At 58.7% G+C, this 54,376-nt stretch carries 41 protein-coding genes and 1 tRNA gene (1 of these 42 only partly in view); 25 read left to right on the forward strand and 17 right to left on the reverse strand.

Going from position 1 to position 54,376, the window contains the following annotated elements:
• The 3 genes from clpP to B3C38_RS06420 all read right to left on the reverse strand — a co-directional run.
• Positions 1-180, reverse strand: partial view of an ATP-dependent Clp endopeptidase proteolytic subunit ClpP gene (gene clpP / locus B3C38_RS06410; protein ID WP_117507043.1) — the 5' portion only. The gene continues 489 nt to the left of window position 1, outside the view; the window shows 180 of its 669 coding nt (coding positions 1-180); it begins with the start codon at positions 178-180; its stop codon lies beyond the left edge, outside the window.
• Between the two features lie 83 nt (positions 181-263).
• Positions 264-1,589 (reverse strand): trigger factor, encoded by a 1,326-nt coding sequence (locus tag B3C38_RS06415; protein WP_256166030.1) that lies wholly within the window; start codon positions 1,587-1,589, stop codon positions 264-266.
• A 114-nt stretch (positions 1,590-1,703) separates the two neighbouring features.
• Positions 1,704-3,110: a hypothetical protein gene (locus B3C38_RS06420; RefSeq protein ID WP_286726299.1), complete on the reverse strand. Its 1,407-nt coding sequence runs from the start codon at positions 3,108-3,110 to the stop codon at positions 1,704-1,706.
• A 445-nt stretch (positions 3,111-3,555) separates the two neighbouring features.
• Here B3C38_RS06420 and B3C38_RS06425 point away from each other — a divergent pair, with 445 nt between their 5' ends.
• The 6 genes from B3C38_RS06425 to B3C38_RS06450 are packed head-to-tail and all read left to right on the forward strand — an operon-like array spanning position 3,556 to position 13,389.
• Positions 3,556-4,347, forward strand: coding sequence for a glutaminyl-peptide cyclotransferase (locus tag B3C38_RS06425; protein WP_276791914.1), 792 nt, complete (start codon positions 3,556-3,558; stop codon positions 4,345-4,347).
• Positions 4,348-7,962: a methionine synthase gene (gene metH / locus B3C38_RS06430; RefSeq protein WP_286726301.1), complete on the forward strand. Its 3,615-nt coding sequence runs from the start codon at positions 4,348-4,350 to the stop codon at positions 7,960-7,962.
• 5 nt (positions 7,963-7,967) lie between these two features.
• Complete coding sequence (locus B3C38_RS06435) at positions 7,968-8,933, forward strand: methylenetetrahydrofolate reductase (RefSeq protein WP_286726303.1); 966 nt, start codon at positions 7,968-7,970, stop codon at positions 8,931-8,933.
• 9 nt (positions 8,934-8,942) lie between these two features.
• The gene (locus tag B3C38_RS06440; RefSeq protein WP_055203502.1) at positions 8,943-10,055 is read left to right on the forward strand and encodes a M20 family metallopeptidase; all 1,113 of its coding nucleotides are present in this window, start codon (positions 8,943-8,945) and stop codon (positions 10,053-10,055) included.
• Positions 10,052-12,286: a ribonuclease R gene (gene rnr, locus B3C38_RS06445; RefSeq protein WP_286726306.1), complete on the forward strand. Its 2,235-nt coding sequence runs from the start codon at positions 10,052-10,054 to the stop codon at positions 12,284-12,286. The genes B3C38_RS06440 and rnr overlap by 4 nt, the downstream gene beginning before the upstream one ends.
• A 2-nt stretch (positions 12,287-12,288) precedes the next feature.
• Positions 12,289-13,389: a CofH family radical SAM protein gene (locus tag B3C38_RS06450; RefSeq protein ID WP_286726307.1), complete on the forward strand. Its 1,101-nt coding sequence runs from the start codon at positions 12,289-12,291 to the stop codon at positions 13,387-13,389.
• Positions 13,390-13,529: 140 nt separating this feature from the next.
• Here the strand turns inward: B3C38_RS06450 and B3C38_RS06455 are convergent, their stop codons facing one another.
• The 5 genes from B3C38_RS06455 to B3C38_RS06475 all read right to left on the reverse strand — a co-directional run bounded on the left by B3C38_RS06455 (position 13,530) and on the right by B3C38_RS06475 (position 21,910).
• Positions 13,530-15,470 carry a glycoside hydrolase family 97 protein gene (locus tag B3C38_RS06455; protein ID WP_286726309.1) on the reverse strand — a complete coding sequence of 647 codons (1,941 nt, stop codon included), beginning with the start codon at positions 15,468-15,470 and terminating at the stop codon, positions 13,530-13,532.
• A gap of 94 nt (positions 15,471-15,564) precedes the next feature.
• The gene (locus tag B3C38_RS06460; RefSeq protein WP_286726310.1) at positions 15,565-17,094 is read right to left on the reverse strand and encodes a glycoside hydrolase family 125 protein; all 1,530 of its coding nucleotides are present in this window, start codon (positions 17,092-17,094) and stop codon (positions 15,565-15,567) included.
• A 38-nt stretch (positions 17,095-17,132) separates the two neighbouring features.
• Entirely contained in the window at positions 17,133-19,976 is a 2,844-nt protein-coding gene (locus B3C38_RS06465) for a glycosyl hydrolase (RefSeq protein WP_286726311.1), read from the reverse strand.
• Positions 19,977-19,998: 22 nt separating this feature from the next.
• The gene (locus B3C38_RS06470; RefSeq protein WP_022332866.1) at positions 19,999-21,183 is read right to left on the reverse strand and encodes a glycoside hydrolase family 76 protein; all 1,185 of its coding nucleotides are present in this window, start codon (positions 21,181-21,183) and stop codon (positions 19,999-20,001) included.
• Between the two features lie 13 nt (positions 21,184-21,196).
• Positions 21,197-21,910: a GDSL-type esterase/lipase family protein gene (locus tag B3C38_RS06475; RefSeq protein ID WP_117507054.1), complete on the reverse strand. Its 714-nt coding sequence runs from the start codon at positions 21,908-21,910 to the stop codon at positions 21,197-21,199.
• 287 nt (positions 21,911-22,197) lie between these two features.
• Between B3C38_RS06475 and B3C38_RS06480 the strand changes: the two genes are divergently transcribed.
• Positions 22,198-26,250: a two-component regulator propeller domain-containing protein gene (locus tag B3C38_RS06480; RefSeq protein ID WP_286726313.1), complete on the forward strand. Its 4,053-nt coding sequence runs from the start codon at positions 22,198-22,200 to the stop codon at positions 26,248-26,250.
• Positions 26,251-26,571: 321 nt separating this feature from the next.
• On the opposite strand, the gene B3C38_RS06485 is transcribed toward B3C38_RS06480, so the two are convergent.
• From B3C38_RS06485 to B3C38_RS06520, 8 genes are all read right to left on the reverse strand, one after another.
• Entirely contained in the window at positions 26,572-27,027 is a 456-nt protein-coding gene (locus B3C38_RS06485) for an ATP synthase subunit C (RefSeq protein ID WP_022332863.1), read from the reverse strand.
• Positions 27,028-27,048: 21 nt separating this feature from the next.
• Positions 27,049-28,884 (reverse strand): V-type ATP synthase subunit I, encoded by a 1,836-nt coding sequence (locus tag B3C38_RS06490; protein ID WP_286726314.1) that lies wholly within the window; start codon positions 28,882-28,884, stop codon positions 27,049-27,051.
• An 8-nt stretch (positions 28,885-28,892) separates the two neighbouring features.
• Positions 28,893-29,501: a V-type ATP synthase subunit D gene (locus B3C38_RS06495; protein WP_018694793.1), complete on the reverse strand. Its 609-nt coding sequence runs from the start codon at positions 29,499-29,501 to the stop codon at positions 28,893-28,895.
• Positions 29,502-29,507: 6 nt separating this feature from the next.
• Positions 29,508-30,830, reverse strand: coding sequence for a V-type ATP synthase subunit B (locus B3C38_RS06500; RefSeq protein ID WP_117507057.1), 1,323 nt, complete (start codon positions 30,828-30,830; stop codon positions 29,508-29,510).
• Between the two features lie 10 nt (positions 30,831-30,840).
• Positions 30,841-32,595 carry a V-type ATP synthase subunit A gene (locus tag B3C38_RS06505; protein WP_055203486.1) on the reverse strand — a complete coding sequence of 585 codons (1,755 nt, stop codon included), beginning with the start codon at positions 32,593-32,595 and terminating at the stop codon, positions 30,841-30,843.
• A gap of 8 nt (positions 32,596-32,603) precedes the next feature.
• A complete protein-coding gene (locus B3C38_RS06510; protein WP_286726315.1) occupies positions 32,604-33,440 on the reverse strand; it encodes a DUF2764 family protein in 837 nt (278 codons plus the stop codon).
• A gap of 4 nt (positions 33,441-33,444) precedes the next feature.
• The gene (locus B3C38_RS06515; RefSeq protein ID WP_117507060.1) at positions 33,445-34,059 is read right to left on the reverse strand and encodes a hypothetical protein; all 615 of its coding nucleotides are present in this window, start codon (positions 34,057-34,059) and stop codon (positions 33,445-33,447) included.
• A gap of 302 nt (positions 34,060-34,361) precedes the next feature.
• Positions 34,362-35,795 carry a DUF4301 family protein gene (locus B3C38_RS06520; protein WP_286726316.1) on the reverse strand — a complete coding sequence of 478 codons (1,434 nt, stop codon included), beginning with the start codon at positions 35,793-35,795 and terminating at the stop codon, positions 34,362-34,364.
• A 77-nt stretch (positions 35,796-35,872) separates the two neighbouring features.
• Here B3C38_RS06520 and murB point away from each other — a divergent pair, with 77 nt between their 5' ends.
• From murB to B3C38_RS06600, 16 genes are all read left to right on the forward strand, one after another.
• Positions 35,873-36,883, forward strand: a complete 1,011-nt coding sequence (murB, locus tag B3C38_RS06525; RefSeq protein WP_286726318.1) for a UDP-N-acetylmuramate dehydrogenase — start codon at positions 35,873-35,875, stop codon at positions 36,881-36,883.
• A 1-nt stretch (position 36,884) separates the two neighbouring features.
• Complete coding sequence (tilS, locus tag B3C38_RS06530) at positions 36,885-38,228, forward strand: tRNA lysidine(34) synthetase TilS (protein ID WP_286726319.1); 1,344 nt, start codon at positions 36,885-36,887, stop codon at positions 38,226-38,228.
• 1 nt (position 38,229) lies between these two features.
• Entirely contained in the window at positions 38,230-39,300 is a 1,071-nt protein-coding gene (holA, locus tag B3C38_RS06535) for a DNA polymerase III subunit delta (RefSeq protein ID WP_276791873.1), read from the forward strand.
• On the forward strand, positions 39,300-40,019 hold the full coding sequence (locus tag B3C38_RS06540; protein WP_286726320.1) for an aminotransferase class IV: 720 nt from the start codon (positions 39,300-39,302) through the stop codon (positions 40,017-40,019). The genes holA and B3C38_RS06540 overlap by 1 nt, the downstream gene beginning before the upstream one ends.
• A gap of 50 nt (positions 40,020-40,069) precedes the next feature.
• Positions 40,070-40,663, forward strand: a complete 594-nt coding sequence (locus B3C38_RS06545; protein WP_022331959.1) for a DUF6549 family protein — start codon at positions 40,070-40,072, stop codon at positions 40,661-40,663.
• A 54-nt stretch (positions 40,664-40,717) separates the two neighbouring features.
• A complete protein-coding gene (gene coaD, locus B3C38_RS06550) occupies positions 40,718-41,188 on the forward strand; it encodes a pantetheine-phosphate adenylyltransferase (RefSeq protein WP_022331958.1) in 471 nt (156 codons plus the stop codon).
• Between the two features lie 7 nt (positions 41,189-41,195).
• Positions 41,196-42,230 (forward strand): UDP-3-O-(3-hydroxymyristoyl)glucosamine N-acyltransferase, encoded by a 1,035-nt coding sequence (gene lpxD / locus B3C38_RS06555; RefSeq protein ID WP_278808777.1) that lies wholly within the window; start codon positions 41,196-41,198, stop codon positions 42,228-42,230.
• A gap of 16 nt (positions 42,231-42,246) precedes the next feature.
• Complete coding sequence (locus B3C38_RS06560) at positions 42,247-43,302, forward strand: TlpA disulfide reductase family protein (RefSeq protein WP_237957370.1); 1,056 nt, start codon at positions 42,247-42,249, stop codon at positions 43,300-43,302.
• A 73-nt stretch (positions 43,303-43,375) separates the two neighbouring features.
• Entirely contained in the window at positions 43,376-44,434 is a 1,059-nt protein-coding gene (locus B3C38_RS06565; RefSeq protein ID WP_276791864.1) for a TlpA disulfide reductase family protein, read from the forward strand.
• Between the two features lie 284 nt (positions 44,435-44,718).
• Positions 44,719-45,336, forward strand: a complete 618-nt coding sequence (gene ruvC, locus B3C38_RS06570) for a crossover junction endodeoxyribonuclease RuvC (RefSeq protein WP_022331954.1) — start codon at positions 44,719-44,721, stop codon at positions 45,334-45,336.
• Between the two features lie 17 nt (positions 45,337-45,353).
• A complete protein-coding gene (locus B3C38_RS06575) occupies positions 45,354-46,418 on the forward strand; it encodes a TlpA disulfide reductase family protein (RefSeq protein WP_022331953.1) in 1,065 nt (354 codons plus the stop codon).
• A 131-nt stretch (positions 46,419-46,549) separates the two neighbouring features.
• Positions 46,550-46,623: transfer RNA gene (locus tag B3C38_RS06580), tRNA-Arg, on the forward strand.
• 116 nt (positions 46,624-46,739) lie between these two features.
• A complete protein-coding gene (locus tag B3C38_RS06585) occupies positions 46,740-47,972 on the forward strand; it encodes a site-specific integrase (RefSeq protein ID WP_141417885.1) in 1,233 nt (410 codons plus the stop codon).
• Between the two features lie 172 nt (positions 47,973-48,144).
• Positions 48,145-49,062 (forward strand): hypothetical protein, encoded by a 918-nt coding sequence (locus B3C38_RS06590; RefSeq protein WP_286726322.1) that lies wholly within the window; start codon positions 48,145-48,147, stop codon positions 49,060-49,062.
• A gap of 402 nt (positions 49,063-49,464) precedes the next feature.
• Entirely contained in the window at positions 49,465-49,995 is a 531-nt protein-coding gene (locus B3C38_RS06595) for a hypothetical protein (protein ID WP_232045484.1), read from the forward strand.
• Between the two features lie 74 nt (positions 49,996-50,069).
• On the forward strand, positions 50,070-51,833 hold the full coding sequence (locus B3C38_RS06600) for a hypothetical protein (RefSeq protein WP_286726323.1): 1,764 nt from the start codon (positions 50,070-50,072) through the stop codon (positions 51,831-51,833).
• Positions 51,834-51,908: 75 nt separating this feature from the next.
• Here B3C38_RS06600 and B3C38_RS06605 read toward each other — a convergent pair whose 3' ends face one another.
• Entirely contained in the window at positions 51,909-52,841 is a 933-nt protein-coding gene (locus B3C38_RS06605; RefSeq protein ID WP_286726324.1) for a Fic family protein, read from the reverse strand.
• Positions 52,842-53,244: 403 nt separating this feature from the next.
• On the opposite strand from B3C38_RS06605, the gene B3C38_RS06610 reads away from it, so the two are divergent.
• Positions 53,245-53,541 (forward strand): hypothetical protein, encoded by a 297-nt coding sequence (locus B3C38_RS06610; RefSeq protein ID WP_141417880.1) that lies wholly within the window; start codon positions 53,245-53,247, stop codon positions 53,539-53,541.
• A gap of 355 nt (positions 53,542-53,896) precedes the next feature.
• The gene (locus tag B3C38_RS06615; RefSeq protein ID WP_286726325.1) at positions 53,897-54,352 is read left to right on the forward strand and encodes a lipocalin family protein; all 456 of its coding nucleotides are present in this window, start codon (positions 53,897-53,899) and stop codon (positions 54,350-54,352) included.
• Positions 54,353-54,376: the final 24 nt, after the last annotated feature.

Below are 54,376 nucleotides of genomic sequence, written 5' to 3' on the forward strand. Positions count from 1 at the left end.
GCCGAGGAAGATGATGCGATCCATCATCAGGCGCGAAAAGACATCCATCGTTGCGATGTTCAGCTGACGCTCCTCGATGATCGTCGGCGACACATACGATGCGCTGACCGACTGGAAGTCATGCAGTTTCAGCGAACTGATACCGCAATGGTTCCGTGCGTATTTTTCAAATTCTGACATATTGTGAAGAGTTTTCATCAAACAAAAGGACTTTGCAAACATCACGCCTGCAAAGTCCAAAGATAAGATTTTTTCCGCAAATACTAAAGTGCCTGGGCCAATTTAGCGAAATCCTCCGCAGATACGGCCTTTTCCGTCACCTTGATCTTCGATTTCACATCTTCCACGACCTTCGTCTCGTAGAGTTTCTCGTAGATCTTCTGGCCCTGATCCTTGTCGGCGAGGATCTTCTCGGCATAGCCGGCGAGCATGTCCTCGGGCGCCGACGGCATGCCGTACTGCGCGAACTGCGCGGCGGCCAGCGACTTGGCCTCAGCAAGCGCCTCCTCCTTGCTCACGGAGAGGTTGTCCTGCTTGATGAAATGCTTCTGGAGGTAGTTCCACGTGAACATCTTGAGGAACTGGCCGAAATCCTTGTCGATATCCTCCATCGAGAACTTGCCTTCGTTGATGGTGAAGAGCCAGCGCTTGAGGAATTTCTCGGGCATCTTCAGCGCGGCCTTCTTCACGAGGTAGTCACGCAGCTGGAGCGTGAAGAGGTAATCGCTTTCGCGGCGGAGCTCCTGCCCGATTTGTGCGTCGATGAACTTATCCAGCCCGGCCTGGTCGGCAACCTCGCCTGCGGGGAATGCCATCTTGAAGAACTCCTCGTTCAGCTCCGGTTCGGCGAACTTGCGGATCTTGGTGATCTCCAGCGAGAATTCGGGATTGATGCCCTCCAGCTCGTCCTCCTTGACCTGCAGCACGGCGGCGCGCTGCGACGGGTTCTTGTAAAGTTCGTTGACGTTGACCGTGGTCTTGAAGCCCACCTTCTTGCCGATGAACGGCTTGCGCTCTTCTTCCGACATCGAGATCAACCCGACATAAGCGTCGGCCACGTTCATCTCGCCGTTGTCGAGCGTTACGGACAGCGCCTCGTCCGAGGTCACCTCGTCGGCATCGGCCAGGCGGCCGAAACGGCGCAGGTAGTTGGCACGGTAGTCGTCGTGCATCTTCTTGTCGACCTTGATCTTGTGGTAGGTCACTTTATCCTTGTCCGAAAGATCGAGTTTGATCTCGGGAGCCTCGCCGATCTCGAACACGAAATCGAACTCCTTGCCGTTTTCGAAATCGAAATCGCCCTGCTCCTCCGAAGGGATCACGTCGCCCAGGTAGTCGATCTTCTCCTTCTGGAGATATTCGAACACGGCGTTCGACGCCGTGCGGTACGACTGTTCGGCCAGCACGCCCTTGCCGTACATCTTCTTGACAAGGCCCATGGGCACCATGCCGGGACGGAAACCGGGGATATTGGCCTTGCGCTTGTACTCGCGCAGCTCCTTCTCGACGGCCTGGCCGTAATCCTCCTCGCCCACCGTCACCCGGAGCAGCGAGTTGTTTTCTTCGCGTTGTTCTCTTACGATCTTCATAATGAATGGTTGCTATATTGTTGTTATCCTATTTTCCGTTCCGAAATCGGGTTGCAAAGATAGCGATTTTCACCGAGAAAGCAACAATTTTTTCTAAAATATATGTGTACCAGCCTATTCTGCGGCAGGCAGGTCGCGCTGCACGGTAACAGCATACCCGTCCATCTGGGCGAGGTAAGCTTCGATGCGTCCTGCGGCGAGCTCGCCCTGCGACGGTGCGACGACGGCACCGAGCCGTTGTTCAAACGGCGCCGCGAGCGACGGCAGCAACTGAGAGACGAAATAGCGGGCATCGGCGAGCGCCGCGTCGGTGTACTCGCGTTCGTAGACTGCCGTATACTTTTCGGCCAGCGCCGGAAGCCGGGGATTGAAATTCACGTTGACCAGCATCCCGCCGCCGCGCGGGGCACGCGCCAGCCCGACGATGTTGTCCGACAAAGGCTCCACGCCGCAATCGCCGCCGAGGCCGTCGACCAAAAGCGAAATATCGCGGAACCAAAAGCTTTCGTCCACGGGCATTTCGATTTCGAACGTCACCGTACGCCCCTCGGTGTCTTTGCGGATCCGGGCACCTTCGCGCATGGCGACATATTCGTAAACCTCGTCCCACGAAGCGACCCAGAGCGCGTCGCTGCCGGCTTTGCCATAAAGGCGGTAAACCTTTTCGAGCATCTCCGCATAGCTCCTGTCGCCGCGGTGGATCGTAAGTCCGACCCAATACGGGTTGCCGGAAACCGCCTGTTCGGCCAACTCGGCCAGTTTTTTATCGGGATCGGAATTGTTGCCGCCACCGTAGGTCTGCCCTTTGCGCAAATCGCCGCACGTGTGCAAATAAATGCGGGTCTGCCACGCGAGGGAGTTGCGGGTAAAATGGATCAGATCGGATTGCTGCGCCGCCTCGGCATAGGCCTCGTTACCGTCGGGAAGCCCCAGTACTTTCATCCGCAGCCCGAGTTTTTCACAGACTTTGTCGTAGTCGTCGCGGAAACCCTGCGCGATCAGCGCCGGGTCGGCCTTGCCGTAAACCCGCTCGTCGACGTTGTGGAAAAGCATCGAAACGCCGAAATCGGAGAGCAGGCGCAACTCTTCCCACGAAATATACATGCTGTTGGCACCTGTCCGGACAAGGTCTTTGACATAGGTATTGGCGGGATCATCCGCCCTGCCCCAGGTAGGCCAAACGGAACAGCTGAACCCGAAGCGGCGGTCGTTGCCGCAGCCGTCGGTCATCACAAGCGCATGGTCAGGGACATAACCCGAGGTGGGGATGCCGTCCAAATGGCGGAATTCCCGGTCGTCGATCCACCTGGCATTGATCAAGCTCCAGACGAGGGAGTAAGCCGTGACATAGGAATCGTCGCAGGTAAATGTAAACGCGAAATGTTTGTCGTATTTGAGGGGTGCGAAGCGCAGCGAAACGTCGTCCGGGGACACCCCGTCCGGAAGCGAGAACCGCAGCCGTACGATATTGCCGGCACCCCCGGCACGGCTCAGGCCGAGGGGGGGGGGGAATCGCCGCATTCGCGGAGGCACAGTCGATTCCGCCCGAAAAACCGACAGCATATACGTCCTGCCGGGGATAGTCGGCCTTTTTCCGGAACCTGACGTCGAGACGGGCACCGAAAGGGGCGGACACACCGACCTCTTTCGCCCACGGCAGCGAAGCGATCTGCTCGGTCTGTGTCCGTCCGTCGGCAGCGATATAAGATGCCTGAAGGGTGAACAGTGCGGTCAGGTCGGCACCGCCGTCGAAACGGTAAGTCAGCGGCGTGGTGTCGGGATCGGTCGTCTGCGGTTGTTTCGGGATACGGATACAAGCCACGATGAATGCAGCAGCGAGTAAAGGCAGAAAGAACCTGGGAAATATTTTACTCATAAGGGACGCAAGGTTTGTGCAAAGATAGGCAAAAAATTCGTCATATGCCGGGTTTTTCGTATCTTTGCATCCGATGTTCAAAAAGAGAAAATGAAAAAGTTCGCAAGCGTTCTGTTATTCGGCCTGCTGCTCGCGTCGTGCGGCGGAAATCAGGCCCGTGCCAAACGCCCCGAGGCTCCTGTCGCGCCGAAAGAATACACGTACAGCGTCCGCGCGGTATATCCTCACCCGACGACCAGTTATACGCAGGGGCTGCAATTCGCCGACGGCATGCTGTGGGAAGGCACCGGAGAGCACGGCGAATCGGTCGTGCAGACCCTCGACCTCGAAACCGGGCGCACGGAGGTGTTCGCACGGCTGCCGCAGGAGGATTTCGGCGAAGGGATCACGCTGCTCGACGGCAAGTTGTACCAGCTCACGTGGCAATCGAACAAAGCCTATGTCTACGACCTGAAAACAGGCAAGAAAATCAAGGAGTTCCGCTACCCCGGCGAAGGCTGGGGACTGACCACCGACGGGCAAAAGCTCTACATGTCGGACGGCACGGCCAATATCTACACGCTCGACCCTGCGACGTTCAAACGCGAGAAACGCACGACGGTGACGCTCAAAGGCATGGCGATCAATTTCCTCAACGAGCTGGAGTGGATCGACGGCAAGTTGTGGGCCAACGTCTACACGACCGACCAGATCGTCATTATTGACCCGGCGACGGGCGTGGTCGAAGGGGTCGTAGACCTCACGGGACTGTTGCCCGACGAGGAGGTTACGCCCACGACCGACGTACTGAACGGCATCGCATACGATGCCGCCGGGAAGCGCATCTTCGTGACCGGCAAGAACTGGAGCAAACTCTTCGAAATAGAAATCATCGGAAAGTAAATGGCAAACAAGTTATACGAGGCGCTCGAATCCCGCATCCTGCTGCTCGACGGCGGCTTCGGCACCATGGTGCAGCAGTACGGATTCACGGAGGAGGATTACCGCGGCGAACGGTTCCGCGACTGGAACGTACTGCTCAAAGGCTGCAACGACCTGCTGGCGGTGACACGCCCCGGGGCGGTGCGCGAAATACACGTAAAATACCTGCAGGCGGGCGCCGACATCATCGAGACCGACTCTTTCAACGCCAACGCCGTGTCGCTGGCCGACTACGGGCTGGAGGCATACGCCTATGAGATTTCGCGTGCGGCGGCCGGGGTGGCACGCAGCGCAGCCGACGAATTCACGGCCCGCAACCCGCTCAAACCCCGTTTCGTGGCGGGCTCGATGGGCCCGACCAACCGCACGGCCTCGATGTCGGCCGACGTCGGGAACCCCGCAGCCCGCGAGGTGACCTTCACACAGCTGGCCGAAGCCTACACCGACCAGGCGCGCGGCCTCGTGGACGGCGGCGCGGATATCCTGCTGGTCGAAACCGTTTTCGACACGCTCAACGCCAAGGCCGCCCTCTACGCCATCGACACGCTGGCCGCACAGCTCGGACGCGCAATCCCCGTCATGGTCTCGGGCACGCTGGCCGACGCCAGCGGCCGCACCCTCTCGGGACAGACCGTCGAGGCTCTCTACGCCTCGGTATCGCATGCGCGGCTCCTCTCCGTCGGCTTCAACTGCGCCTATGGCGCCCGACAACTGATGCCCTACCTCGAACGGCTGGCCGCGGTGGCCGAATTCCGCATCTCGGCACACCCCAACGCTGGGCTCCCCAATGTCATGGGCGGCTACGACGAAACACCCGAGATGTTCGCCCGCGACGTCGGCGAATACATGCGCCGCGGGCTGGTAAACATCGTCGGCGGATGCTGCGGCACCACGCCAGCACATATCTTCGAGCTGGCGAAGATCGCAGGGAACTACGCCCCGCGCCCCGTGCCGGCACCCAAACATGTCACGACGCTGAGCGGCCTCGAACCGCTGCGCATCGTCCCCGAAGCCAATTTCGTGAACGTCGGCGAACGCACCAACGTCGCAGGCTCGGCCAAATTCGCGCGGCTGATCCGCGAAGGCAACTACGAGGAGGCGCTCTCCGTCGCCCGCGCCCAGGTCGACGCCGGGGCACAGATCGTCGACGTCTGCATGGACGACGGGCTGATCGACGGTGCGGAGGCCATGCGCACGTTCCTCAACCTGATGGCGTCGGAACCCGAGATAGCCCGCGTGCCGGCGATGATCGACTCGTCGAAATGGGAGGTGCTCGTGGCCGGGTTGCAGGTCACACAGGGCAAGGCCGTCGTGAACTCCATATCGCTCAAGGAGGGCGAAGCCGAATTCCTGCGCCGCGCGCAGGAGATACACCGCTACGGTGCGGCCGCCGTGGTGATGCTCTTCGACGAGCGGGGACAGGCCGACACCTACGAACGTAAGACGGAGGTGGCCTCACGCGCCTACAAACTGCTCACCGATGCGGGATTCCCTGCCGAGGACATCATCTTCGACCCCAACGTGCTGGCCGTGGCGACGGGAATCCCCGAGCACGACAGCTATGCCAAAGCCTTTATCGACGCCACGCGCTGGATCAAGCACAACCTGCCCCATGCCAAGGTCTCGGGCGGCGTGTCGAACCTCTCGTTCGCCTTCCGCGGCAACAACGCCGTGCGCGAGGCGATGCACTCGGCGTTCCTCTACCACGCCATCCGTGCCGGGATGGACATGGGCATCGTCAACCCGCAGATGGTGCGGGTTTACAGCGAGATAGAGCCCGAACTGCTCGAACGGGTCGAGGACGTGATCCTCTGCCGGCGTCCGGACGCTGCCGAACGGCTCACCGAATATGCCCAGCAAGTGCGCACGGTTGCCCAGACGCAGCCCCAAGCTCCCGACGCATGGCGCGCGGGGACGCTCGGCGAGCGCATCGGCCACGCAATGCTCAAAGGCGTGGCGGATTTCATCGAGCAGGATGCGCTGGAGGGTTACGAAACCCTGGGCAGCCCGATGGCCGTGATCGACACGCTGCTGATGCCCGCCATGGAGCATGTCGGCACGCTCTTCGGCGAAGGCAAGATGTTCCTGCCGCAGGTCGTGAAAACCGCCCGCGTGATGAAGCGCGCCGTGGCGGCGCTTACGCCCTACATTGAGCAGGGGGCGGCCGGGGTGTCGAACCGCGCGGGCAAGGTGCTGATCGCCACCGTGAAAGGCGACGTGCACGACATCGGAAAGAATATCGTGGCGGTCGTGATGGCCTGCAACGGATACGAAATAAAGGATCTGGGGGTGATGGTCGAGTCGCAGCGCATCGTCGACGAGGCGGTGGCGTGGGGCGCCGACTGCATCTGCCTGAGCGGGCTGATCACCCCGTCGCTCGACGAGATGGCGCATGTCTGCGAGGAGCTGGAACGCCGCGCCCTGCGCATCCCGGTCATCATCGGCGGGGCGACGACCTCCGACCTGCACACGGCGGTGAAGATCGCCCCGGTCTACGCGGGCGTGGTTGTCCATTCGCCCAACGCCAGCCGCAACAGCCAGATACTGGCACAACTGCTGGGCTCCGACGGGGCGCTTTACGCCGACAAAGTCCTCACCGGACAGCAGGCCATGCGGAGCGAATACGAGCACGCCGAGCGCACGCGCAACCTGATCCCGATCGTCGAGGCGCGCAAAGCCCGCAAGGGTGCCACACTGCACCGTCCCGTCATACCGGCGCACCCCGGACGGATGGTCTTCCCCGATTTCGACGTGGCCGATGCCGAGCCCTACATCGACTGGAACTTCTTTTTCCCGGCATGGGGGCTGAAAGGGCGTTACCCCGAGATCCTCGACCACCCCGAAAAGGGGGAGGAGGCCCGCAAGGTATTCGCCGACGCGCAGGCGCTGCTGGCACGTATCCGCGACGAGCGACTGCTCACGCTGCAGGCCGCCGTAGGCATCTTCCCGGCGCGTTCCGAGGGCGACGACATCTGGATCACAGACCCCAAGGGCCGCGAACACCGCCTGGCGATGCTCCGCAACCAGACCCGCGGGCAGGACAACCTCTCGCTGGCGGATTTCATCGCCCCCAAAGGCGATTGGATCGGCTGCTTCGCCGTGACGGCGGGCATCGGGCTGAAGGAGCTGTGCGAAAAATTCCGCGCTGCGGGCGACGACTACAACGCCATCATGGCCAAGCTGCTGGCTGACCGCCTGACCGAGGCGTTCGCCGAAGCCGTGCACTCGTTCGTGCGGCGGCAGATGTGGGGCTACGAAACCGGCGAAGCGCCCACTCCCCGGCAGGTCATCCGCGGCGAATACCGCGGCCGCAGGATGGCGTTCGGCTACCCGGCGTCACCCGACCATTCGCTCAAGCGCGAGGTCTTCGACCTGCTGGCGGCTGAGCTGACCACGGGCATGAAACTCACGGAAAATTACATGGTCGATCCCGGGGAGGCACTCTGCGGACTGCTGCTGGCCGACGCGGACTACTTCTCGGTCGGCACGGTCGACACCGAACAACTGCTCGACTATGCCCGGCGCCGCGGGCTTGATGTCGAACTGGTCAAAAAACTCATACCGCATAATATCTAAACCCCATGAATGTCGTAGACATCATCAATAAAGCCATTTCGGAACGCCGTACGCGCTTTGCCTTCGAACTGCTGCCGCCGCTCAAGGGAGACGGCTGCTGCGGCGTCTTCGGAAGCATCGACCGGCTGATCGGCTTCGACCCGGCTTACATCAACGTGACGTTCCACCGCGAAGGCATCAAGCAGGCGGTGCGCCCCGACGGCAGCGTCGAATGGCACGTCGTGCGCCGCCGCCCCGGCACGGTAGGCATCTCGGCCGCCATCCAGAAGAAATACGGCGTGGAAGTCGTGCCGCACCTGATCTGCGGCGGGCAGTCGAAATACGACATCGAGGATGCGCTGATCGACCTCGATTTCCTCGGCCTGCACAACGTACTGGCGCTGCGCGGCGACAAGTCGCAGAACGAAAAGTTCTTCATGCCCCACCCGCAGGGACATACGCATGCCGTTGACCTCGTGCGGCAGATCGCGGCCATGAACCGCGGCCAGTTCGTCGACGGCGAGGTCGAGGAGTGCCACCACTCGAAATTCTCGATCGGCGTGGCGGGTTACCCGGAGATGCACGAGGAGGCCGCCTCGCCCGAGGCCGACATCGCCTGCCTCAAGGCGAAGGTCGACGCCGGGGCAGAATACGTCGTCACGCAGCTTTTCTACGACAACGCGCGGTTCTTCGACTACGTGCGCCGGTGCCGTGAGGCCGGCATCACCGTCCCGATCATCCCGGGCATCAAGCCGTTATCGACGGTGCGCCACCTGACACTACTGCCCCAGACCTTCGGCTGCCATATTCCCGAGGAACTCGGGCGCGAGGTGCTGCGCCACGCAGACGACCCGAAGGCCGTCCGCGAAATCGGAACCGAGTGGGCCGTCGCCCAGAGCCGGGAGCTGGTCGAAGCGGGCGTCCCCGTCCTGCACTACTACCCGATGGGCAAGGCCGACAACATCATAAAGATTGCAAAAGCGATATTTTAAACGACACGAATGAATCCCACAGAATTCCGCCGCCACCTGCATGCACACCCCGAACTGTCGTTCAAAGAACACGACACGGCAGCCTTCATCGCCGACCGGCTCACGGAGCTGGGCATCGAGCACCGTCCCATCGCCCGAACGGGCGTGCTGGCCTGGATCGAAGGACGCGGGAAAGCCGATCCCAAACGCCGCGCCGTAGTACTGCGCGCCGACATCGACGCCCTGCCGATCACCGAACAGAACGACATCGGCTGGCGGTCGTGCACCCCCGGCGTCATGCACGCCTGCGGCCACGACATGCACGCGGCGGTACTTTTCGGGGTATTGCAGCAGCTCGCCGCCGAACCCGACTTCCGCGGCACGCTCTTCGGGCTGTTCCAGCCGGGCGAGGAGTGCAACCCGGGCGGTGCGTCGCTGGTGCTGGCCGAAAACCCGTTCGACGGGTACGAGGTGCGTGCCGTGGTGGGCGAGCACGTCGAGCCGCAACTGGAGGTCGGGACGCTGGGATTCCGCGCCGGGAAATACATGGCCTCCAGCGACGAACTGCGCTTCTCGGTACACGGCACGGGCGGGCACGGCGCCATGCGCCCGCAGCTTAAAGACCCCGTGGCGGCCGCCGCGGAGTTCGTGACGCGGCTCATCGCGCTCAACCACGAGGAGTGCGTGCTCTCGATCGGACGCATAGAGGCCGGAGGTGCCACGAACATCGTCCCCGACGAGGTCTACCTGGAGGGGACGCTGCGCACGTTCGACGAGCGTGAACGCGAAATCATCCACCAGCGCATTCGCAACATCGCCGCCGAGATAGACAAGCGCCTGGGGGTGCGGATCGCCGTCGACATCAGCCACGGTTACCCCTGCGTGGTCAACGACGAACACCTCGTGAAACAGGCCGCGGCACTGGCCCGCGAGGAGAAACTGCAGGTCGAGATGCTCCCGCTGCGCACCACGGCCGAAGATTTCGGCTTTTACTGTACCAAATACCCGTCGCTGTTCTACCGGCTGGGCGTAGGCGCCGCGGCAGGACGCCCCCACACGGCGACATTCAACCCCGACGAAGGGGCTATCAACGTGGGCATCGGCTTCATGAAGCGCCTTGCCCTGCAAATTCTGAAGAAATGAAAAAGCAAACACAAAAAAAGCGCCCGGCAAAGGGTGCGAAGAACACCGACAGGGCGGCAGTCATCCTGAGCCTTTTCCGGGAGTTCCCCAACAATAAATTCTCGCTCAAGCACCTGGCTTCGGCCTCGGGAGGCGCCACGAAAGAGGGGCGCCGCGAAACATTCGAGATCCTGGGACGGCTGCACGACGAAGGCATCGTCGAGGAGTGCGCACGCGAGAAATACCGCCTCACGCACAAGCACCTGCCCCACTTCGAAGGCGTGGCGGACATGACGGCCACGGGGTCGATCTACGTGCGCGTCGAAGGTGAGGAGAAAGATATCTTCGTCAACCAGCGCAACACGGCCAACGCCCTGAACGGCGACCGCGTGGAGGTGGTCGTCATGCACCGCGGCCGCGACGGGAAGATGGAGGGCGAAATCACGCGCATCGTCGAACGCAGCCGCAAACCCTATGTCGGCATCGCCGAAGTAGGGGCACACCAGATATTCGTACGGGCGGATTCGCGCCGTATGCCGATGGACATCTACCTCTCCAAACGGCTGTACCCCGACGTGAAGGACGGCGAAAAGGTCGTCGTGCGCATCGCCGACTGGGCCGAAGGGAGCAAGAGCCCCGTGGGCGAACTGATCGAGCGGCTGGGCATGGCGGGCAACAACGACACCGAGATGCACGCCATCCTGGCCGAATACGAACTGCCCTACCGCTTCGAGCCCGAGATCGAACAGGCGGCGGAGGGTATCGACGGCCGGATTACGGCCAAGGAGATCGCCCGGCGCCGCGATTTCCGCAATGTGACGACCTTCACGGTCGACCCGGCCGACGCCAAGGACTTCGACGACGCGCTTTCGGTACGCAAGGTCGGGGAGGGCGTATGGGAAATCGGCGTGCATATCGCCGACGTGACGCACTACGTGCGCCCGCATTCGGTGATCGACGACGAGGCCGTAGAACGCGGCACGTCGGTCTACCTGGTAGACCGCACCGTCCCGATGCTGCCCGAGCGGTTGTCGAACGAGCTCTGCTCGCTACGCCCGCACGAGGCGAGCCTCTGTTTCTCGGCGGTATTCACGATCAACGAAGGGTTGGAGATACTCGACGAATGGTTCGGACGGACGGTGATCTACTCCGACCGCCGGTTCACCTATGCCGAGGCGCAGGAGATCATCGAGACGGGCCGGGGCGATTTCGCCGAAGAGGTGCTGACCCTCAACCGGCTGGCCCAGGCGCTGCGCAAGGAACGTTTTAAAAACGGGGCCATCAGCTTCGACCGCGAGGAGGTGAAATTCCAGCTCGACGAGGCTGGGAAGCCCATCGGCGTCTATTTCAAGGAACAGAAGGAGTCAAACCAGATGATCGAGGAGTTCATGCTGCTGGCAAACCGCCGCGTCGCCGAGTTCTGCGGCAAGCGCAAGACCGACAAGGGGCGCACCGTGGAACGCACGATGGTCTACCGCGTGCACGACAAGCCGAGCGAAGAGAAGCTCGACCGTTTCCGGCAGTTCATCCTGCGCTTCGGGCACATCTTCAAGGCCACGGGCGGGCGGGCCGTGGCCAAGGAGCTGAACAAGCTCTTCGCCCAGATCAAAGGTTCGACCGAGGAGAACGCCGTGTCGACGATGGCCGTGCGTTCGATGGCAAAAGCCTTTTACACGACCGACAACATCGGCCACTACGGCCTTGCATTCCCCTACTATACGCATTTCACGTCGCCCATCCGCCGCTATCCCGACATGATGGTGCACCGCCTGCTGGCGCGTTACCTCGCAGGCGAGAAGGCGGCAGACAAGACGACGCTCGAAGATCTGTGCGCCCGCGCTTCGGAACGCGAGGTGATCGCCTCCGAGGCCGAACGCGCCTCGATCAAGTACAAGATGGTCGAATTCATGAAGGAGCGTATCGGCGAGGAGTTCGACGGCCACATTTCGGGGCTCACCGAATGGGGCATCTATGTCGAGCTGGACGAAACCCACATCGAGGGCATGTCGTTCCTGCGCGACATCGAAGGGGATTTCTTCCAGTTCGACGAAGCCAACTACGAGATCGTCGGCCGCTCGACGGGTCGCCGCATGACGCTGGGCGACGCCGTACGCATCCGCGTGAAACGTGCCGACCTGCAGAAGCGCCAGCTCGATTTCGAGCTGCTGATAGACAACGGCCGCCCCGTGGCCCCCGCACCCCGCGAGGACGGCCCGAAGGTACGCCGCAGCACCCGCCGCAAAAACCGATAGCCGTGCAACGCATCTACGACAAATGCCGGCGAAGGGAGCCGCTCTCACGCGAGGAGGCCTACCGGCTCTACGACCAGGCTCCGTTGCAGGAGCTGGCGCTCGTGGCCGACGAGGTGCGCCGCGCCGTGGTTCCCGACCCTGAGGTGGTGACCTGGCAGATCGACCGCAATGTCAACATCACCAACGTCTGCATTTCGGGTTGCCGGTTCTGCAATTTCCACTGCAAGCCCCACCAGACAGACCGGGCATTCGTCACCACGCTGGCCGAATACCGCGAGAAGATCGACCGGACGCTGGAGCTGGGCGGCGACCAGCTGCTGTTGCAGGGCGGCCTGCATCCCGAATTGGGAATCGACTTCTACGAGCGGCTGTTCTCCGACCTGAAAGCGCTCTACCCCACGCTGCGACTGCATGCGCTGGGTGCGCCCGAGGTGGCGCACATCGCCCGCATCAGCGGCCTGACCACGCTGGAGACCCTGCGGCGCCTGATGGCAGCCGGGCTCGACTCGCTGCCGGGCGCCGGCGCCGAAATCCTCGACCCCGTCGTGCGCAGGGCCATATCACCCGCCAAACCGTCGGTCGAAAAGTGGCTCGACGTGATGCACGAGGCCCACTGCCTCGGCCTGCCGACCTCGGCAACGATGATGTACGGCCATGTCGAAACCCCGCACCAGCGTGTAGACCACCTGCTGCGTATCCGCGACCTGCAGGCCCGCTGCCCCGAAGGAAAGTACGGGTTCATCGCATTCATCCCGTGGATCTTCCGGTCGACGGGCACCGAATTGGAACGCCAGGGGGTAACGACGCACTTCTCGCCGCTGGAATACCTGCGTATCATCGCCGTGAGCCGCCTCGTATTGTGCAACATCCGCAACATCCAGGCCTCGTGGCTCACCGTGGGCAAGGCCACGGCACAAGCCGCCCTGCACAGCGGCGCCAACGACATGGGGTCGATCATGATCGAGGAAAACGTCGTCTCCTCGGCCGGAGCGCACAACCGTTTCGACGCCGAGGGCATCCGCGAAGCCATCCGCGAGGCGGGTTTCACCCCTCGCCTGCGCGACCAGCTGTACCGGATGCGGGAATATGCCCCGCAGGCCTGAAACCCTCCCGGGCTCACCAGGAAAAACACAGGAACGAAAAAACGAAAGGAAGTGCGAATAACGCATTTCCTTTCGTTTTTTACGGCAAATCCGGGCACTGTCCGCCTACCGATCGCGGATGGACTCCGGCCCGGGCACGCCTATTCGATTACGGCCGCCCAGCCGCCATTGCGAACCATGTCGATCTTCACGACGGTCGAAGCATCGACTTTCCGCTCACGTTTCTTGTAGTCCATGGCCTGCAGGTCGGCATTCACACCGTCCTCGAACGAGGTCATCGTATAACTGCGCCCGGCAGGCAGGAAATCGAGCGCGACCTCGGTGGAATAGGGCTGGTTGTTGGTAATGCCCCCGATGAACCACCGGTCGCCCTTGCGGCGCGCCATGACGACCTGTTCGCCGCACCGGGCACGCAGCACGCGCAGCTCGTCCCAGGTCGTAGGCACCGAGGCGATGAACTCCGTGCAGGGATGTTCGCGGTAATAATAGACCGGGTTGTCGGCCATCATCTGCAACGGGCTCTCGAAGACGACATAAAGCGCCAGTTGGTAGGCGCGCGTCCCCGAGGCCATCGGGTTCGAACCCGTCGAACGGTTATCCTCGGGCTGAGAGCAGAACATCCCGCCCGGCGTGAAGTCCATGGGGCCGACGGCATTGCGGATGAAAGGCAGGTAATTGCTGTTGTCGGGTTTGCAGCGGCCGCCCTGCTCCATGCCGAGCACCGCCTCGTAGGTCAGCAGGTTCGGGTAGGTGCGGAAAAGACCCTTGGGAGTATAGGAGCCGTGCCAGTCGACGAAGATATGATGATCGGCCGCACACTTGGTCACGCGCTCGTAATAGTTGACCATCCACTGGTCGCTGCGATCCATGAAGTCGATCTTCACGCCCGGGATGCCCCACTCTTCGAGCGTCATGAAAAGGCGTTCCATGTCCTTCTCGACGGCGAGCCATGTCAGCCACAGCACGATCTGCACGTTGCGCTCCTTGCCGTAGGCGATCAGGCCGGGCAGGTCGAGGTCGGGATTGGGACGGAATACGTCGGTCGTCGATGCCGACCAGCCTTCGTCCATGATAATATAAGGGACGCCGTATTTGGCTGCGAAGTCAATGTAGTAACGGTAGGACTCCGTATTGCGCCCAGCACGGAAATCGACCCCCGACAGGCGCATGCCGTTCCACCAGTCCCAGCTCACCAGCCCGGGCTTCACCCACTCCCAGTCGGTATCGGCAGCGGGGGCGGCCAGCAGCCACACCAGCTCGTTTTCGATCAGGTCGGCATCCTCCCCGGCCACGACGGCAAGGCGCCACGGGAAAGTGCGCGTCCCCTGCGTCCTGGCAATAAAGGGCTCTTCGGAGAGCACCTTCAGGCTGCGGTCGCCATCGGGGCCGTACTCCTTCGGCACGCGCGGGAAAAGCGATTCGAAACCGCCCCGTCCGTCGCTCCTGACGAACATGCAGGGGTAGTCCCGTACATCGGACTCAGCCAGCAGGAGCTTCTTGCCCCCCGGCATCCCGACCAGCACGGGCAGGTAGCTCATCTTGTCCGAAGGGGCATACCCGGACATCGCCACACGAGTGTAAGGCTCCTCGTACATCGAACGGAAACCGTTCACCTCGGAGAGCCACGCCTCGCTTCCGGCGGGCAGTCCCAGCCGGCACTCTTCGCCGAGCACCTCGACCTCGCCGGGCAGCGAGGTGACGAAGCGGTAGGCCACACCGTCGTCGAAAAGGCGGAACTCCACTGCGTAGTCGCCGGCGAACCTGAGTTGCACGGCATTATAGCAGTTCCGGACGACGGCATCCTTGGTCGGGTTGCGGCGTTCGAGCATCTCGTCGGCCGAGGAGCGTTTCACGCTGCGCAGACGGGGAGCCTCGCCCAGCGTGCGGTCGTCCAGGATCAGCGACAACGTACAGGCATCGAGGACTTTGTCCGCGCCGCTCCAGACGGTATAACTGATCTTGTCAGCCACCTCGATTTCCAGGCGGAGGTTTCCGCCGGGCGACGTCGCACCGACGATCTTGGCCGTAGCGGCACCGGCCACAGCCAATGCGCAGCACAATGCCAGAAGTCGTTTCTTCATAATGATAATAATTTGAGTCGGATACAAAGATAGCAAAAAAACGACAGGAGAGCCGCGATATTCCCGCGGCCCTCCTGAAAAAAAACCGAACCTGTTATTTTACCGTAATCGAGTTCAGCAGGTCGACCTTACCCTCGTTCACCAGCTTGAGGATCAGCTCGCCGAACAGCGTGTTCTGCCAAGCGAACCACGAGCGGGTGAAATCCGTCGGGTCGTTCACATTGAACGACTCGTGCATGAAGCCCGTCCCGGCATCGGTAGTCATCAGCATCTCTACGCAGCGCTTGATCTCGGCATCGTCCTGCGAGGTAAAGGCCTTCATCATAATGCTCATCGGCCAGGCCATGTCGTAACCGATATGCGGGCCGCCGATGCCTTCGCCCTCCGAACCGCGGAAGAAGTAGGGGTTCGCCTCGCTCCACACGAAGCGGCGGGTATTCTGGTAGATCGGATCGTTCACGTCCATGTCGCCCAGGTAGGGCATCGCCAGCAGGCTCGGCACGTTGGCGTCGTCCATCAGGAAGCGGTTGCCGTAACCGTCGACCTCGAAGGCGTAGATCGTTCCGTATTCGGGATGGTTGTAGGTAGCGTATTTCTTGAGTGCCGTCTCCACCTCGGCAGCCAGCTCGGTGCACTCGGCAGCCAGCGCGGCCTGTCCGTTGACTTCGGTCAGGATTTCGGCAGCCTTGCGCAGCGAAGTCACGGCAAAGAAATTCGAAGGCACGAGAAAGAGGAACGTCGTCGCATCGTCCGAGGGACGGAATACCGAAGCGATCAGCCCGACGGGATTCACCGGATTGCCCTTGCCCATGTTGCAGACCGTATCGAGCTGGCGGTCGGTCACACGCATGAACGTATAGGGGCCGACACCCTCCTTGCGCTGCTGCTCGCGGAAGGTCTTGAGTATGTTCCTGATGGCCGCCATCCAATGTTCGTCGAACACCGAATCGTCACCCGTCACCAGCCAGTATTCATAGGCCAGACGCAACGGATAGCACAACGAGTCGATCTCCCACTTGCGTTCGTGCAGTTCGGGGCGCATCTGGGTCTGGTCGCTCATCCACTGATGGTCGGGGTTCGGGTCGTAGGGGTCGAGGAACGCATTGGCATAGGGATCGAGCTCGATGCACTTGAACTGGCGGCGGATCACGCCGGCCAGCATACTGCGCAGGTGCTCGTCCTTGTTGGCCAGCTGGAGGTAGGGCCACACCTGCGCACCCGAGTCACGGAGCCACATGGCATGGATGTCGCCGGTATAAACCACCGTGTCGTCCTTGCCGTTGTCGTCCTTGCGGTAGCGCACCGTCGTGTCGAGCGTGTTGGGGAAACAGTTCTCGAACATCCAGGCCAGCTTGGCATTGGAGAGCACGCCCTTGATGCGCGCGATCTCGGCCTCGACGGCCTCGGAGCGGAACAGACGCTCGGCCTCGGCCGGACGGTTGGTCGGGGCATATTCTTTTACGATCTTCGCTTTGGGCCTGGCCATCCGCGTATTGTCCATAATCATAACCGCGGCTTCGGTTTCCGGAGCACTGCTGCGGAGCGCCGAGGCGTGTGCCGAAACCGTACCGGCCATGACAAGGGCCGCAGCAAGGCAAGCCCGGGAGATGTTTTTGTTTTTCATAGTCGTTTACAGAATTACTTTATTAAGGTTTTAAGTTATCAGTACAGGATTACGGGGCCACGCAGGCCGAGCTCCTTGTTGAGCCGCTGCGCCCATTCCCAGCGGGCGGCCGTCGGAGTGTCGGCGGCACGGGCCTTGGCATAGTTGGTCAGCACCGTGGTGACACGGATCGTCAGGACGTTCGCGCCCTTACGGAGTTTGCCCGCTACGTCGAACGTACGTGCACCGTACCAGCGTATGCCCGCGGGCTCGCCGTTGACGAAAAGTTCGGTGATGCCGTTATGCGTAAGGCCGGCATCGAGCGTATGGTAGGCCGCCGGATCTTCGACATCGACCGTGCGGGTGTATTCGATGGTGCCGGCGAAGCTCTGCAACCAGGGGAACGGCAGGCTGTGCAGATCCACGAGGTCGGTCAGGGAGAATTCCCGGGTACTCTTATCCACATGGTGCGTGGCCCTGACATCCCAGATGCCGTTGAGGGCAATGGGGTTCGCGCTGCGGGGTGCAGGTGCGGGCAGCATTTGGCCGCCGCGGTCTTTCTCGAAGACGATGAATTTCGCCTCGGCAGGCGTCAGGCACAACTCCAGCGTACCGTTCCGCATGTCGAGCATATGCCGCACGCCCGTCTCGGCATCCCAGACCCAGGCCTGCTTGGCAGCTACCTCGGCGGGAAATTCGAGCCGGGTCTGCATGGAACGTTCGATCGAAGAGTTGACGACGAAATAGATATCCCTGTCGCCCGACTTGTAATAGTTCATCATCATAAAACGGTCGAGGTCGGAGATTTTCGCATAAGGGGTCAGGCCGTATTCCGCCTGCAAGGTGCGGTACCAGCCGAGCATATCCCCCTGCGGGGCATCGACACGGACAAAACGGTCGGGCCAGGTCGTCACGACACGGTCGATGATCGCCTTCACACGGGCATCCTTCGCCGCGGCATCGCGGAAGCCGAGCCCCTTGTGGGGCACCTTCCCGATGGCGATCACACGTCCGCCCGCTGCCACGAAGTCGGCGATGCGCGCAGCGGTCCGGGGTTCGAGGCTCTCGACCTCCATCAGCAACAGGGTCTTGTAGCTGCGCGAACCGAAGCGGAGCCGGCCGCCCGCGACGGACGACTGGCAGATGACCTTCTCGCTGACATAGTCGCAGCCGTTGCCGCTCTGCTGGACGGCCTCCCAGAGGTCGTTGGCATAGGCGGGATAGGTGACGCCAGGATAGGGGTCACGCTGCATGCCGTGGATCGACCAGAGGTCTTCGAGCGGCGGCAGGATGGCGATGTCGGCCTGATAGACGCTGTTCTGCAAAAGGGCGGAGACACGCGCCTTGTAATCCATCCACGGACGCACATAAGGCCACCACGTATTGTTCTCGTTGAAATAAGTACCGAACTGTATCCAGCCGAAGAAATCCTTCTGGCGGGGGCTGTAATTGAAGCCGTGGAGCACCGAGTGGTTCACGCCCGAAAGGTTGCTGCGGTCGCCCGTCACCTTGACCTCCTCGAGCGTGGTCTGGAAGATATTGCCCACGTTGGTCTGTTCTTCGCAGCTCACGATGTTGCGGTTGGCCAGAAACGCCCCCGAAGCGACGAACTTGTTGACCATGCTGTAACCGCGTCCCGAAAGGTACTGGTTGGGCTCCATCACCCGGCCGATACCGTCGTGTATCCACGATTCGCATTCGGGGATGTCGAGATACATCGACGTTTCGATGGGATGGAGCTGGTGGCCGTAGGCCTGGATGCGCGACTTGAGCCCGTTGCGATGGCACCACGCATTGTATACGTCGATGAAGTTCTCCTTGAAGAGCTGCATCTGCACGTGCCAGAAATCGTGGCGGACACGCTCGATCACGTCGCGCGTCACTTCGGGCGAGAAACTGCAGCCGTAAGCCTCACGGACGGGTTCGCCCATGGCTCCGGTACGCTGGAACACATAGGGCAGGAACGGATAGAGCGAGTAACCCATACGCTTCTCGAACTCGGCGAACATGCCGGGCGTCCAGTTGTTGCCTTCCAGCTCGAAACTGTCGCAGAACGCCGCGCGGATTTCCCCCTTGAGTTTGCCGCGGGTGAAATGCATCGCATCGGAAAATTTATCGAGGTAACGCTCCACGGCCTTACCGTCGAGGTGGTTCACCACGGGCCCGCTGGCGCCCGGAGCCCCCAAGATAACACGCGAATAGCCGTTCAGCTTCACGAAAAAGTAGAGGACATGTTCGCCCTCGGGGACATCGACCGTGATGGTATCATTGCCGGCCTGTTCGTCGTACGAAACGCCCTCGGTGAAATGGGCGACATGCTTGGGCATCAGGCGGATGAACAGAAGCTCCTTGGTCGGGTTGCTGCGGGGATTGGCCACTTGGGCGTTGGCCATGCCCAGCACCTCGTCGCGGCCGATGGTAAACCGGCCGCCCTTGACATCGACCGTAACGGGATAGAGCATCTGCACCTGCTCCTCGGGCGCAAGGTATTCGGCGCCGAAGGGCCAGCCCGAGCCGACGATGATGTCGCAGACCATGCCGCGCTCACGGCAGCCGTCGGCAGCCACGTTGACCATGCGGATCCACTCGTCGCTCAGCCATGTCAGCGCGGCACAGCCTACCGTATCGGCGGTCTGGTCGGGGAACTGGATGGTGTTGATCTCCACGCCGCCGATCCCGGCCTTGTGCATCACGTCCAGCTCGCGCAGGATCTCCTGCTCGTTCACACGGGCGCCGTTCCACCACCAGCGCACATAGGGACGATGGCGCGCGTCGGGATTAGCGAATGTTTTATACAACTCTTTTTCGGGGCGGAAAGCCTTTGCCACGGGCAACTTTTCCGCAAAGGCGATCCCCGCGGCGAATACCGCGGCCAATAGTATGAAGAAGATTTTTCGTTTCATCAGGTTGCAGGTTTTGTGCGGTTTATTTCAGTCCGACGCCGGACATGCGGCCGTACATCTCGGCCATGGCACCCTGCGTGAGCAACCACTTCTCAGCCTGTTTGTCCGCGCCCGTAAAATCGGTTTCGAACAGCCCGCGCCCGTCGCGCGCATGATCCCAGGCATAGTCCAGACTGCGCTGCACGGCATCGACATAGGCGGCATTGCCGTCGATGCCATAGAGTTCGACGAGCCCGCGCACCATCACGGCCGAGAACCACACGTTGCCCTTGCGGATGATGCGGAATGCCTCACCGTCCGCGGGCGTGAATTCCTCGAAGAAATAGTCGTAGCATGCGGCGGCCGTGCGCTGCGCGTCTTTCAGGTAGCTTTCATCGCCCGTAGCCTTGTAAAGCAGCGCCCCCGCCTGTACCATCTGGCCGCTGTTGTAGGCAAACTTCGCACGGCCGATATTGCCGTCGAGCGACACGTTATCGAAATAGAGCCCGTCCCCGGTGTCGAGCAGGTGCTCCTTTGTCCAGGCATAGAGCCCTTTGCCCTGCTCGAGGTAGCGGCCGTCGCCCGTCGCGGCATAGAGTTTCAGCGCATAAACCGTTCCCGGAGCATTGGAGCAGGTATTCTTCGAATGTTTCTTCTGTTCGCACCAGTAGATACCACCGCCCAGCACGTCATCCGTGCCGCTCTCGATGAATTTCCAGATCATCTCGGCCTGGGCGAGGTATTTCTTGTCGCCCGTAGCCTCGTAGATATCGCAGAAGTCGATGCCCAGCCACACGTTGTCGTCGTAGAAACGATCCGACGCCGGAGCCGTATTGATATAGGAGGCATAAGCCGCCGGCATCCGCGTCGTGTCGAGGTACTCGGCCAACCCCGGCAGCACGCGGCCGTCGAGCACGCTGCGATAGGAGGCATCCTCCTCGAGGATCGTATTTACAGCCGAGAGCGTTCCCGAGAAGGGCCACAGGTAGGAATAGGGATTCGGACGCGCCTGGTCTTCGGAGGCGAGATAACCCGCCTTGTAATCGGCATTGAACGGATAGTTTTCGCGCAAGAGGCAGCGGTCGGCGACGCCATACGAGGCATAGACCGAATCGAGCGTAGCCTTGGCACGCTCGAGGTTGCGGGCCTGGCTCGGCGACGTCCGGTCACAGGCGGCAAAAGCACATGCGGCAACTGTCGCAGCGGTGAGGAGGAGTGTTTTCTTCATTATCTGTTATCGGTTATTCGTTGGGTATCGGGGTGGTATACCGCGCCTGCTTCGTACGGAGGGCCTTGTTGATCCCCTCGACGACCATCGGCTCCATGAGCGTGTAGCCGTACAGGGTCGGATGGCAGCCGTCTCGGGAGATCCGGGCGTCCAGGCCGCCGGAGCCGTTGTCCAGCGCCGCATGGTAATCCACATAGGGGATCTTATGTTCGGCGGCGTACCGTTTCAGCATCGTATTGAGCTCCGCGACGGCTGCCGCAGGTTTGATCTCGGGACGCCACGAAAACCGGTCGCAGGGCAGCACCGAGCAGAGCACCACGCGGATTCCGTTGAATTTAGCCAGTTCGCACATCGAGACGATGTTGCCGAAGACGTTTTCGAGTTTGATGGCGCCGTTGTTCTGAGCGATGTCGTTGATACCGGCAAGGATCACCACGGCCTTCGGGTTCAGGTCGATGACGTCGCGGCGGAAACGCGCGAGCATCTCGGCGGTCGTCTGGCCGCTGATACCCCGGTCGACGAAGCCGTTGCGGGCGAAGAAGTCGGGATCGGCCCCGATCCAGTTATCCGTGATGGAATTACCCATGAAGACCACTTCGACGGGTTCACCCGTCAGGGCGGCATTCTGCTGTTCGTAACGCCCGTACTGCGCCCAGTCGCGGGGTTGCTGGGCAAAGAGGGAAAACGCCGCGAAAACAGACAGCGACAGGAGTACGATTTTTTTCATAAAGCAATAAGGTTTTTAGGTTTTTCGCTAACAAAATTAGGAAACCCGGAACGATCGGCAGTCCGTATCCATGAAGAAATAGTACACATCCGTGCCAAACACAAAATATTCCGGTTTTTGCCACCTCCCACCGCCGGGACAGAGGCTCCAGAGGGGATTTCCCGGGGACAAAGATACGAAATATGTCTGTTTTCATGCCCAAAATGGCAATGGTTAGTCTGTTTTTACGAAAAAATTTGCATAAATTTGCACAACCAACATAAAATTTCCACAAACCGCAACCCTCCATGAAACGAATAATCTACCTGGTCTGTATACACCTGCTGTGCTGTGCGGCAGCACAAGCCAGCAACCTGCGGCAGATATCGAGCCGCGAAGGCATATCGAACAATGCCATCCTCTCGCTGGCACAGGATAAACACGGGTTCATCTGGGTCGGTTCGTGCGACGGGCTGAACATGTGGGACGGCGAACGCATGCGCCTCTTCCCGAACGACTGGGGCGAATATACCCCCCTGTCGGGCAACCTCATCGAGGAGATCGCCGTGACGACGGACTCGCTTTTCTGGATACGCACGAACTACGGGCTCGACCTGTTCGATCCGGACAGCAAGCACGTCGAACCGCACACCTGTTTCCAGGGTATGTACCGGGTCGTCACCCGCAGCAGCGACGAGGTGATCGTCATCACACAGGACAACAAATTCAGCTACTACGACCGCACGCGCCATGAATTCGCCCCCACAAGGCCGATGCAGCAAGGGCGGTATGCCGACATCCTGGAGATGGTGCTCGACGACGAGGGCAACCTGTGGAGCTTTTCACGCAAGGGTATTTTCTGTATGCCGGTGAAAATTCCCGCCGACGGGCAGGGGGACATCCAGTTCGGGGAAACACAACAGATAGCCCTGCCTTCGCTCCCGGAATTCGCGTTCCGCGAAGGGGACAGGGTTTATTTCATCGACCGGAACCATGTGTTCTACGAGTTCGACATCAAAAGCCGTCAGATCATATATATAAAGGATATGCGTGAGGAGCTGGCCGCCATGGGACAGGTGTCGCGCATCATCAGCGACGGGAACGATTACCTCGTGTCGTTCAGCACCAACGGCGTCATCCGCCTGAAAACCACCCCGCAGAACAGTGTAAAATACGCAACTGAACATATCAACATCACCTGCGGCGTCATGACACTGCTGCGCGATGCCCGGCAGGAAATCGTATGGATCGGCACCGACGGGCAGGGACTTTACCAGCACACACGCAACGCGGTGGCTTTCCGTTCGATCACCTTCAACGACCTGCCCTACAACCTTTCGAAACCAGTGCGTGCGCTCTACATCGACCACGAACGCAGCCTGTGGGTGGGCACCAAAGGCGAAGGATTGCTGCGTATCCCCAATTTCTACCACCGAAAAACCTTCGACGCATCCCATGTCGAACAGATTACCACGGCCAACAGCGAGCTGCTGGACAACTCGGTCTACACTTTCGCCGCAAGCAGCCGCAACCTGCTGTGGATCGGCACCGACGGCGACGGGCTGAACTACTACTCCTATGCCGACCGGAGGATCCACCGCCTCGGCGTCCCCGAGGAGATGCGGTTCATCCACACGCTGCGCGAGACGGCGCCGGACACCCTGTGGGTGGCTTCGGTAGGCTGCGGTATATTCCGCATCACGCTCGGCGGATCGCAGACCCATCCTGAAATCCGCGAGGTCAAGCGGCTCCACTTCAACGAGGAACTGGAGGTCAAAAAATTCTTCTTCGCCCTCTACGAGCAGAACGATTCGATCATGTGGTTCGGCAACCGCGGAGGCGGGGCCGTACGCTACAACACGCATACGAATACGCACCAGATCGCCAAATTCGACCACAACCGCAGCGCCATCGTCAACGACATCTTCACGATCCACCAGACCCAGGACAAGAGCCTCTGGTTCGGCACGAGCGGCGGACTGATACAGGTCGCCCGCGACACGACGCTCATCCCGGGCATCACCAACACCGTGCACGGCATCCTCGACGACCGCAACGGCGACCTCTGGCTGAGCACCAACCGCGGACTGGTGCAGTATACACCCCACACGGGTAACGTAGTGACCTACGGATACTCCTACGGCCTGAATACCATCGAATACAGCGACGGGGCCTACTTCACCGATCCGCAGACAGGGCTGCTCTTCTTCGGCGGCATCAACGGGCTGGTTACCGTCGAACAGACCGGCTTCGAGGAACAGTCGTTCAACCCGCCGATCCTCTTCCGCGACGTGCGCCTCAACGACGGAGTGCACAACATCGGCAACCTGCTCTCCGACAAGGACGCGCTGACGCTGCGGCACGGACAGCGCATCTACGAGATCACGGTATCGGCACTCGACTACGTCAACGGCAGCAACTACACCTATTACACGCGGCTGGACGGGTTCAGCGACCAATGGACGAGCACTTCGTCGAAGCTGTCCTTCGCCGACCTGCCGCCCGGCACCTACCGGCTCGACGTGCGCTACCGCAACAACATCACCGGGGCCACAAGTCCAGTCTACTCACTGGAAATACGCCTCAAACCGGCCTGGTACGCCACATTTCTGGCAAAGCTGCTCTACATGCTGCTGGCGCTGGCCGCCGTCACCATGACCCTGCGCTATTACCTGCTCCGTTATCGGCAACGCAAGGCCGAACAACTGCAACGCCTCGAAAGCCGGCGCAAAGAGGAGGTCTACGAATCGAAAATGCGATTTTTCTCGAACATCACACAGGAGTTGTCCATGCCGCTGACGATGATCTCGGGGCCCTGCCAGCAGATCATTACCTACCGTAAATCGGACTCCTATATCCTCAAATACGCACAGACCATCCGGCAGAACGTGTCGAAGCTCCACGACCTGATCTACATGCTCCACGAGTTCCGCGGTATCCGCACCTCGCAAAACGATGAGAATGAAAACATCGAGCTGGTACCCGTGGCCGAAATCGCCCAGGGAATCGCGGAGACCTTCAGCGAATATTCCGAGCAGAACAGCATCCACTGCAAGCTGGACATCGAGCGCAACCTGGCATGGCCGAGCGACCGAGAAGGACTTTCGACGATCCTCAACACATTGTTGTCCAACGCATTCAAGCACACACCCTACAACGGTTCGGTGAACCTGACAATCCGCAACGACGACGGGGAACTGTTCATATCGGCCGCGAACGACAGCATCGGGGTCAACCTCGACGACATCGAGGCCATTTTCGACCGTTACCGCGTGCTGGATTATTTCGAGCGCAAGAGCGAACGGGGGCTTTCGTTCCAGGGCGACCTGCGGCTGGCGATCTGCCACAGCATCGTGACCCGCATGCACGGCCAGATCACGGTCGAAAGCACCCCCAATGCCCAGACGACGTTCACCGTGCGGCTGCCGCGGCTGAAAGTAACCGCCGAGAACACGTCCGTGAACGACAACATCGTGCCGATCGACACGAACTACGGGCTGCCGCTGCCGACCGTCACGCAACGCGAATTCACGTTCGACAAAAACCGCCGGACGATGTTCGTGGTCAACGACGATTCGGAGATCATGAATTTCGTGGCTGAGCTGTTCGCCCCGGATTACAATATCAAAATGCCCGACGGCCTGAACGCGATGATCGAACTGCTCAAACAGATGCACCCCGACATCATCATCTGCGATGCGCTCTCGGAGAAATCGGACTGCCTGTCGCTCATCAAGTTCATCAAGGAGGGCAAGCTGACCTCGCATATCCCGGTGATTCTGCTCTCGACGGCACAGCAGGTCGACGAACGCATCAAAGGCGTAGAATCCGGCGCCGACATCTGCCTGACGCTGCCCTTCAACGTCGAATACCTGAAGGCCGTGACCGAGCAGCTGCTCAAACGCAACCGCTCGCTCAAGGACTATTACAAATCGTCGATCAGCGCCTTCGAACTCTCCGACGGCAAGATGCTCCACCAGGACGACAAGGAGTTCATCGACAAGATGCTGAAGATCATCAACGACAACATTTCCAACACGGAAATCTCTACGAAATTCATCGCCGACGAGATGGGTGTCAGCATCCGCAACCTCTACCGCCGCCTGGAAGGCATCCTGAACCAGACCCCGACCACCATCATCAAGGAGTACCGGCTGGCCAAGGCCGAGCAGCTGCTCACCTCGACCAAGCTCTCCATCGACGAGATCATTTACAAGGCGGGGTTCGTCAACCGGGGCACATTCTTCAAGTGCTTTGCCGCCAAATACGGCTGCACCCCCAAGGTATACCGCAAGGAGAAGCTCTCCCAGATCAAACAGGAGGTCGACGAAGTGCCCGAAGAGCCACAGGATAAGGCATAGGCAATGTTACCGGCAATGCCGGAATCTCTGCCCGACCGGAGACGGCGTTCCCTTCCGTCAACCCACCAACAAACTCAAGCCCGGCTATTGATGCAGCCGGGCCTGAATCCCTAATTATACCACTTAAAAACTTGTAACTGTCCCATCCCGACGGAAAAACAATTGCCCGGAACTTTCGAGTTAATGCAAAATTACACATTTCCGGGTTTCGGCAAGTATCAATTCATGCAATATAAGTACAATTCAAGCCACACCCCTGAAAAAAGCAGGGCGGGACACCGGAATGTCCCGCCCTGCGGAGCGATTTGCCGCTGCGGCCGTTTAGATCGCACCCGCGATCAGGAACACGGCAGCCACCGTAAGGATGGCGTACAACTCGGGGAATGCCGCGAGGATAAGCGTCTTACCCATCACGTCGTGGCCGTTGCCGATTGCGGCGATACCGTTGGCACACACCTTCGACTGGTAGTATGACGAAGCGAGGCAGACCAGACCCGTCAGCAGACCGGCGCCGAAGATGGCGGCCCCCTGCAACAACGTCATCGAATCCGTAAGGAATCCTTTGATGATGAAGTAACCCACGAAACCGTAAAGGCCCTGCGAACCGGGGATAGCCGACAGGATCATGTAGCTACCGAAAGCCCCTCCGTTTTTCTTCATGGCGCCTACCGATGCCATACCGGCGATCGAAGTACCGATACAGCTCGCTACGCCCGAAAGGCCTACCATCAGCGCTACGCCGAGATAGCCCAAAATAATTGCAGTTGTTGATTCCATAATTTTAATTTGTTTTAGTTGTTATTTGTTTTCCGAATTATCTATTTTCTGCAAGGGCTCGAACGAACGCATCGACATTTCGAAGCCCGCGTTTTTGTAGAACTCGACGAACGTCAGACGCATCGGGTGCACGAACGACGAAATGGTCGACATGAAGAGGTTGATGCCGTGGCCGATCAGCAGAATCGGGATCATGATCAGCAGCCGCACGATGATGCCCGAACCTTCGGGCACGAACCCGGCGGCAAGCGCATTGAACACCGTGGCGAGGATACCGCCCGAGAGGCCGATGGCGAACAGACGGATATATGACAACACGTCGGAGAGGATACCCGTAAGGTTATTATAGGTATCCCACAATCCCAGCCCAAAATTCAGCAGCGGGTTCTTGCCCGGCGAATTGAAGAACAGCATCAGCACCGCACCCATGCCGAGCGTCGCATAGAACGCGGGCGAGGAGGTGGTGTAGAACGGGATCACCCACCCGGGGTTGAGCATCGGCAGTCCGGCGGCAAGGCTCCCGCCCAAAATGACCAGCAGCCACCCCAGCGAACCGAGCGAATAGCGGAACCCGACGGTGGAGGAGATCATGACGATCTTGAGCACCATGCCGAACATGATCTGCACGAGGCCGATGGCCAGCGCGATCGAGAAGAACTGGCCCTGGAAATCGAAGAAATGGATCGACGGGAACCATTCCGACATGCTGATGCCGAAGAACGAACCGCACAGCAGCCCGAAGAGGATCGTCGACACGCCGCACAAGGTGGCGAACCACGCGGCCTGGCGCATCATGCCGGGCTTGCGGTTCTTGGAGAGCATCCAGGCTCCCAGCAGCGCCAGGATGGCACCGTAGCCGGCGTCGTTCAGGCAGATGCCGAAGAAAAGCACGTAGAACGGTGCGAAGAACGGCGTGAGATCCATCGTGCCGTATTTCGGCCGGGCATACATGTCGCCCACCAGTTCGAAAACGCGCGCGAACCGGTTATTCTTGAGCTTCACGGGCGTATCGTCCTCGGGCGTAGGGTCTCCCTTGAGATAAACGACATTGGGATACGCCTCCAGCAGGGCGTCGACCTTGTCGGAGGTCTCCTTCTCGGCCCAGCCCTCCATGACGACCAGCGTACCGTCGGCGGCCTGCTGCGCCGTGGCTTTCACGCGCACGCCCTGCAAGCGTTCCTTCAGCTGCGCAGCGTGTGCCGCGAGCAACTTCTCCGAAGCCGCCACGCGCGAGAATTCGGCGTCGAGAGCCCGCAATTCCTGCTTCGCCTCGGCGATACGGCGTTCCGCCTCGCGGACGTCCATCGAAGGAGCCTTCATCTCCTGCGCATCGAGCGTCACATCCTCGCCCGGGGCCGTCACGACGACGAAATAAGCCGTAGAATCGGTACGGTTGATCAGCGAAAGCGTATAGCGTTCCGACCATTCGGGCCCGAACTTGTCATAGTTGCTCTTCGGGGTGAAGAAATAGCGTAGCACGATGTCCTGCGAAGCCAGCGCCTTCGTACGCTCGGGCGAGAACTCGCCCCACGGCCGCAGCTCGTCGGCCGACTTCTCCAGGCGGGCGATCTCGGCGGCGAGCGCCGTGGCCTTCTGGTGTGCGGCGGCATAGTGCTCATAGGCCTCGGCACCCGAGGCGAAGGGTTTCGCACCGGCCTCGAAACGACCTTCCCCGGCACGGAAATTCCGCAGAAAGTCGGCGGCCTTCGTATGCCCCTCGATATCGAGCAGCAGTTGCCGGTCTTCCTCCGAAGGCTCCCAGCCCGTCGTCGTGATGTCGACAAGGCCCAGTTCGCGCAGCTTCTCGATAAAATCCTCACTTTGGGCCGCATAGAGCACAAAGTCGTATTTTGCCATTTTCGCTATCATAACATCGCGCCCTCCCCGGCCTGTTGCTGTTTGGTTTTCACGATCTTCTGGGCCGACTTGGAAAGGTTCTCCTCGTCTTCCATGAAGCGTTTGATCTTACGTATGGCGTCCTCGTACCCGGGTATCTGCACCTTTTCGTACAAGTTCACCTTCTGAGTGGTTTTACGGCGTGCGTGATCCAGCAACTCCATCTTGCGGTTATACACCTCGAATTCGATTCCCAGCTGCGCCATGCGCTTGAGGATATCGATTCCGTCGGCGAACCATACGGGCGACGAAAAGAGGTCGTAGGGCTTCTCCTCGAATTTCACGTCCTGCAAGACGGGTGTACGCACACCCGCGATCTTCTGTACCGAAAGTTCGACATCAGCGATGCGCAAGAGGTCACAATCAAACTCTCCCCAGAGCGATACCATGTAGTCGTACTCGGCCTTCAGGGCATCGAGCCGACGGCGGTAATCGCCCGCGGAGTCCTTCGCCTTCTTCACCTCGGAGCGCAGGGCCGACTCCTTACTTTTGATCGTAGGGAGCGCCTTCTGCCGCATTTTCAGCTGTTTGCCGAGGTCGCCGAGCGAGGTCTTGTTATATTGAAATTTGATTGCCATCGTGCCTTACGCTTCTTTCCAATACTTTTTGATGAGTTCCTCCTTGATCGCAACTTCCTCCTTGGAGAAATATTTGGCAAAGAGCCCCCATGCCGTGTCGAGCATCTCGGTGATGCCGATATTGACGTCGATCGAAAGGAGTTTCTCCGAATAGTCGAACGCGAATTTCAGCGTACGCTCGTCGTAGTCCGAGAGGTCGAAACCGTTCTCGAGCTTGGTCTTGGCATTGGCGGCATCGGCGTACAGACGCACGCAGGCGTTCATCACCTGCGGATGGTCTTCGCGGGTCTTCTTGCCGATCACGAGCTGCTTCAGACGCGAAAGCGAACGGAACGGGTCGACGATGACCTTGCCCGTGTCGGAATCGTTCCTCAGGAACAGCTGGCCTTCGGTGATGTAACCCGTGTTGTCGGGGATGGCGTGCGTGATGTCGCCGCCCGACAGGGTCGTCACGGCGATGATCGTGATCGAGCCGCCGTTGGGCAGCTGCACCGCCTTCTCGTAGATCTTGGCCAGGTCGGAGTAGAGCGAACCGGGCATCGAGTCCTTCGACGGGATCTGATCCATACGGTTCGACACGATGGCCAGCGCATCGGCATAGAGCGTCATGTCGGTCAGCAGGACAAGCACCTTCTCGCCCTTGTCCACCGCGAAGTACTCGGCGGCCGTAAGCGCCATGTCGGGGACGAGCAACCGCTCCACGGGCGGGTTCTCGGTCGTGTTGACGAACGACACGATACGGTCGAGCGCACCGGCATTCTCGAACACCGACTTGAAATAGAGGAAGTCGTCGTTGGAGAGTCCCATGCCGCCCAGGATGATCTTGTCGGCCTTGGCACGCAGCGCCACATTGGCCATTACGGCGTTATAGGGCTGGTCGGGGTCGGCGAAGAAAGGGATCTTCTGCCCCGTAACGATCGTGTTGTTCAGGTCGATACCGGCAATACCCGTGGCGATCAGCTCCGAAGGCTGGATACGGCGGAACGGGTTTACCGTCGGGCCGCCGATCTCGCGGGCTTCGCCCTCGACGATCTCACCGCCTTCGAGCGGTTCGCCGTAGGCGTTGAAGAAGCGTCCCGCGAGGTTGTCCGACACGCGCAGCTTGGGAGGTTCGCCGTGGAAGACCACTTCCGAGTCGGTAGCCAGCCCCTCGGTACCTGCGAAAACCTGCAACGTCACGTTCTCGCCCATGATTTTCACCACCTGCGCCAGCTTGCCGCCCACGGTGGCCAGCTCGTCGTTGCCGACGCCCTGCGCCCGCAGGGTCACGGTCGCCTTGGTGATGTTATCGATTTTGGTATATATTTTCTGAAAAGCTCGTGTTGTCATGGTCTAAAGCTTATTTTGTTTTTTCACTCACATACTCCTCGATCTGCTTCAGGTAGCCGTTGAACTTCTCCGACTGCCACTGCGAATAGTTCATCTGGCGGAAGAGGTTGATAAGACCCTTGAAGAACTGCGAGCACTCTTCGAAATCGGCGAAGGCGAAATCCTTCCGGCAGATGTCGAGCACCATTTTATACATCATCTTCTGGCGCTCGATCGGACAGTTGGCATCGATGTCGTCGAAAGCGTCCTGCTGGAGGATCACGAAGTCGATCAGCTCCGACTTCCAGAAACGTTCGTGGTACTCCACCGGCACGCCGTCGTCACCCAGGATGTTGATCTGGTCGTTGGCCTCCTTGCCGCGCTGCACGATGGTCTTGCCGGCATACACGAGGTCTACCCAGTCCTTCTCGATATGATCGTCGAGGTATTCGCGGATCTCGGGGTACTCGAGATATTTCGAGTAGGATTCCAGCGGGTCGATGGCCGGGTAGCGCTTCGAGTCGGCGCGCCCCTGCGAAAGGGCGTAGAAACAACGCGCCGCCTTCTTGGTGGATTCGGTCACCGGCTCCTTGAGGTTACCGCCCGCGGGCGACACCGTCCCAAGGAAGGTCACCGAACCGGTCTGGCCGTTGGTGAGTTTCACAAGGCCCGCACGCGAGTAGAAGTTCGAGATGATCGCCGAAAGATCCATCGGGAAGGCGTCCTGTCCGGGAAGCTCCTCCAGACGGTTCGACATCTCGCGCAGCGCCTGCGCCCAGCGCGACGTCGAGTCGGCCATCACGAGCACCTTGAGCCCCATGGCACGGTAGTATTCGCCGATCGCCATACCCGTATACACCGACGCCTCACGCGCCGCAACGGGCATGTTCGACGTATTGCAGACGATGATCGTACGCTCCATCAGGTTGTGCCCCGTCCGGGGGTCGATCAACTCGGGGAACTCCTTGAAAATCTCCACCACCTCGTTGGCACGCTCGCCGCACGCCACCATGATGATGATATCGGCATCGGCCTGCTTCGAAATAGCGTGCTGGAGCACCGTCTTGCCAGCGCCGAAAGGCCCGGGGATAAAACCCGTACCACCCTCGGCCATCGGATTGAAGGTGTCGATGGCACGGACGCCCGTCACCATCACACGCGAGGGGCGCGGCTTCTCGACGTAGCAGCGCACGGCCTGCTTGACCGGCCATTTCTGCACCATCGTGATCCCGTGCTCCCGGCCTTCGTCGTCGGTCACCACGGCGACCGTGTCCGTAACCTTGTATTTCCCGGCCGCAACGATGCTCTTGACCGTATAATTGCCGGTCATCGTGAAAGGCACCATGATCTTGTGGCTCACCCACTGCTCCTTGACCTCGCCCAGCCACGATGCGGCCGAGACCTTGTCGCCCGCCTTCGCCAGCGGGGCGAACTCCCATTCGGCCGAGAAATCGACCGGGTCGGTGATCGAACCGCGCGCGATGAACAGGCCGTCCATCTTTTCGAGGTCGTTCTGCAGACCGTCGTAGTTGCGCGACAAGAGGCCCGGAGCGAGCGTCACTTCGAGCATATGCCCCTCGAACTCGACCCTGTCGCCGATCTTCAGCCCCCGGGTGCTGTCAAAAACCTGGACATAGGCGCTGTCGCCTACGACCTTGATGACCTCGGCCATCATTTTGGTATCCCCCGTATACACGTAGCATATCTCGTTCTGGCCCACGGCTCCGTCGGCCTTGACGATTACGATATTGGAGATGATACCATTTACACGTCCTGTAGTTTTCATGAATTATCCTATTGTTTATTTTCTATCAGCCCTTTGCCATCCAGCTCGGCCATCAAACGCTCGAACATCTCGCGTCCGCGCACCGCATCGAGCTGCGTCCAGCGCGCCACGATGTTGACACGCGACAGGTACGACAGGATGGAATTAATGTCGAAATAGTCGAACGTCGCCAGTTCCACGGCTTCGTTCCAGCGGATCAGGTCGATCTTGTGCTCCTTCTCCACGAGGTTGGCCTCGTCGTTCACGGCAGCGATCACGGCGTCGATGTAGGGCAACTCGCCCCGCAGCCCGAAATCGGCAGCCGAGCTACGCTCCAACTGTTCGACCACGTCGCCCCCGCCGACGGTCACCTCCTCGACGGGCCGCCCCACCGCACGGGCCGTCACGGCGGCCGTCACATTGCGCAGGTTGCGGTCGAACTCCGACCATGCGCGCAGGAAACGGCTCCGGGAACGGCTGCAAGCCTCGTAGTAGGCTCCGAAGAGCGCACTCTCGAAGCGCCCGGCCGTATCGACCTCCTCGGCATCCTCGCCTTCGGGGTCGGCAAAGGCGCGCAATACGCGGGCTACGGGCGCCGGCAGGCGCCGGGGAGTCTTCACCTCCTCTTCCAGCTCCTCGCGTGTGAAGTTACCCAGCGGATTGTGCGCCGAGCGCCCCGCACGCAGCGAAGCGATATTCTCACAGTCGTAATAGCCGTACAACAGCCGCACCGCGTCGGCATCGACCCCGGCCACACCTTCGAGGATCTCCCCGACGATGGCCTTGGCATCGAAACCCTTGGTGTCGGCATCGAGCGAATACTCCTTCAGCCCGGCTACCAGACAATAATAATTCGTCGCGAACATAGCGTCACGCCTTAAAAAGCATGTCCGATACTTTCTCGCGCAGGTATTCGCCCAGCAAGGCGTCGAAATCGGCATCGGAGAACGAGATGTAGTAGCCGCCGTCCTTGGCACCTACCTTGAACCCGCTCTTCACCTCCTTCGAATAGCCCACTTCGATACCGGCGGCGAGCAGTTCCTGGGCGCTCTTGCCGAACGCCGCGTCGAGTTTAGTACGCTCCGCCTCGGGCAGCAGGGCTTTCAGTTCCACCTTGCCCGCATCGGCACCGTTCCAGTTCCTGGCCACGGCGAGCAGCATCTCCTTGATGAATGCGGGATCGAGCGCAGCCTCCTTCACCCCGGCCGCAGTGGCCTTGGCCACGATCATCGAAGCGATCTCCGACTTGATCTTCGCAGCGGCCTGCTTGCCCGCGAGTGCGATCTCGGTCATCGTGTTCTTCTCGACATCTTCGGCCTTGTCGCGGGCCTTCTTGACGATCTCCTCGGCCTGGGCACGGGCTTCGGCGACGATCTTCGCCGCCTCGTTCTTAGCCTCCCCGACCAGACGGTCGGCTTCGGCACGGCCTTTCTCCAGCCCCTCGTCGTAGAGCTTTTTGGTCAGCTCCTGAAGTTTGTTTTCCATAGTGTTATTTAGTTTTGATTATCGTTTTTCAAAATATGCACACAAATATATAAAAGATTATCAGAAAACTGAGGCACACTGCAATAATTTGTCCTTTTTTGACAAAATTCAAGAACAAAAAGAAGAAGTTTCGAAGCGAAATGAAGTGTCTTACGGCCGGGAAACCCGCCGCCCGCCGCAGGCTGCCCCGTAAAAGCCCACCGGCGCCGTAAAAAAAACGGACGGCCCCGCGGGAAGGCGGCAGCCCCACAAAAAACGGACGCCGCTCACGCGGCATCCGCCTTATCGGGTTCGCACAGGGGTCACTGGTGCTGGGGACGCAGCAAATCCTGCACGACTTTCACGGGCGAGAAGGTCGTGATGGGCACATCCACGAAGATGGTATTCCACCGCGACATCGTGCCGTTCCACAAACCGGGCAATTCCTGGGCACGCAATTCGCGGCCACCGCTCGATTTGGACGAGATGAAGCCCGTCGCAGGGTCGGTATAACGCCGCAGGTCGAACTTGCGCCCCTTCGAATCCCGGACGCCGCACACGAGGTCTACGGGATTGAAATGCGTCGCGGCCTTCATCAGCGGCTGGTCGGCAGGTGCGATCTGGCTCGACTCGGCGATCTGGAGCGACTGCGTGCCGTCGGCGTTCGAAGCCCAGAACGGGCCGCCTCCCGGTTCGCCTTCGTTGCGAACCATGCCGCAGACACGGATCGGACGGTCGAGCACGGCGCGCAACAGGGCCGAATCGTAGTCTGCGGGCAGTTTGACGCACAAGCGCTGTTCAATGAACTCCACGATCGGCTCCAGCTCGGCACCGCCCACCTCGAGCGCTTTGAGATACTCGAAAGCCCGATCCTGCAAATCCAGCAGGATGCCGGCCAATACCTTTTTATAGCGGATCGTATCGCCGCGCCGCGCATCGGTCGTCACGTTGTCGATGTTCTTGATGAACACCAGGTCGGCGTCGATTTCGTTCAGGTTCTCGACCAGCGCGCCGTGCCCCGCCGGACGGAACAGCAGCGTGCCGTCGTCCTGCCGGAAAGGGGTGTTGTCGGGATTGACGGCAATCGTATCGGTCGAAGGTTTCTGCACAGAGAACGAGATGTCGTAACGGATGCCGAAACGCTGTTCGTACACGGGTACCTTTTCCGCCAGGAGGGTTTCGAAGCCCGCGATGTGCTCGGGCGACACGGTGAAATGGATCCGGGCCACGCCTCTGGCCGCGGCATAGACCGCGCCCTCCACCAGGTGCTCCTCGACCGCCTTGCGCGCCCCTTCGGGATAGGCATGGAAGGTCACCAGCCCCTTGGGCTTCTGCCCGTAGCCGAGCCCGTCCTTTACGATGGCACGCACGGTTGCCTTGTCGTCGGCATCGGGCGGCAGCACGGCCTTGAGTTCCGGCCAGAAGGCGAAGCGCCCGATATTGTCCAGCAACGTGTCGATGCCCTTGCCGCGCTTACCCTCGTTGACGAACTCGAACAGTTCCTTGAACATACGGGTCGCTGCACCCGAAGCTGGCACGAATTTCACGATATCCAGACGGTCGGCTTCGCTTTCGTAACGCGCCACGGCGGCGGCAGCCTCCGCGTCGCCCACGACCATCACCCCGTCGCCGGGCGATGCGGCGCGCACAACCTTCAGGAAGGGGAACCCGCGGCGGAAATTCTCCAGCTGGCGCTCGACCGCATCGGGGGTCAGCCCGTGTTTTTCGATCTGCTGTAAATCTTTTTCGGTAAACATGGTTCTATCGTCTTTAGTTTTTCGTCGGATCGGAATTATCTTCAAAGATAACGAAATAATTTCTAACTTTGCACATCATGATCCGAGAATTTCACCAAACCAGCCTGCGCGGACGCAACAGTTTCGGCGTCGAGCAGCACGCCGCCCGGCTCGCCGAATTCGAGACCGAGGAGGATCTGCACGCGATTTTCGGCGGCGGAATCCCCGACCGCTGGAGCGTCCTGAGCGGCGGCAACAACATACTTTTTACACGGGACTACGACGGGCTGCTGCTGACCCCCGTCTCGCAGCGGATCGTCCTGCTCGGCGAAGAAGAGAACACGGTACACGTGCGCGCCGACGCCGGGGTCGAATGGGACGACCTGGTGGAGTGGGCCGTACAGCGCGGATTGTGGGGGCTCGAAAACCTCTCGCTGATCCCGGGCAAGGCCGGGGCGGCGCCCGTGCAGAACATCGGCGCCTACGGTTGCGAGGCAAAGGACGCGATCGAGCGGGTACACATGTTCTGTGTGGAAAACGGCAAATGCATGACGCTCGACGCCGCGCACTGCTGTTTCGGTTACCGCGAAAGCATCTTCAAGCACGACCTGCGGGGACGTGTCGTCATCACGGCGGTCGACATCCGCCTTTCGCGTACGCCGCAACCCCGGCTGGGGTACGGCGACGTGGAGCGTGAGGTCGAGGCCCGCGGCGGCACGACGCTGCGCAACATCCGCGAAGCGATCTGCGCCATCCGCCGTGCCAAACTACCCGACCCGAAGGTGACGGGCAATGCGGGGAGCTTCTTCAAAAACCCGGTCGTCGATGAATCCGTGGCGCAACAATTGCGGGCCAGCTGGCCCGACATGCCGCTCTACCCCGCCGCCCTTTCGGGCAAGGCCAAACTCGCCGCCGGGTGGCTCATCGACAAGGCGGGGCTGAAAGGCTGCCGAAGCGGACGGGTCGGCATCCATGAACGACAGGCACTGGTATTGGTGAACCTGGGAGGCGCCACGGGCGGCGAGATACTCGATTTCGCCCGTATGGTACAGGCCCGCGTACACGAAAAGTTCGGCATAGAGATAGACACCGAAGTCAACATATTGTAATATGGCACTTTTAGAGGCTTTCCAGAGGTATGTCGCCGAGAATGACCTGGCGACGCACGACGACCGCATCCTGCTGACCGTTTCGGGGGGCGTGGATTCGATGGTCATGCTGTCGCTTTTCACCCGCAGCGGCTATTCGGTGGGCGTGGCGCACTGCAATTTCCAGCTGCGGGGCACCGAGAGCGAAGAGGACGAGGTGCTGGTGGAAGAGGAAGCGAAGAAGTACGGCGTGGAGTTTTACAACAAGCGGTTCGAAACCACGGCCGAAATGGAACGCACGGGCGAGTCGATGGAAATGGCGGCACGGCGCCTGCGCTATGCGTGGTTCGACACCCTGAGCCGCGGTCAGGGCTACACGGCCGTGGCGATCGCCCACCATGCCGACGACTCGATCGAGACGTTCTTCATCAACCTGCTGCGCGGCACGGGGCTGCGCGGGCTGACGGGCATCTCGACGCAGGTGGGCAGGATCATCCGTCCGCTGATGTTCGCCTCGCGCAAGGAGATCCTCGAATATGCCGTAGCCAACCGCATCCCGTTCCGCGAGGATTCGTCGAACCGCTCGACCAAATACCTGCGCAACAAGATCCGGCTCGGACTGATACCCCGCATCCGGGAGATCAACCCCAAGTTCACGAGCCTCATGAGCCGCAACCTGGCACGTCTGACCGATGCCCAGCTGTTCATCAACCACGGCATCGAACGTATCCGCGGCGAGGCGGTGACTTCGGCGGACGGGTTCGACACGATCCACCTCGACCGCATCGACCCGGCATTCCCGCAGGAGTTCGTGATTTATGAACTGCTGAGTTCGGCCTACGGGTTCAAGGGTGACGTCATCGACTCGCTCTGCCATTCGCTCCGGCACGATATGACGGGGCGACGCTTCTACTCGCGCGAACGGGTGGCCTACGTCGACCGCGGCAAGATCGTCGTGGCGCCGATCACCCCCGACGACGCCTGCATGACGCAGGTGGAAAGGGGTGCACAGCGGAGCTACTGCGGCAATTCGGTGCTCTACTTCGAATATACGGACATCGACACGATCAAGAATTTCGGCGTGCCGGAGCATATCGCCCAGGTCGACGCCGACCGCTTGCAATTCCCGCTCACGCTGCGCCGCTGGCGCGAAGGCGACTCCTTCGTGCCGTTCGGCATGACGGGGCGCAAGAAAGTGAGCGATTTTTTGATCGACGCCAAGGTCTCGATGGCCGAAAAACAACGGCAGTTCGTACTGCTGTCGGGCGGCGAGATCGTATGGCTCGTCGGCCGCCGCATCGACGACCGCTACCGCCTGACGCCCAACACGGAGAACGTGCTGCGTATCACCAAAGAAATCGTCTGACATGGCTAAAAGCGCACTGAAATTCAAGGATTCCGTCGCCGCATATGAACAACTCGCCGGCCAGATCGCCGCACGGCGGTTTGTCCCCATCTACCTGCTCATGGGCGAAGAGAGCTACTTCATCGACGCCATCGCCGAGCAGATAGCCACGACCGTGCTGGGCGAAGCCGAACGGGCTTTCAACCAGCTCACCGTCTACGGCAGGGACTCCGAGGCGGGGCAGGTCATCAACCTCTGCCGCCAGATGCCGATGATGGGATCCTACCAGGTCGTCATCCTCAAGGAGGCGCAGCAGCTGCGCGGACTGGACAAGCTCTCGCTCTACACCCAGAAGCCGTCGCCGACGACGATCCTCGTAATCTGCCACAAGGAGAAAAACGCCGACAGGCGTTCGGCCTTCTACAAGGGTTGCGCCGCCAACGGCGCGGTGCTCGAGTCGGTGCGCCCGCGCGACTACGAGATCGCCTCGTGGCTCCAGCAATTCATCGCCGGAAAAGGGTTGGCCATTGACACGAAGGCGCTGTCGATGCTGACCGACCACCTGGGCACCGACATTTCGAAAATCTCGAACGAACTGGGCAAACTGGTCGTCTCGCTGCCCGAAGGCACGAAGCGCATCACCGACGCCGACATCGAGGCCAACATCGGCATCTCGAAGGACTACAACAACTTCGAGCTGTGCAAGGCCGTAGCGACCCGGGACATGGCGCGGGCGCTGATGATCGCCGAGCATTTCGCCCGCAACCCCAAGGACAACCCGCTGCTGGTCACCGTACTGGCGCTTTTCGGGCAGTTCAAGGAGCTCTTCGTCGTGAACTACCTCCGCTGGCTCTCGCGGCACAAGGGAACCGCATTCCCGCCCGACACGGAGCTGATGCGCATCCTCAAGAAGAGCAACGTCTATGTCATCGGCGAGATCAAGCAGAACGCCGCCAACTGGGACAACCGCAAGGTATTCAACATCCTCGGCCTGCTGCGCGAATACGACGCCAAGAGCAAGGGCATGAACGCCGGAGGTGCATCGGACGGCGAACTGCTGCGCGAACTGCTGCTCAAAATCTTCATGCTCTGATGCGGGAAGTCTACCTATACCAGACCGTACATGTCCTCGACGGAGAGTGCCTCTGCCTGCGGGAACACCTGGCCGTACTCGACCGCTGGTCGCGCACGCTCTTCGGGTGCCCGGGGCCACAGGACGCCCGGGAGGTCGGGACGGCCGTCGCGGCGGTGGTCGGACGGGAAGCCCCCGGCAGCGACCGTTCGAAATTCGTGCGGCTCGTCCTGCCGGCATCGGGCTCCCTGCGGCTGGAATTCGAAGGCGTTTCGCTCTACCGCGGCTACGACCTGCGCAGCCTGATGCCCGAAGCCGTGACGCTGCAATACGAACCGCCGCTGTTCGACGCCCCCACCTCGGCACGCGAGGCTGCCGTAGAGCTGGCACGGCAATATGCCGGGTTGCAGGGTGCGAGCGTCGCCGTACGCTGCGACCGCAACGGGACTCTCATGGCGGCCGACGAAGCGGCGCTGTTCGCCATCCGGGGCAAGCGGGTCTACGTCCCGCCGGGCGAAGCGAGCATCGGGCGCAGCCTTGCAGTCAGGAGCATCCGCGCCGCCGGGCTGGAACTCATCGAAGCGCCCGTCGGGCGTGACGAACTGCCGCGCATGGACGAACTTTTCTTCATCGACCACCGGGGCGTCACCGCCCTTTCCCGCTGCGACGGGCAGCCCTACATGGCTATCCTGGCCGAACGCATCGCCGGGGCGCTCCGCGGGCTGTTTCCGAATATGTAGAAACCCACCCGGGAGGTCACGCGCTATCTTCGCCGCAAAACCCGGAAACCATGAAAAAATACCTTTTCCTTTACGCCGTCCTCACAACGGCGCTGCTGGCATACGGCTATACCCGTTACCGCCACGAAACCCGCCGCCTCACACAGAACCAGAATGCCCTGGCCTCGGGCATCGAACACTACCGCACCCGGCTGGGACAGGAGGCAGCCTCGGTGCAGGCATTGCGTCTGCGCTGCGCCGAATTCGAACGCCTCCGCGCCGGGGATGCCGACACCATCCGCCGCCTCGGCATCAGGCTCCGGAGGCTGGAAGCCGTCGCCAAAACAGTCACCGCCACGAGCGTCGACCTGCGCGCGCCCGTCCGCGACACCGTCGTCCTGCTCCGCCGGGACACGCTCCGAATCCGCGACACCCTGAAACTGTTCCGCTGGCGCGACGCCTGGGTTACGGTCGAAGGGCGTATCCGCACCGACTCGGTCGCCTGCCGCGTGGAGAGCACCGACACCCTGCGGCAGGTCGTGCACCGCGTCCCGCGGCGCTTCCTCTTCATCCGCTGGGGCACGAAGGCCCTGCGCCAGGAGATCGTATCGTCGAATCCGCATACGCGGATCATTTATTCGGACTATGTAAAGTTCGAACGGTAAATTAATTCGCATTTTTTAATCCGGTATTCCCAAATATTATTACCTTTGTCCGATATGGAAAGGTCTGCTATTTTCCCCGGGTCGTTCGACCCGTTCACCCGCGGCCATGCGGCATTGGTCGACGAGGCCCTCAACCTCTTCGACCGCGTAGTCATCGGCATCGGCAACAACACCTCGAAACAGGGTTTGCTGACCGTCGCCAACCGCAAACGGCTGATCGACGACCTCTATGCCGGGAATACGCGTGTCGAAGCCCGGATTTACACGGGGCTCACGGGCGAATTCGCCGAGGAGATGGGAGCCTGCGCCATTATCCGCGGCGTGCGGAACACAACCGACTTCGAATACGAACGCACGATGGAGGCCACCAACCACCGGATCTACCCCGACATCACGACCGTGATGCTGTTCACCCCGGCGCCCGTGGCCGACATTTCGTCGTCGACGGTACGCGAAGTGCTTTCGTTCGGCCGTTCGGTGGAAGAGTTCATGCCCGTGGGAGTAGATATTAACAAATACCTATAATTATTTTATGATGGAATTCACAGCCGAAATGATCGCCGGATTCCTGGGCGGTGAAATCGTCGGCAACAAAGAGGCGAAAGTACACACCGTATCTTCGATCGAGGAAGGCAAGGCCGGCTCGCTCAGCTATCTTACCAATCCCAAATACGAAGCCTATATTTACACTACCGGAGCGTCGGTCGTGCTGGTCAACCGCACGTTCGAACCCGCACAGCCGCTTTCGGCGACGCTCATCAAGGTCGACGACGCAGGCGCCTGCGTCCTGAAACTCCTCGAAATGTACAATGCCGCAAAACCCCGCCGCAGCGGCATAAGCCCGCTGGCCTCGGTCTGCGCCGAAGCCCAGGTGGGCGAAGGGTGCTACATAGGCGACTTCGCGGTCGTCGAAGCCGGCGTGAAGATCGGCAACGGATGCCAGATCTATCCGCAGGTATACCTCGGAACGGGCGTAAGTGTGGGAGAAGGCACGATCCTCTATCCGGGGGTCAAGGTCTACGAAGGCTGCCTTATCGGCCGCAACTGCATCCTGCACGCGGGCGCCGTGATCGGCGCCGACGGATTCGGATTCATGCCCAATGCCGCAGGCGGGTTCGACAAGATCCCCCAGTTGGGCAACGTCGTGATCGAAGACGACGTGGAGATCGGCGCCAATACCTGCATCGACCGCGCCAAAACCGATTCGACGGTCATCCGGCGGGGCGTGAAACTGGACAACCTGATCCAGATCGGCCACAACGTGCAGGTCGGCGAGAACACCGTCTCGTCGGCACAGACCGGCATCGCAGGCACCTCGAAGGTGGGCAGCAACTGCTTCCTCGCGGGGCAGGTGGGTATTGCCGACCATGTCAACATCGGCAACAACGTGAAGATCGGCTCGAAGAGCGGCCTGGACAAGGACGTGCCCGACGGCGAGATCCGCTTCGGCTACCCGGCGCTGCCCGGCATGCAGTACCACCGTTCGGCGACGGTCTTCAAACGGCTGCCCGAACTCGAAAAACGCGTGAACGAGCTGGAGAAGCAACTCGCAGCATCAAAAAAATAACCAATACCTTCGCATTATGAAAAAATTATTTCTATTCGCAACAGCCGCAGCCGTGCTGTGCAGTTGCAGCAACCAGCCCAAATACATCATCGACGGCGACATCGCCGGGCTCGAGGGAACGGTCTACCTGTACCAGGGCGACAGCCTGATCGACTCGGCAGCCGTCAAGGCCGGCAAGTTCCAGTTCCGGGGCAACGCCGGGGCGCCGGCCGTACATTACCTGCTCGACTCGCGCGAGGGACAGCCGCAGGCATTCGCCATGCAGTTCATCCTCGAACCGGGCAATATTTCGATCAAGAGCGACGCCGAGGACGCACAAGTCCGCCATACCACCGGAACGCCGGCCAACGACGCCAGCGACGCCTATTCGGCAGCCAGCCGCACCCTGATCAAGGAATACCGCGACCAGGCTACGACCGACGAACGCCGCGAGGCCATCGAAAAGGAGTTCGAGCAACTGACTCTTACGACAATCGACAACAACCGCGACAATTTCTTCGGCGTGGTACTGATGCCCAACCGGGCCTACGAACTTTCGGGACAGGAAACCCTGGACGAAATCGCCAAGTTCTCGCCCGAGATGCAGCAGACCAAGGAACTGACCGAGCTGAAAACCTCGGCCGAACAAAAGCTCAAGACCGACGTCGGCCAGCCCTACATCGACATCGTGCAGAACAACGCCGAAGGAGAGCCCGTATCGCTCAAGTCGGTGATCGACAACCCGGCCAACAAGTACACGCTCGTGGACTTCTGGGCTTCGTGGTGCGGCCCCTGCATGGGTGAGGTTCCCCACCTGAAGCAGACCTACGACAAGTTCCACAAAAAAGGCTTCGAAATCTACGGTGTCTCGTTCGACCGCGACCGCGACAAGTGGCTCGCCGCCGTCAAGGACAACGGCATGGAGTGGATTCATGTCAGCGAGCTGCAACGGTTTGACAACCAGGCTGCCAAAGACTATGCGGTACAGGGCATCCCGTCGAATTTCCTGATCGACGCCCAGGGCAAGATCGTAGCCAGAAACCTGCGCGGCGAAGACCTCTACAAGAAAGTGGAAGAGCTCCTCGGAAAGTAGCCCGTCCCGAATAAAAAGCCCCTCCGAGCCGCAAATGCCCCGGAGGGGCTTTTCGATAAAACCACCCCGTCCTATGAAAAAAACACTCCTTTTCGCATCGGCCGCAGTCCTGTTATGCGGTTGCGGCACCGGATCCAAATACGTCGTTGAAGGGCACATCGCCGGGCTCGAAGGCACCGTCTACATGTTCGAGGGCGACAGCCTGATCGACTCGGCCGTCGTCGAAGGCGGCAAGTTCCGCTTCGAAGGCCCGGCGGACATCACCGCCCGGCGCACCGTCACCGATTCCCGCGAAGGGGATGCACAGCGGTTCGGGACGATGTTTTTCCCCGAACCGGGGACAGTCTCGATCGAGGACAACCCCGACGCCCCGGCCGGGTCAACGCGTGTGACGGGCACTCCGGCAAACGATGCGAGCTCCGCTTTCCGGGCGTCGGCCATGACGCTGATGGATGAATACCACCGGGAGGGCACCTCCGAAGGACGTCGCCGGGAGATCGAAGACGAACTGGGCGGACTCCCCCGCAAAACGGCGGAAGCCAACCGCGACAATGCGTTCGGAATCATGGCCCTGGAAGGGATGGCCCCCACGCTTTCGGGCCAGGAGCTGCTCGACCGGATCGCCGAATTTTCGCCGGGGATGCAAAAGTCCCGGGAGTTAGCCGCGCTCAGGACGGTTGCGGCGCAACGTCTCAAGACCGACATCGGCCAGCCCTACATGAACATCATGCAGGGCGATGCCGACGGGCAGATCGTTACCCTGACCTCGGTGATCGACAACCCGGCCAACAAATACACGCTCGTGGACTTCTGGGCATCGTGGTGCGGCCCCTGCATGGAGGAGGTTCCCCATCTGAAGCAGGCTTACGACAAGTTCCACGGCCAGGGCTTCGAAATATACGGCGTATCGCTGGACAACGACAACGACAAATGGCTCGGCGCCATCCGCGAGCACGGCATGGGCTGGGTGCAGGTCAGCGACCTCAACGGCTTCGACAACCTCGCGGCGAAAGACTATGCCGTGCAAAGCATCCCGTCGAATTTCCTGATCGACGCCCAGGGCCGGATCGTCGCCAAGAACCTGCGCGGCGAAGACCTTTGCAGCAAAGTCGCCGAATTGCTCGCCGAGTAATCCGTCCTGCGCGGGGATACCCGTCCGCCTCCGCTCAGGGCCGCCGGAACGGTTCTTTGCAAAAAGCCGAAACGCCCCTGCCCGAAAACACGAGCACGGCCTTACGGACATCCATCGGCCCGAACACCATGCAACGCCGGAAATATATTCCAGCATGCATATTCGGGATGCTTCCGACTACCGGATCTTCATCCGCTGCGGCGAGGTATCCCACATATTGAAATATCGGAAGAAGCGCCTGTCTTTATTCCGAATAACAAAAGGATAACAACCTGCTTAAAAAAATGCAACATCAGGAGACATACCGCATCATGGGCATCGACCCCGGCACCAATTACATGGGGTACGGGGTGCTGGAGATCGAGGGGCGCAACGTCCGTTCCGTCGTACTGGGAGACATCGACCTGCACAAACTGACAGATCCCTATGCCAAGCTACGTTATATCTTCGAGCGGGTCGGGGCGCTGATTGACCAGTACGCCCCGCGCGAAGTGGCGCTGGAATCGCCCTTCTTCGGCGAAAACGTGCAGTCGATGCTCAAACTCGGGCGGGCGCAGGGCGTGGCTATGGCAGCTGCGCTGAGCCGCGGCCTCGCCGTTTCGGAATACGCCCCGATGCGCATCAAGCAAAGCATCACGGGGCGCGGTTCCGCCGCCAAGGAACAGGTCGCCGCCATCGTCTGCCGTATCCTCTCGATAGATCAGCCCCCCAGACGGCTCGATGCCACGGACGGCATGGCCGTCGCCTTGTGCCACCACTTCACAACGGCCAGCCCGCTCAACACAGCTCTGGGCGACGAGCGCGTAAAAGGGCTGGGCGGCGGAAAAAAGGCAGCTTCGAAACGCGGCTCCCAGAGTTGGGAGAAATTCCTGAAAGACCATCCCGACCGGGAGATAAAATAGCCCCCGAATTACTAACCATGAAAATAATCACCGTCCTCCTGTCCGCCGCATTCCTGTTATGCAATTGCGGGGGTTCGAACTACACTGTCTCGGGCCATTACGGCCTCGCACCGGGCGACTCGGTATTCCTCTTCGCCAGCAACAAATCCATAATCGGCTCCGGCGTAATGGCTACCGACACGACGTTCAGGCTCAAGGGCAAGGTCGCCGGCACCGACATCGCCACTCTGAGCGACCGCGACCGGCTCCTGACGCCCACGCTTATCTTTCTGGAAGCGGGCGACATCCGGCTGGAACCCCGCGAAGAGGGCGTGTATGAAGCGACGGGCACACCTTTGAATGACAGCCTGCTGCTGCTAAACAGGAAACTGGAGGCGCTCCGCAACGAATACATCAAAATGACGCCGGCCACTCCGCACGAGGAAGTCGAAGCCATCTTCGCACGCTTTGAGGAGATTCCCCGCGCGATGATGAATGCCAACCTCGACAATATCTTCGGCCTATGGCTCTTCTCAGCCTATGAATTCCCGAATATGCTGCAGGACGACACCCGACGGGCGCAGATAAGGCCCTGTATGACTGCGTTCTCACCCGGAATGCAGGCGCATACGATCATGCAGGAACTGCAAAAGGAACTGGCGGGATTCGAAAACGCGCAGATCGGCCACCGCTTTACGAACCTCACGCTGACCGACACGCAAGGCGAACCCATATCGCTCTCGTCGCTGGTGGAACCGGGACGCTGGGTTTTGCTCGACTTCTGGGCGACGTGGTGCGCCCCCTGCTGCCACGAGATCCCCCACCTGCGCGAGGCATACGCCGCCTACAAAGCCAAGGGGTTTGAAATTTACGCCGTCTCGCTCGACAACGACGAGGCGAAATGGCGGTCGTTCACATCGGCCAACGACATGCCGTGGATCAATGTCCAGGGCATCGATGCGGACAAACGGAGCACGGCTGCCGCAGCCTACGGGATCACGTCGATCCCCGCGAACTTCCTGATCTCGCCCGACGGCATCATCGTAGCGAAGAACCTGCGCGGCGGGGAGCTTTCGAAGAAACTCGCCGAAATGCTGGAATAGCCGCGGCAATAACCCACTGATAATCCGGATAATGTATACTTCCGGCACAAAATGAGACATCTTTTTATTAAAAAATTTACGGAATAATTTGCGTGTTTAGGATTTTCACCCTATATTTGCACCTGCAATTCGGCACCGTAGCTTAATTGAATAGAGCATCTGACTACGGATCAGAAGGTTACAGGTTTGAGTCCTGTCGGTGTCACTCTCAAAATCAACCACTTACAGCAATGTAGGTGGTTTTTTCGTGTCTTGTTTTCAGCCCGTTTTCCGTCGGTTTTTACAGTTTGTGTAAACCAATGTGTAAACCGAATTTTCCCGATGAACACGACAATCGAGGCGGTGCTCTACACATCCAAAACATTATCCAACGGCCAGCATCCCATCATGTTACGGCTGACAAAAAATCGAAAAAGAAAGTACATCAGCCTGCACATTTCCCTCGCTCCGCAATACTGGGATGCAGAAAAGTGTAAACCGCGCCGTAACTGTCCCGACAAAGAGCGCATCGAAGCCCTTATCCAACAGAAAACGCAGGAACTCCAAAGTCAGGTCATGGATTTTAAGACCAATGATAAGGAGTACACGCTGAACACGCTTGTCGAAAAGGCATCCCGCAAGGTCGTGCGCCGAACCGTCGGCGATTATCTGAACGACTACATCGACCGCCTGCTGGCCGAGAAACGTGTAGGCAACGCCAAGACCTTTCAGGAACTCCGCACCTCGCTGACGAAATTCTGCCGTTCGCTGGACTTTTATTTTATAGACATCGACGCCGAATGGCTGAAACGGTACGAACAATGGTTGCGGGTGGAACGGCATTATTCCGACAACTCCATCGGCATCCGTTTCCGTTCGTTGCGGGGACTCTACAACAGCGCAATCACCGACGGCCTAATCAAGAAAACGGACTACCCTTTCGACACGTTCAAAGTGAGCCGATTCAAAGAAGCCTCGGCCAAACGGTCGCTGACAAAAGAGGATATAAAGCTAATCATGGATTGCGAGGTACGGACGCTAACCAAGTATCCCAAACCGTTCCTGCAACTTGCCAAAGATTTATTTCTGTTCAGTTACCTGTCATGCGGCATCAATTTGACAGATATTTTGCATATCCGCCATGCTGACATCGTAGATGGTCGATTGGTCATTAATCGTCAGAAAACAGGTAAACTCCTATCGTTCCAACTCCAACCAGCCGCCCTTGGCATTATCGACAAGTACAACCAGTCGAACGCCCACCCGCAGGATTACATCTTTCCTGTTTTAAGGCGTTTTGTTCACGTTACAGCACAACAGCAGTACGGACGGGTGCAACGGACAAACAAGCGGATAAATCGCTATCTGAAGCTAATCGGCGAACATCTGCACCTGCCTATCACGCTCACGACATACGTTGCGCGGCACTCGTTCGCAACCGTGCTGAAAAGGTCGGGAGTTTCGACATCCATCATCAGCGAATCGCTGGGGCACAGTTCGGAGAAGATTACGCAAATCTACCTCGATTCGTTCGAGAATTCGCAGATAGATGCGGCCATGCAAAACTTATTGTGAGGAGGTGACAAGGTTTGAAAAAAGGTCTATCTTATAGCCCCCGAAACCAAGTTTGTCACTACCTTTTAAGGGATTATCCGCTTGCATCGGGTAGTCCCTTTTCTTTTTTCTGCGGTCGTCGGTTGCGTCAGAATGCGGAATTTTGTAAATTCGTCTTTATAAAGATACTCCTATGCAAGAAGAACAAACCTTTTACCCCGTAACGACCGAATATTTCACCGCTTGCCTGCCCTTACTGGAAAAATATTTCGGCATCACGGCAGGCTATTTCAACAAAGAACTTTCGGATGCCAAATGTCTAATACCTCACCGAAAGGGTAATAACGTAAAGTACAGCATTAAAGAGGATTGCAATCTGGTTTTGCCGTTTCGACACCTCGAATGCCATGATTTGTTGTCGCTTATCAACTCTTACGGGACAATTACCCCGATAATAGAGGAAGCCCTATTGCTGGTGGCCTACTGCATCCGCGAACGGCAGATCGACGAAAACGAATACAATGACCTTATTCAGTTTCATACTTGGGACATATACCAAAGCGAATGGGCATACCTATTGCTTTTTATGGAGCAAATGGAGGCACGGGCATTTCAAGGCAACGAACAGACCGCCATCACAATTCGCACCAACAACGGGATCAAGGAAAAGATTTCTATTCCGAACAGCGATAACTGGTTATTCCGTCTGATTAAAAAGGAACTTGCAAGCTATTTTCCCGAAGTACAGACAGCCGAGAAAGCACGGCAAGATATTCAACGGCGCAAACCGTCTGCGGGGCGAAAAAAGGATAATGCCATCTATTCGGCAGTTACATACGGCATTTACCGAATGCTCCATGAAGAAAATGTAATACCCAGCCAGCCCGATACGCCGAACGAATTATGCCAACTCATTCACGACTATACACGCTTCACGGGTTGCTATCCCGATAGTAAAGGATGGAGCGGCGAATACGACCCGAAAGTAATCCGCGCCGACCTTGCCGCCTATCTGAAACGAGCGGCTATGAATCAAGCGCCACGATTCAGACCGATACCATTGCAAAGGCAGGTTATCATGCAGAATTTTGATTTTCCGCTATTGGACTGATCGGACTATATAACCATACCATTTAAGGGAGCCGTTTATCGCGGTTCCCTTTTTTTTCTGCCAAAAATCTGCCAGTGTCATGACATCTGTCATTTTGTCATAACCAACAGATTTACAATATTTTTCATGATATATTTTGCAATATTTTCGACGGCAAAGGTAATGAATAGGTCGATTTTTAAGGGCTATTATTTATGTTTTTGCAAAGGCTCCAAAGGTCGGATTTATGCAGGTTCAAAAGCCAGAATCCGCGAATAAAGCGTACGGTTATTCAAGAGATTCGGGGAGTAGCCGACAGCCCGAAAGAGGCGGCAACAAAACTTAATAAAAAAGATAACGATTATGAAAACGCTTACAAACATCAATGACAACATGAACATTAAATTTAATAACATTAAAACTATGAACGTAATTTCAGAAAATGCGGAATCGCAGCAGGTAGCTGGGAACCGCGCAGAGGAGCAGGAGGAGAAAATGAACCTCCGCATTATCAAAATCAAGCCCGCAGGGAATGCCAAAATGTTCCGCACGCTGGCGAAAGCGATTGCGGCAGGGGCTACTACCCTGATCGTGACCACCCGTGTAGACGTGGCTGGATGCGGATATGTTTGGTTCGGAATCCGCAAGGGTTACACCGAGTTGGACGGGAAGCTGTTGCTCAACGCCCAAATCTGGAACTACCTGATGGCGTTCCTGATGGGTAAGGAGTTGCCCGAAGTAACGGAGTTCGAACCCGACCGTGAAATCTGCTGTCAGTCCGAGTGGCTGGTGGAGGTGGCCGCCGAGGTGGAGAAACTGACCGCAATCACCTCCGAGGAGTACAACGAGAGCGAGGAGGGCATCGGCTACCTCGCCAAAAAGTACCACTTTCCCAATGGCAAAGTCGTGATGCCTGCCGAGGCGATGGAGGACATCACCGACCTGCTGAACTAAACTGCTGAACGAGGGGAGCGGGTTTCGCCGCTCGCTCCCCAAGTTTTTTAACACACTAAAATTAAAAAACATAGATGGACATTGAATATATTTCGATAAATGCAGGCCAGCGGTTCGACGCCGTGATGCCCGAAATACCTACCAATTCGATCATCAACAAGACCGTCACGGGATGCGGTGCGACCTATGCCGAAATCAATGCGCCCCGACACTCCGTCATCATCGAGCCGAATGTTCCCGTTATCGAAGGCAAGATGAAAAAGCACCCGCAGATACTCGGCGTGTTCGAGGGCGTAACGACCGAGGACATCATCGACTTTCTGAACACGAACTACAACGACGGCTACCTAAAAATCATGACCACGCCCGAAAGTTTCCCCAAAGTCCGCTCGGCGATGGTGCAGACGCATACGGATATGCACGGTGAATGGTTCATGCTGTTCGACGAGTGCGAACGCACGATACAGGATGCAGGCTACCGCGGCTCGATTACGCTCCCGATGGATGATTTTTTCCGATGCAAACAAAAGGCGATGGTTTCCGCGACGCCGATCATCCCGTCCGATCCCCGTTTCGAGCAGCAGGGCTTTACGATGAAGATACTCCGCCCGACCTACGACCACAAACCGAAAATGTTGCTCATACACACGAACAACACCGTCGGCTGGGTGCGTACCCTTATGGGACAGGTAAAAGGCAAAGGGCATCCGCTCTGCATCTTTCTGAACTCGACCGATACGATCCATCGCATGATCTGCACCTATAAGATCGAGAAACGGTGCAAGGTCTTTTGCAGTTACGAGAGTGTGAAGAAACTCCGCAAGCGGGATTTTTCGCGGGCTTACTCCTCGCTCGAAGAACTGGACGAAATCAACTTTTTCACGAGCCGCTTCTTTTCGGCGGTGGACATCGAACTGCCGACAACGGCCTGCGTGCTGATCGTAACCGACCTGTCGTTTGCGGCGCACACCGTCATCGACCCCACGACCGAAGCCGTGCAGATCGTCGGACGCTTCCGCAACGGCGTGGAGGATGCCGCGCATATTTTCAGCACCAATAAGGAGATGCCCTGCAAATCGCGGGAGGAGACCGCCACGAGGTTGGAGGAGTGCGAAGCGGTCTACAAACAAGTCCTGCAAATCGAAGCGTCGGGGGCGGGTTGCGATACCCGTGCGCAGGCGTTGGAGGGAATGGACTACAAACGGTTCATGAACGCCGACGGAACGCGCAACTGGTTCATGTGGGACAACGCCTACGACGACGAGCGGATCAAGCGGTACTACACCGACGCCGAACTGGTGCGGGAGGAGTACGCAAAAGCATTTCACACGGATTGCGCCGAACATATCTATCCGTTGTCGGACTGCGACCGACTGCAACGCATAAATCCCCGACTGAAAATGAAAGACCTGTTCCGCGAAATCGTGCGGCAGTTGGAGATACTGGAACAAAACCGAACGTGGAATGAATACTACTTTCTGCGCGAGGAGATTCAAAGCCAAGTGCCGATGATGGTGGATGCCTACTACGCCCTCGGAGCGGCAGAAATCGAACGGCACAATTACAACATGAACGCAATCGGCAAACAGATACAAGAAAACGAAAGCCAACAACTGCTGACCTCGGAAAAAGTTTGCGGGGAGGTGTACGCCCAGTTGAAAACGGGCGACAAGCTACCCGTGTGCGCCGTCAATCGTTTTATGAACGACCTGATTATGCGGTTCGGCATCCCCTACCGCAAAAAAGTGACGGCAAAGATGATCGGAATATATTTCGAGTACAGGGAGGTGCGCACCAACAAACAACGGTTCATCGAACTGGGAAAGCGGATCATATAGCCCGCAACGGGTGAAAACAGGTCGGAGACAAACTTTTGAAATGGGTCTATAAAAGTACCTTTTTGGGAATTCCTGTCACTCGATCACCCACTCTCCGCGGCGTGTAGACCCCACCCGTTTGAGCCTGCCCGACTTGGCGAGTTTCTGCAAATGATATTTCACGCCGTCGGGTGAGATTCCGACAACCTCGGCCAGCTCCGCCCGTGTAATGCTGGGATTGCGGGCGATGGCTTCCAAAATAATTTCTTGGGTAGTCTTTTGGGTAGTTTCTTGGGTAGTAAGCGTTTCGGCGATTACCCCCAAAACAAACTCGACGAAAGGCGTGCAACCCGCCTTACCGCCACTTACGGCAATCGCCTTATAATACTCCTTTTGATACTTATATACAATGTTTTCGATAGGCAGGTTTTTGAAGATAGGCCGCCACCTGCTCAAAATCAATGTCTGCCACAATCGCCCCGTGCGACCGTTACCGTCCGCGAACGGATGGATAAACTCGAATTCATAATGAAAGACGCAACTTGCGATCAACGGGTGTTCATCCGTGGTGCGCAGCCACTCGAACAGATCGTTTACGAGAAACGGCACACGTTCGGCATCGGGCGCATAATGGATAACCGTTTTTCCCGACACCACACCCGCACCGCCTTTGCGGAAACAACCGATTTCGTCGATCAATCCCGCTTCCATCGTGGCGTGCGCCTTTAACAGATCATCGACTTTGCAGGGGTCGAGCGTGTCGAGCAATTCATACGCTTTAAGGGCGTTGCGCACCTCCTGCACCTCGTTAATAGGAGCAACGACGGGTTTTCCCTCCAATACCGCCGTGACCTGCTCCGTCGAAAGCGTGTTGCCCTCGATAGCCAGCGTCCCGTGAATCGTCTTAATCCGATTGACCCGATGCAGACGCAGATTTTCATGCGCATAATAGCTGCCGATTGCTTCGCTGATTTGTGCAACCAAATTCGTGATCTTCGGCGTAATGGTGTAAGGCGGTTTATAGGACATGATACACTTGCTTTTCGGCAAAGATAGCGATTCTTTCTTTTATAGGGTAGTTTTGGGTAAATCTATTTATCATCCATTCCCCATATCGTGCGATTTATACCGAAACTGCCCCGCAACAAAAAAGTGACAAACTTTGTGAAAGGGTCTATAAAATATCCTTTTCGGAAAAGGTTGTCACTCGCAGACAAACAAACCGAGATACCCCGACCGAGCGGACAATCCCTATTTTTCATTCCTCCCCCTTTTCAGATAGAAAACCGAAATTTCATCCATCCCATTTAATAAGATTCCACATAAAACAGACCACCCCTATTCATGCCCGAAACCATATAACAGCATAGAATTATTGATATTACATGAAGTTGGATTACTACTGATAAGCGATAAACAAAACTTAATCGCTATGTACGAAACACAAGAGAGAGCCAAACGGATTACGGACATCCATGTTTTATGGGGACAAAGCACAGTTATCGAGGAGTTAATCCAAGCGGGGAAAATCGACGAGGAATACCTCTATCCCTTTAATGGGGACGAGGTGTTGGAATGGTGGCTCGTTACTCCGTGGCTGGCCGAACGACTGAAAAAGCAGGGCGAAATCATCATCGACGAATTAGGGTGTCGTTGGTGGGGACGGCTGACGAGCGGGCAGGCGATTTACATGGACGGCGTAATACAAGAAATTTGCGGGAACGATTAACCCGATTAATTTTAATTCTACGTCTACAACTGCAACAGCCCCCAAGATGCCGATAATTGCATAATCCGTTTTTGTTTCCTACATTTGTGGAACATACGAACAAACACGGAAAGTGTAAGTTTATTCCTTTGTAACGAACGTAGGAAATTCGATAGAAGAGGGAGTAAGCCGACGACTTGCCGCGTCATATCCTTTATATGGGATAGGCGTGGGGCTGTTGCTTATTTTATCTTCGAGGTTTCCTACGACCTGTTACAATGAAATGAGTTTTCAGCACCACGCTTTCTGTTTAATTAAATCAAAAACATTAACCGTCGCGTTGGTGCTGGGGCGACAACCTAAACTTATTGCAACTATGAAAAAGTTGTTTCTTATTGTAGCCGCTATGTTTGCGGTAGTTTCTTTCTCGTCTTGCTCCGATGATGATGACAACAAGGATGCGTCAATCGTTGGAACGTGGCAGATTACTTATTATGAAGGGTGGGCGACGTTCAGCGATGGTACACGAGATGATTGGTCGGATGCATATCCCCTTACGTCAGAAGGCAACTATTATTGGACATACACTTTCAATGAAAATGGAACTTGTGTGCAAACCGACTATTCAGATAATAAAAACGATGATAGCTCGCCCATGCATTTTACATATTCTGTTAATGGCAACACACTCACAATGACAGAATCAACAGGTGAATTTCAAAATGCTTTTCAAATTAAAAAACTATCTCAATCACAACTTATTTTATTCCGTAGTGGAGAGGATGCGCACGAAAAATTTGAAGAAACTGAAACGTACAAAAGGATAAAATAAACACATAGCGAAAAAGTAAATTTG

Origin of the sequence: Alistipes sp. UBA1686 (assembly GCF_002320215.1) — a bacterium.
In the GTDB taxonomy this organism is placed as follows: Bacteria; Bacteroidota; Bacteroidia; order Bacteroidales; family Rikenellaceae; genus Alistipes; species Alistipes onderdonkii.

Excerpts from the sequence above, each read along its gene's own strand:
- B3C38_RS06415 (WP_256166030.1), bottom strand. The coding sequence starts at position 1,589 with ATGAAGATCGTAAGAGAACAACGCGAAGAAAACAACTCGCTGCTCCGG.
- B3C38_RS06420 (WP_286726299.1), bottom strand. The coding sequence starts at position 3,110 with ATGCGGCGATTCCCCCCCCCCCTCGGCCTGAGCCGTGCCGGGGGTGCC.
- B3C38_RS06425 (WP_276791914.1), top strand. The coding sequence starts at position 3,556 with ATGAAAAAGTTCGCAAGCGTTCTGTTATTCGGCCTGCTGCTCGCGTCG.
- metH (WP_286726301.1), top strand. The coding sequence starts at position 4,348 with ATGGCAAACAAGTTATACGAGGCGCTCGAATCCCGCATCCTGCTGCTC.
- B3C38_RS06435 (WP_286726303.1), top strand. The coding sequence starts at position 7,968 with ATGAATGTCGTAGACATCATCAATAAAGCCATTTCGGAACGCCGTACG.
- B3C38_RS06440 (WP_055203502.1), top strand. The coding sequence starts at position 8,943 with ATGAATCCCACAGAATTCCGCCGCCACCTGCATGCACACCCCGAACTG.
- rnr (WP_286726306.1), top strand. The coding sequence starts at position 10,052 with ATGAAAAAGCAAACACAAAAAAAGCGCCCGGCAAAGGGTGCGAAGAAC.
- B3C38_RS06455 (WP_286726309.1), bottom strand. The coding sequence starts at position 15,470 with ATGAAGAAACGACTTCTGGCATTGTGCTGCGCATTGGCTGTGGCCGGT.
- B3C38_RS06460 (WP_286726310.1), bottom strand. The coding sequence starts at position 17,094 with ATGAAAAACAAAAACATCTCCCGGGCTTGCCTTGCTGCGGCCCTTGTC.
- B3C38_RS06465 (WP_286726311.1), bottom strand. The coding sequence starts at position 19,976 with ATGAAACGAAAAATCTTCTTCATACTATTGGCCGCGGTATTCGCCGCG.
- B3C38_RS06470 (WP_022332866.1), bottom strand. The coding sequence starts at position 21,183 with ATGAAGAAAACACTCCTCCTCACCGCTGCGACAGTTGCCGCATGTGCT.
- B3C38_RS06475 (WP_117507054.1), bottom strand. The coding sequence starts at position 21,910 with ATGAAAAAAATCGTACTCCTGTCGCTGTCTGTTTTCGCGGCGTTTTCC.
- B3C38_RS06480 (WP_286726313.1), top strand. The coding sequence starts at position 22,198 with ATGAAACGAATAATCTACCTGGTCTGTATACACCTGCTGTGCTGTGCG.
- B3C38_RS06485 (WP_022332863.1), bottom strand. The coding sequence starts at position 27,027 with ATGGAATCAACAACTGCAATTATTTTGGGCTATCTCGGCGTAGCGCTG.
- B3C38_RS06490 (WP_286726314.1), bottom strand. The coding sequence starts at position 28,884 with ATGGCAAAATACGACTTTGTGCTCTATGCGGCCCAAAGTGAGGATTTT.
- B3C38_RS06495 (WP_018694793.1), bottom strand. The coding sequence starts at position 29,501 with ATGGCAATCAAATTTCAATATAACAAGACCTCGCTCGGCGACCTCGGC.
- B3C38_RS06500 (WP_117507057.1), bottom strand. The coding sequence starts at position 30,830 with ATGACAACACGAGCTTTTCAGAAAATATATACCAAAATCGATAACATC.
- B3C38_RS06505 (WP_055203486.1), bottom strand. The coding sequence starts at position 32,595 with ATGAAAACTACAGGACGTGTAAATGGTATCATCTCCAATATCGTAATC.
- B3C38_RS06510 (WP_286726315.1), bottom strand. The coding sequence starts at position 33,440 with ATGTTCGCGACGAATTATTATTGTCTGGTAGCCGGGCTGAAGGAGTAT.
- B3C38_RS06515 (WP_117507060.1), bottom strand. The coding sequence starts at position 34,059 with ATGGAAAACAAACTTCAGGAGCTGACCAAAAAGCTCTACGACGAGGGG.
- B3C38_RS06520 (WP_286726316.1), bottom strand. The coding sequence starts at position 35,795 with ATGTTTACCGAAAAAGATTTACAGCAGATCGAAAAACACGGGCTGACC.
- murB (WP_286726318.1), top strand. The coding sequence starts at position 35,873 with ATGATCCGAGAATTTCACCAAACCAGCCTGCGCGGACGCAACAGTTTC.
- tilS (WP_286726319.1), top strand. The coding sequence starts at position 36,885 with ATGGCACTTTTAGAGGCTTTCCAGAGGTATGTCGCCGAGAATGACCTG.
- holA (WP_276791873.1), top strand. The coding sequence starts at position 38,230 with ATGGCTAAAAGCGCACTGAAATTCAAGGATTCCGTCGCCGCATATGAA.
- B3C38_RS06540 (WP_286726320.1), top strand. The coding sequence starts at position 39,300 with ATGCGGGAAGTCTACCTATACCAGACCGTACATGTCCTCGACGGAGAG.
- B3C38_RS06545 (WP_022331959.1), top strand. The coding sequence starts at position 40,070 with ATGAAAAAATACCTTTTCCTTTACGCCGTCCTCACAACGGCGCTGCTG.
- coaD (WP_022331958.1), top strand. The coding sequence starts at position 40,718 with ATGGAAAGGTCTGCTATTTTCCCCGGGTCGTTCGACCCGTTCACCCGC.
- lpxD (WP_278808777.1), top strand. The coding sequence starts at position 41,196 with ATGATGGAATTCACAGCCGAAATGATCGCCGGATTCCTGGGCGGTGAA.
- B3C38_RS06560 (WP_237957370.1), top strand. The coding sequence starts at position 42,247 with ATGAAAAAATTATTTCTATTCGCAACAGCCGCAGCCGTGCTGTGCAGT.
- B3C38_RS06565 (WP_276791864.1), top strand. The coding sequence starts at position 43,376 with ATGAAAAAAACACTCCTTTTCGCATCGGCCGCAGTCCTGTTATGCGGT.
- ruvC (WP_022331954.1), top strand. The coding sequence starts at position 44,719 with ATGCAACATCAGGAGACATACCGCATCATGGGCATCGACCCCGGCACC.
- B3C38_RS06575 (WP_022331953.1), top strand. The coding sequence starts at position 45,354 with ATGAAAATAATCACCGTCCTCCTGTCCGCCGCATTCCTGTTATGCAAT.
- B3C38_RS06585 (WP_141417885.1), top strand. The coding sequence starts at position 46,740 with ATGAACACGACAATCGAGGCGGTGCTCTACACATCCAAAACATTATCC.
- B3C38_RS06590 (WP_286726322.1), top strand. The coding sequence starts at position 48,145 with ATGCAAGAAGAACAAACCTTTTACCCCGTAACGACCGAATATTTCACC.
- B3C38_RS06595 (WP_232045484.1), top strand. The coding sequence starts at position 49,465 with ATGAACGTAATTTCAGAAAATGCGGAATCGCAGCAGGTAGCTGGGAAC.
- B3C38_RS06600 (WP_286726323.1), top strand. The coding sequence starts at position 50,070 with ATGGACATTGAATATATTTCGATAAATGCAGGCCAGCGGTTCGACGCC.
- B3C38_RS06605 (WP_286726324.1), bottom strand. The coding sequence starts at position 52,841 with ATGTCCTATAAACCGCCTTACACCATTACGCCGAAGATCACGAATTTG.
- B3C38_RS06610 (WP_141417880.1), top strand. The coding sequence starts at position 53,245 with ATGTACGAAACACAAGAGAGAGCCAAACGGATTACGGACATCCATGTT.
- B3C38_RS06615 (WP_286726325.1), top strand. The coding sequence starts at position 53,897 with ATGAAAAAGTTGTTTCTTATTGTAGCCGCTATGTTTGCGGTAGTTTCT.